This is a genomic window from Bradyrhizobium sp. LB8.2 (assembly GCF_040548035.1).
Taxonomy (GTDB): Bacteria; Pseudomonadota; Alphaproteobacteria; order Rhizobiales; family Xanthobacteraceae; genus Bradyrhizobium.
Window position 1 is genome coordinate 1 of sequence record NZ_JBEPQV010000048.1, and the last position, 46,193, is coordinate 46,193.

Sequence of the window (46,193 nt, forward strand, 5' to 3'; positions counted from 1 at the left end):
TTCGCTTTCGCCCGCTGCCCGCCCAGCGAAAGCTCGCTCGTATCCTGCGCCACGACCACATCACGGCCTCTCGCACGCCCCGCCGTGCGTTCTCCAGCGCAGCCGGCGATCTCTTCTGCCGTCACTGCATCGTTGCGAAGAAAGCGCGTGAACTGAATCTCACGCGCGCGATCGCGATTGCACGGGGGTCATTTGGCCGCAAACGAGCACGAGCGTGGCGGGCTCAGCTCGGCAAGCAAGCCCCTTGCCGTCACGAGGCTGCGTGTCTGGAATCCCTCGGTAAACTGCTGATAGACGGACGCAAGCATATCGTGCGCCTGCTGGTGCCGCCCGCCTCGCTGCCATAATCTCGCGAGCGCAATCGCCGCGCGAAGCTCATAGCCCAGCGCTCCCTGATAGCGGGCGACGTCGAGCGCCTGCACGAGGCTCAGCTCCGCTTGCGAAAAATCCGGATTACTCTTGTGCATCAGCGCTTCCGCTCTTGTGCGCAACATGTCGGGCATGTCCATCATGAAGTTGCAGTGCCGGGCCTGGGCGATCGCCTGATCAATGGTGTCCAGAGCTTCGTCGCCGTGACCTGTCGCCGCCAGGGCTTCGGCGAGAGGCATGCGAAGCCCTGCCACCGCACCGAAACTCAGGCTCTGCAGCTTCTCGATCGAACCTTTCAACATCGCGAGCCCGATGCCGGTCTCGCTTCCAGCCAGCAGCGTAATCCCCTTCATGGCCTCGCCTACCATCTGGAGGATGGCGAGGTCGTGCCTTCGAGCCTCCACGATGAATCTGTCGATATGGTCTTCGCAATCCTCCGTTTCGCCATTCCAGAAGAAGACGCCGAATGCCCATGGCAATGCCCGGCAGAACATCACCGGATGGTTCGCTGCTATGACGTCCGAGATGGCACGGCGCACCATTTGCGTCGCCTGATCCGAATGTCCCTGAAGCCAGAGGACGCGTGCAAGGGTGATCTGAGCGCGTTTGGGATATTCGAGCGTAAGTCTGCTAGGGACGTCCCCACCCAGGTCCGGATGCAGCAACGCCGATTCGATGTATGAGCGAGAGGCCGCGAACTTTCCGAGATATTGGCAGGAGATGCTGAGCAACACGCGCATGCGCGCCACCGCAATGGAATCGTTGCTGGCGAGAGCAATGGCTTCGCCGTGTTTGGCAGTGCCCAATGCCTCATCATACTTGCCGACGAACAATTGCAGCAAATGCAACTGGTCGATCAGGCGAATCTGCCCTTGTATGTCGCCGACCGTTTCCGTCAGCTCGATCGCCCGGTGGAGGTGATTTGCGCCCAATTCATCCAGCTGTCCCGTGAGCATGCGGGCGGCCACAAGCGTAGCGTGAAGGACGAGGCCCTGCTTGATGCTTCCGTTGGTCTCATCGAGTGCTTCGATGGCGCGGGTGACCCAGAACTCGCATTCTGCCAGGAGCGACAGCTTGAAGAATAGCGGTCCTGACGCTGCGGCGAGGGCCACGCCGGCTCTGCGGTCTCCCTGATCGGAGAAGCACCACGTCAGCGCGGCACGGACGTTGCCAAATTCCTCGGCAGCCGCCGAGAGGTCTCGGTTCGCTTCGCCGCCGATCTTTTCAAGGAGGCCGGGAAAGTAGCAGGCGTGACGTCGCGAGATCGCGCCGGCGTCCCCGCTGGCGGCAAGTTTCTCTTGCGCGTATGCCCGGGTCGAGTCCGCAAGGCGGTAGCGGGTCGGTTGCGAGCCGATGTTCAGTGCGAGCATCGACTTGGCGATGAGGCTGTCGATGATCGCCAGGATCGTGTCGTCGTCCTCCGTGGTCGCGGCAATCGACCGCGCGGCATCCAGGGTCATGCTGCCGACGAACACTGACAGCCGGCCGAGGATCACGCGTTCCGATTCGCTTAGTAGATTGTAGCTCCATTCGATGGTTGCGCGCAGCGTCCGGTGTCGGGGCAGTGCGGTGCGTCGTCCCTCCCATAGCAGATTGAGGTGTTGGTCGAGGAGCTGGACCATCGCTCTCGCGCCGTATACGCCCACATGGGCGGCGGTGAGCTCGATGGCGAGCGGGATGCCGTCGAGCCGGCGGCAAAGGTTGCCGACATCAGAGGCATTCGCATCCGACAGCGCGAACTCGCCGCCTCCCGCAGTCGCGCGCTCGACGAAGAGTTTCACGGAAGCATAGGCGAGGGCGTTCGCGGCCGTCAGAACGGCCCTCTCCGGCGGGCTCGGCAGCGGCGGGAGACGGTATGTGAATTCGCCTTCGACGCGCAGCAGCTCCCGGCTCGTGGCCAGGATGTGCAGCTCCGGCGCTGCCTGGTAGAGCCGCTCGGCAAGCGCCGCCGCTGCCTCGATGACGGGCTCGCAGCAATCCAGAATGAGCAGCATGCGCCTGTTGCGCAGGAATGCCGCGAGGTTGCTCGTGGGATCATTCGATCGGATCAGCAGTCCAAGTGAAGATGCGACGATTGCCGGCACCGGAGCGGCGTTGCCGGTCTTGCCGAGATCGACGAAGTGGACGTGACCGACGAATTCATCGAGCAGGACGTGGCCTGCGGAAACGACAACCGTGGTCTTGCCGATGCCGCCCGGGCCGACGACGGTGACGAAGCGTTGAGCTCTCAGTTTTTCTGAGATGTCCTGGATGGTTTGCTCGCGCCCTACCATCTGCCGGGGAGGCGCCGGCAGGTTGTGGACGTAAACCGGGTCGGTCGGTGCAGATTGCCTCTGTTCCGGGTGCGAGACCGCAGCGACGAAGCAGTAGCCTTGCCCGGAGACCGTGCTCAGATATCTGACGCCGTCGTTGCCGTCTCCGAGTGCCTTGCGGAGTGCGGCGACATGGACACGCAGGATGTTTTCCTCGACTTCAGTGCCCGGCCACGCCTTGGCGATCAGATCCGTCTTGCTGACGACGTTGCCGGCCTGCCGCACCAGGGCGAGCAGGATGTCGAATGCGCGACCCGACAGTTGCAGCGGGCCTCCGTCTCTTTCAATCAGCCGCTGCGATGGGTCGAGGCGAAACGGCCCGAAGACGAAGATCTCCCGGGAGGCTTCGTCCTGGGCGCAGCGGTCAGCGGGGGTCATCACGTTGTTGCTTTGCCAGCGGGGGCCATTTGGGGATATCAACCCGGCGCACGACTCGCCACGTTCTATGACTCGGAAGCACACCAAGACGTGTGAACGTAGTGGCCCGCGAAAGCTAACATCCAGCAGTTTCAGGGTAAAGGATCTGAGCCTATCACTTTCGTCTGGGGCTCGAAGTGACTCCTGAATCTTTCGGGACGTCCTATCCGATGAATGTCGGCTTGAGAATGTCTTCCAGTCCGATGCGGCGGAGCAGTTCCGCGCGGGCGCTGTCGGCGATGGCGTCGACGGTTGCGGCTCCGTCGTCGTCCGGACCGAAATGAGCGCGTAGCGGACGCTGTCCGAATGGCATGTCGACGACATCGGCTATGGCGGTCGCGACGTCTTGGGGAGTTCGATCCTTCGCCGAGAGCTGCGCAAGCGCCGATAACGCGACCTCGCTCAAATCGGCCGTCGGACCATCCGCGTATTCCTCGGCCCGAACCGTGTCCAGCGGCCGGCCGGAGCGAATGTAGTGGCCGGGTCCGAGCGCGCTGGGGACGACGATGGTCGTCTCGACGCCCCAACGCGCGAGCTCGCCGGCATAACCGAGCGCCAGCGCGTCAAGGGCGGCCTTTGACGAAGCATAGGCGCCGAGGAAAGGAACCGAGCCGCCACGCGCGCTGCTCGACGAGACCCATATCAGCAGGCCTTGGCCCTGCTTGCGCAACTGTGGCAATGCGGCCCGATTGAGCCGTTGCGCATTCAGCACGTTGGTGTCGTAGAGCTCGGCAAGCTGGTCCGGTGTAAAGGCCTCCACCGGTCCGTAGAGGACCTGGCGGGCGTTGTGCACGATCACATCGAGGCGGTTGTTCTCGGCGACGATGGCATCGATGGCCGAGTTTACGGAGCCTTCCGAAGAGAAGTCGAACGCGATGGTTCGGAGATCCCCGCCGTGCTTGCCGGCCTCGGCTTCCGGCCCCGCGACGCCGTGCTCATCGTGGCCATCCGTTTCCCGCATTGAAATGTAGACCGTGTGGCCGGCCTGGGCCAATTTCTTGCAGGTGCTTCGTCCGATGCTGTTCGCAGCTCCCGTGACGATGATCACTTTGCTCATTCGAACCCCAATTGCATTCCACCTCCCGCAAAGACGCCAGCGCCGTCGCGACAGGTCGTCGCTCGGCAATCGACCGCTGGCCTTGCGCGAAGAGCCTCAGAAATACGGCCGGGCGCAAGACGGGTCTTTCGAGCCCGGCGGCTAATTTTCAGATCGCACGAAATATTTCGAAAAAGCCCGAAGGCGGGACAGGACGGGCCTCCCGCTGGCCGGACAACCCTGAACGTGCCTTCGCGAAATTCGCGTTGGGTTTCAGAAGATCGTGGCCGCGGCCGCCGGCTACAAGGAACCTGAGCCGCTCGATGGAACGGACCGTGGGGGCGGTCTGCAGGGAGCTCGCCCATTGCAAGGAGAAGCGATGAATCATTCAGGCAAGCTACCGCGTTCGGGACTCGGATCGCTGGTGTTGATTGCGGTTGTCCTCGGAGGTGGCGCCGCCGCGTTCGCCTACACCGCAGGCTGGCTCTCGCCCGGGCGCTTGACGCCGGAGCGGATGATCGCGGCGCTGACGCCCCCGAGCGGCGCGCCGCTCGGGCACCGGCGAAATCATGCGAAGGGGATCTGCTTCACCGGCATCTTCGAGGCGAACGGAGACGGTGTGGAGCTCTCGCGGGCCAGGGTCTTTGAACGGGGCACCTATCCGGCTCTGGGGCGCTTCAATCTCGGCACCACCGATCCGAACGCCGTGGATGCAACTGTCCGCGTGCGCGGCTTGGGATTGCAGATTGCAGCGGCGGACGGCGAAGAGTGGCGGATGGCGATGATCAACCCGCCGTTCTTTGCAGTGTCCACGCCGCGGGCCTTTCACGACCTGCTGATTGCATCCGGCAAGAAGGATCCGGAGGCGATGAAGATTTTCATCCAGGCAAATCCGGAATTCGCCGCCTTCGCGGCCTGGGCCAAGACGGCGCCTTGGACCGCCAGTTATGCGGAAGAGCCTTACCACGGGCTCAACAGCTTCATCTTCACGGACGCGAAGGGCGGCGAGCATGCAGTTCGGTGGTCGCTGCTGCCGACGGCACAGATCGTTCCGGTTTCGCAAGCTGAGCTGGAAACGCACGGTCCGAATTTTCTCGAGCGGGAGATAACGGAGCGGGTCCGGACCGCCGGCGCGCCACGCTGGACCATGGTCACGACGGTCGCCGATCCCGGCGATCCGACCGCGGACCCGAGCAAGGCCTGGCCGGAGAACCGCCGCACGGTGAAGGTCGGAACGCTCATCGGCAGCGGATCGAGCCGGAGCAGGATGGGCCTTGCCGCGACATCAACTTCGACCCGACCGTGCTGCCGCGGGGAATCCGGGTGTCGGACGATCCTTTCCCGGCTGCGCGCTCGTCGGTCTACCGCAAGTCCTACGATTTACGCGCGGCCGAAGCCCGCGACTATCCGCGAACTGAGACCACCAAGCCATGAGCATTGCTCCTCATCGTTTCGCCCTGATTCAGAGGCTCCTGCACTGGCTGATGGCGGCCTGTATCATTGCCATGTTCTTCATCGGCGTCGGCATGGTGTCCACGGTGACGCCGACATATCTGCCGCTGATCCTGATCCACAAGACGCTCGGCCTCACGCTTCTGGTTCTCGTCGTGATCAGGCTGGCGCTGCGGCTTCATTACGGCGCGCCGCCGTTACCGGCTGATCTTCCGCCGGCGATAAAGCTGGGAGCGAGATTATCGCATCTGCTCCTCTATGGCTTCATGATCATTATGCCGTTGCTGGGCATCGGCATGCTTTGGGCCGCGGCCTATCCGGTCGTCCTGTACGGCGGAGTCCGAATTCCGGCGTTGCTGCCGCAGAGCGACCCCGTGCACACGCTGCTGTGGCAAGCCCATTTCTATCTGGGCTTCGCGTTCTTTGCCCTCGTGCTGCTGCATCTGGCGGCCGGGCTGTTCCACGCATTGATCCGCCGCGACGGCGTGTTCGGTGCGATCGCACTCTTTCCACTTCGGAACAGGACGACGCCCGCAGAATGAGGGCTTCGCGCGGCGGCGAAACGCGTGGCTAAAAGTCTTTCAACCTCCAGCAAGGATGACGGCAATGACCAAGGCAGACCTCCAAAGCCCGACGGATCTCGGGGCCAATGCGAACCGTGACGTTCCAGCCGCGCTGAGAGCGCTGCTGGCAGATGTCTTCGCGCTGTACATGAAGACCAAGAACTTTCACTGGCACGTGTCGGGCAGGCATTTCCGCGACTATCATCTGCTGCTCGACGAGCAGGCCGAGCAGATTTTTGCCATGACTGACGATATTGCCGAGCGGGCCCGCAAGATCGGCGGAACGACGCTGCGCTCGATCGGCCAGATAGCGCGCGAGCAGCGCATTCTCGACAACGACGCCGATTATGTCGATCCGCAGGACATGCTGGCCGAGTTGCGCAGCGACAACCAACAGTTGACACGGGAAATGCGCCGGGTCCACGAGCTCTGCGACGAATACGGCGACGTCGCGACTGCAAGCCTGCTGGAAAACTGGATCGACGAGACGGAGCGGCGGATCTGGTTCCTGTACGAGACGGGCCGAGGCGGTCCGAACTCGTAAGCACTGGGTATATCATGCGGCCGGAAAGGGCCAGCCGATCGTTGCGGCGGCGCGGAAGCGAGGGAGACCCGCGCTTCCGCGTATTGGTGGTTGATTGTCTTCGAATTGATAGACCAGGCCGGCGCGCCGGGCCAGCATCGTGCGGATGAAACAATGTCGCTGCATCCGCGAAAGATGACTGGAGGCAGATATCTATACGCTTGACCACATCTATGACCGGCAGGCCGGTCATACGTACAAGGATCACGCCATGACGGATATGTCGAACTCGAAGGTGTCGCTCGGAAGGGCCATTCACGCAATCGCCGGAAAGTGGGGCTGGTTCGTTGCGCTGGGGGGCGGTGAACTGATTCTTGGCGGCATTGCGTCGGCCAATCTGATGGCGGCGAGCCTCGCCTCCGTGCTCGTCATTGGCGCCACGATGGCAGTCGCCGGAATCTCCCAGATCGTACATGCCTTTTCGGTGCACGGCCTGCGTGGCTTCCTGTGCTGGCTGCTCGCCGGAATCGTCTATGCCGCTGCCGGAGCCGTCATCCTCTACGATCCGCCGCTGGCCTCGGTCTCGCTGTCGCTCGTAATGTGCGCTTTCCTGGTCGCTGCCGGGGTGACGCGAATCTGGGCAGGCTTCCATATACGGCCGGCCGCAGGCTGGCGCTGGATCGTGGCTGCCGGCGTTGTGACGTTCTGCGTCGGCGTGATACTGGTTGCGGTCTGGCCTGCCATTGGCCTGTGGCTGCTCGGTGCGATGCTGGTCGTCGATCTGGTCTTCCAAGGTTGGGGTTTCATTGCATTCGGGCTCGCGCTCCGGAGCCGGGCCTCGCGGCATTCGGCCGAGCCGGCGACGGTGTGAGCCATGATGACAGGTTCGACATTCACGCGGCACCGGGAGATCGCCTGGCGCGGCGGCCGCACGACATCGACGTCGCGATTGGTGGCCGAGGAGAGCGCCATCGCGCTCACCTATAACGGATCAACGCATGCCGTGATGATGGGGACGCCGGCCGATCTGGAGGACTTTGGTGTCGGCTTCAGCCTCACCGAGGCCATCGTCGGTCGTGCGAGCGAGATCAGGAGCATCGAGCTGATCTCGAACGAGCTCGGCATGGAAGTGCGGATGTGGCTCGATGGCGACCGCGCGGCGGCCCTGGCCGCTCGCCGGCGCGCCATCAGCGGACCGGTCGGGTGCGGGTTATGCGGCATCGAAAGCCTCGAACAGGCGCGTCGCACTCCGTCGCGGGTCGGGGGCCCGGGCATTGCCTTTCACGCGCGGGACCTGCTGAATGCCATGCAGGCGCTGTCTCCTCTCCAGACGTTGAATCAACAGACGAGGTCCGTTCACGCAGCAGCCTTCTGGCATCCGGGCACCGGAATTACCTTGGTCAGGGAGGATGTCGGCCGGCACAACGCGCTCGACAAGCTCGCCGGTGCAATGGTCCGCGACGGCAACTCGGCCCGCGACGGCGCCGTGCTGCTGACGAGCCGCGTTTCAGTGGAAATGGTGCAGAAGGCCGCGATGATGGGCGTGCCAGTCGTTGTCGCCGTTTCCGCGCCGACCGCGCTCGCCATCCAGACCGCGAACGAGGCGGGGATGACGCTTCTCGCCGTCGCCCGTGATGACGGATACGGCGTCTTCACGCATCCGCGCCGCGTTCTGCTGCCTGACGAGGCCTTGCCGCGCGCCGGCCGCTGATATCCGCCGGCCGGCGAACATGGTGATGCAAGCCGTAACAACTGAGCCTTTGGCCGGGACACGCGTCGAGATTCACGCTCCGGAACGATCGTTGCTGGTTGCCTCTCTGCTCTGCATGTCGGGAGGCTTCCTTGACGCTTTTACGTGGCTCTCGCTCGGCGTCTTCGCGAACTCGCAGACCGGCAATGTCGTCTTCCTCGGAGTCTTTGCCCAGTCCGGACAATGGCAGCGCGCGCTCCATCATCTCCTTCCGCTGGCTGCCTTCATCCTGGGAGCGCTGGTGGCGGCCCGCAGCCGGGCGGCGCGACGCTGCCTCGTTGGAGAGATCGTCTGCCTGGCGGCGGCGATGCTGATGCTTCATCGCGTTCCTGATGAGATCGTAATCCTTATCATCTCCTTTGGCGTCGCGCTGCAATCGGCGAGTTTTAGAGAGGTCGGCCGCTGGAAGTATCTCTCGGTGACCGTTACTGGGAACATGCTCCGCGCCATCGATCAGTTCGTTGCGGCGTCCGATCGCGATGCGGAGCGCGGCGCCGGAACCATGCTTGCGCTCTGCCTGATGTTCCTGCTCGGGGCCGCCGTCGGTGGTTGCGTAACGAAATGGCTGGGAACATGGAGCCTCGCTCTGCCGATCGCGTCGTCGGCATGGGTTCTCTGGCTGTGCCGGTATCCAAGCCATCCGCACTGAAGCCTTGCCAACATTTCTAGCCTTCGTTCGCAGGGCTCGCTTGCTGCAGGCCGAGGCGCCCACCATGCCATTCGGCAAAAGCACGTTCGTTCGCGGAAGCGTGCTCACCGTGCCGTTCGTACACTTTCGATCAGTACCGCCAAGGTGCTTTCCGACATCAACTGCCACGAGAGGTAAGGATGAACGACCTCCGTAAAGAGACAGACAGCCTGGGTGAAGTGAACGTTCCCGCGAACAAGCTCTGGGGTGCGCAGACGCAGCGCTCGCTGGAGCATTTCAGCATCGGCCGGGACCTGATGCCGCGCGAAATGATCCAGTCCTACGCGATCCTGAAGAAGGCGGCGGCGAACGCGAACTATGCCGGCGGTCGTCTCGACGGCAAGATCCACAAGCTGATCGTCCACGTCTGCGACGAGATTCTCGCGGGCCAGCATCACGACATGTTTCCCCTTCACGTCTGGATGACGGGCAGCGGAACGCAGTTCAACATGAACGTGAACGAGGTGATCTCGAATCGATGCTGCCAGCTCGCGGGCACCGCGCTCGGCAGCAAGCTGCCGGTTCATCCGAACGACCACGTCAACATGTCGCAATCGTCGAACGACAGCTTTCCTTCGGCCATGTACATCGCGGCCGCGCAGAACGTGACGGAGCGCCTCGTTCCCTCAGTCGAGGCTCTGCATGACGCGATCGCGGCAAAGTCGAGCCAGTGGGACGACATTGTCAAGATCGGCCGAACCCACATGCAGGACGCCACTCCGCTGACGCTCGGTCAGGAGTGGTCCGGCTACGCCGTCATGCTCGCTGACAATCTGGCGCGTATCGACGACACGCTCAAGGGTGTCTACCGTCTCGCGCTGGGTGGCACGGCCGTTGGCACCGGGATCAACGCCGCGCCGGGCTTTGCAGAGGCCGTCGCCGCCGAGATCGCGCGCTTGACGGGCCTGCCCTTCGTCAGTGCGCCGAACAAGTTCGCAGTGCAGGGCGCGCACGACGCGCTGGTGCAGCTTTCCGGCACGCTGCGCACGCTCGCCGGCTCGCTCTACAAGATCGCAAACGACATCCGCCTGTTGTCCTGCGGTCCGCGCGCGGGCTTTGCCGAACTGACGATACCCGAGAACGAGCCCGGCTCGTCGATCATGCCGGGCAAGGTCAATCCGACGCAGGCTGAGGCGCTGACCATGATCGCCGTGCAGGTGATGGCGAACGACGTCGCCGTCGGGTTCGGCGGTGCCGGAGGCTTTTTGCAGATGAACGTCTACAAGCCGCTGATCATCCACAACATCGCGCAGTCCATCACCATTCTCACCGACGGCTGCACGAATTTCCGCACCTTCCTCGTCGAAGGTACCGAGCCGAACCGCAAGAAGATCCAGGAGTATGTCGAGAGGTCGCTGATGCTCGTGACGGCACTGGCTCCGGTGATCGGCTACGACAAGGCGTCGCGGATCGCGCATTACGCGATGGACAACGATCTCACGCTGAAGTCGGCGGCGCTGAAGCTCGGCTTCGTGACCGAGCCGGAGTTCGACCGCATCGTGGATCCCGCCAAGATGGTTAAGCCCTACGTTGCCGAGATCAAGGTGCCGCTGGCGATCGGCGCGAAAGCCGTTTGAAGGGAGCAAGAGCCATGATCCGGCGCGCACAATCTCGCTCGGGCAAAGCAGCAACAATGCAAGGAGAGACACAATGATCCGCTGTGTGCGTCTATGGACCGGCAAGGATAACAACTCGCATTTCGAGGACGGCTTTCTCGAGCTGGAGCCGGGCCAGCGTGGCGACTTCCTGACCGGCAAGATCGATGCCGTCAGCATCTCCTTCCAGGAGACGGAATCAGGCGGGGCCTTCGCCTGGCACACTGCGCCGATCCGGCAGCTCGTGATCACGCTGAGCGGTACACTCGATTTCCAGACGCGTGACGGCCACCACTTCCTGATCCACCCTGGCAACGTCCTGCTGGCCGAAGATACCGCAGGCTCCGGGCACAGCTGGAAATTGACCGACGATTCGTCCTGGCGCCGTGCCTACGTGATCCTGCGGCCTGGAGCGGACGTGCCGTTCCGCGCCAAAGCGCGGCAATCGGCGCGGGCGTGATCGAACCATCTAGAACAGCAATAGCCAACGAAGGAAAAAGCCATGTCAACAGCTTCCGACCGCGAAACCGACGTCGTCCTCATTGGCGCCGGCATCATGAGCGCGACCCTCGGTGTCTTTCTCAAGGAGCTCGAACCCTCGCTGTCGATCCAGACGTTCGAGATTCTCGGGGATTGCGCGCGGGAAAGCTCCGACTCCTGGAACAATGCCGGTACCGGCCATGCGGCAAACTGCGAGATGAACTACACGCCGCCGCGGCCCGACGGCAGCGTCGACATCTCCAAGGCGCTCCAGGTCAACGTCGAGTTCGATCTGTCCCGACAGTTTTGGTCCTACCTGATCGGGCGGGGAGCGATCGTGGATCCCAAGTCCTTCATTCATCCGGTGCCACACATGAGTTTTGTGCACGGCGCGGAGAACGTCGCGTTTCTCCGAAAGCGGTTCAAGGCGATGTCGGCCCATCATTGCTATGAGGGCATGGAGCATACCGAGGATCCCAGTCAGATCGCCGAATGGACGCCGCTGGTGATGGACGGAAGGAGTGGCGACGAACCGGTTGCCGCAACGCGGATCACCACCGGTACCGACGTCGACTACGGCGCGCTGACGCATCTGCTGATCGGGCATCTTGTCAGTCAGCCGGGCTGCGCGGTCCACTACAACAGCTGTGTCACCGGTCTTGACCGGGAGCAGGGCGGCCGGTGGCGGATCGAGGTACGGGACACCGCGAGCGGCGAGACGCGTTCGGTTCGCGCGAAATTCGTCTTCATCGGTGCCGGCGGCGGTGCGCTGCCGCTGCTGGAGAAATCCGGTATCCCGGAAGGACGCGGCTATGGCGGTTTTCCAGTCAGTGGGATCTGGCTGCGCTGCGATGATCCGGAGATCAACAAGCGACATCATGCCAAGGTCTACGGCAAGGCCGCGGTCGGATCCCCGCCGATGTCGGTGCCGCACCTCGACACGCGCGTGATCGGCGGCAAGCACTCGTTGCTGTTCGGCCCCTATGCGGGCTTCTCGAGCAAGTTCCTCAAGCACGGCTCGTTGCTGGATCTCTTCGAGTCCATTCGTCCCGCCAACGTCAAGCCGCTGCTTTCGGTGGCGCGGGACAATTTCGATCTCACCGAATATCTGGTCGGGCAGGTGCTGCAATCCGAGGGACACCGGCTCGCGGCGCTCGACGAATATTTCCCGAAGGCCGACCCGAAGGACTGGAGGCTGCAGGTCGCGGGCCAGCGTGTCCAGATCATCAAGCCCGATGTCAAGCGCGGCGGTCTGCTCGAGTTCGGGACCGAGCTCGTCGGCGCGAACGATCATTCTCTGGTCGCCCTTCTCGGCGCCTCGCCGGGTGCCTCCACCGCCGCCTTCATCGCGATCAGCGTGCTGGAGAAGTGCTTTGCCGGCGAGCTGACGGCGAGCGCCTGGCTGCCGAAGCTCAAGCAGATCGTCCCGTCCTATGGCGTGTCGCTGATCGACGACGCGGATTTCTGCCGCCAGATTCGCGCGGCGACGGCGAAGGTCCTCAAGGTCGACAACATTCCGCAGCCGGCGGCACGCGCGCCAATGGCCGCGAATCGGGCGTGAGCGAACGGGAGACTATCCGATGGATCCGACGGCACTCCTCCTGTCGCGGCTGCAATTCGCCTTCACCATCTCGTTCCACATCATCTTTCCGGCATTCACGATCGGGCTTGCCGCCTGGCTCACCGTGCTGGAAGCGATGCACCAGTCCAGTGGCAGGCCCGTCTACCGGACCCTGTTCGAGTTCTGGCTGAAGATCTTCGGCGCGGCATTCGGCATGGGCGTCGTATCGGGCGTGGTGATGGCGTTTCAGTTCGGGACGAACTGGAGCGTGCTCTCGAAGGTGTCGGGTCCGATCCAGGGCCCGCTTCTGTCCTATGAAACATTCACCGCCTTCATGCTGGAGGCGGGCTTCTTTGGCATCCTCATCTTCGGTCGTCCCCGGGTGCCGCCGTGGTTCTACCTGTTCTCGACCGCGATGGTCGCGCTCGGAACCGCGCTGTCGGCTTTCTGGATCATGGTCAACAACAGCTGGATGCAGGTGCCGACCGGCTACGTCCTGCAGAACGGCCAGTTCGTGCCTGATGACTGGGCGCAGATCATCTTCAATCGCGTGGTCTGGGTCCGATTTCCGCACATGCTGCTCGCGTCCTACCTGACCGGCGCATTCTGCGTGGCGGCGACCGGCGCGTGGTATCTGCTGCGGCGGACCTATCGCGCCGAGGCGCACGTGATGCTGCGGATGGGCCTTGCGCTCGCGGCGGTGCTGCTGCCGGCCCAGCTCTTCATCGGGCATCTCGTCGGCGACTATGTCCACGACTACCAGCCGGCCAAGTTCGCCGCGATCGAGGCACGCTGGCATGACGAGCAGCCGGCCTCGGAGGTGCTGATCGCAATTCCCGATTCGAGCACTGAATCGAACAAATTCGCGATTTCGATTCCCGTGCTCGGGAGCATCATCGGCAGCATGAGCCTGACGTCGAAGGAGGTCGGCCTGACCAGCTTCGCGCCGCAGGACCGGCCGCCGGTGGCGATCCCGTTCTTCGCTTTCCGCATCATGGTCGGCTGCGGTTTCGTGATGCTAGGGCTGGCCTGGCTCGGGACCTGGCTCGGCCTCAAGCATCGGCTCGATCGGAGCCGCCTGCTGCTGTGGGGCATCTTCCTCAGCTTCCCACTGCCCTGGATCGCGATCCTCACTGGCTGGTACACCGCGGAAGTGGGGCGCCAGCCGTGGACTATCTACGGCGTATTGCGCACTGCGGACGCCGTGACGCCGTTCCTGACCGCGTCGGCTGCGATGGCTTCCCTGATCCTGTTCGTCGCGGTCTACGCCTTCATCTTCTCGTTCGGGACGTATTACATCTATCGGCTGCTGCGTGCCGGCCCGGCGGGACCCGGCAGCAAGCCACTCCACGTTCCCGTGCCCAATCGGCCGATGTCGCTCGCCGATCAGGTGCCGGCCGCGCGCAGCTATCTCGAGGCGAGAGAATAGCCATGGTGATGTACTGGGTTGCCCTTCTTGCCATCAGCATTCTGATCTATCTCCTCCTCGACGGGTTCGATCTCGGCGTCGGCATGCTGTTCGGCGTGGCCGGCAGCGAGGCGAAGCGGGATGCCATGCTGAGCACGGTCGCTCCGGTCTGGGACGGCAATGAAACCTGGCTGATCGTCACGGGCGTGATCATGTGGGGCTCGTTCCCCGTGGTCTACGCCATGGTGATGTCGGCCTTCTATATCCCTGTCGTCGTAATGCTGCTCGGATTGATCCTGCGCGGCGTGGCCTTCGAGTTTCGCGGCAAGGCGCTCCGGTCGCGCTGTGTCTGGGACGTCAGCTTCGTCGCGGGCTCGTTTGCGGCCAGCTTCATGCAGGGCGCGATGGTCGGTGCTCTCGTCGAAGGACTTCAGTTCTCCAACGGCGATTATGCCGGCGGAACGTTCGGCTGGCTGACCGCCTTTTCCGCCCTGTGCGGGATCGGGCTCTGCTTCGGCTATTCGCTGCTCGGCGCCTGCTGGCTGGTGAGGAAGAGCGATGGCCCCGTTCGGAATGCCGCACGGCGCCAGATCCCGCCGCTGGCGATCGGCGTCCTGGTGTTCCTGGTCGTCGTCTTTGCGTATGCGCTTGCCGAACATCTTCCGATTCTGCGGCGCTGGACCGACCGGCCCTATCTGCTCGTGTTTCCCGCGATCGGCGCCGGCGCGGCCGCGATGCTGGCCAAGAGCATCCTCGTCCATGACGATTATTGGCCGTTCCATATGGTCGCGCTGATCTTCGTGGCGGCTTTCGCCACGCTCGCTCTGTCGTTCTGGCCCTACATGATTCCGTTCGTTGTCACGATTGACGAGGCCGCGGCGCCTCATGCAAGTCTCGCCTTCATGTTCTGGGGCGCCGGCCTGTTCGTATTTCCGCTGATGCTGCTCTATGTCGCCGTCGGTTATCGCGTCTTCCGCGGCAAGGCGGCGCCTGCGGCCGATCACTACTGACGGCTGCACGCTCGAAGTTGCAGCGGTCCGCCATGGACGAAAAGAAAGGCGCCGGCTTTGGCGCCTTCTCGTTCAGGCCCCCTTGTCAGAGGTCTGGTTCAGGATTTGGGCATGACGCCGGGGCTGTTGTCCGGCCATTGGGCGACCAGCTTCTCGTCGATGTTGAAATGTTGGACGACCAGCCTGGCGGGCGTGTGCGTCAGCCAGTTGGAAAGCGACACCTCCTCGTAGCGGGGCGCACGGAACACGCCGACGAACTGCAATTCGGTGTCCCCGACATTCTCGACATAATGGCCGAGATTGCGCCGGACATAGCCGATGTCGCCGGCCGAGAAATCCGTCGTCAGCGCGTTGGGGCCGGTGTCGAACACCGTCATCCACGCCTTGCCCTTGATATAGTACTGCCACTCGTCGGCGTTCGGATGCCAGTGCATCTCCCGGACTGCTCCCGGCGGCATCGTCACCAGCGCCGCGGCGACGGTGGTGGCCACCTTGAAGTTGCTGCTGTCGGCGACGCGGATGCTGCCGGCGGAACTCTCCTTTACCGGCGCCGAACTGCCGAGCGAATGGATGAACGGATAGGGCGGTGCTTCGGCATGCTTGGCGATTGCGGCACGATCGGCGGCGAGATCGCCGGGCACCGTGCCCTGAAAGATCCAGCGATTGTGCAGCGGGATCTTCGCGAACGCGTCAGCCGGGACGCCGAAATTCTTCGCCAACACTTCGGGCGGCGTATGGGCGAGCCAGTCCGTCACGAGCAGCGTGTTGAACTCATTGGCGTGGCCGTCGTCGAAACAGATTACGAATTCGCAGCCGTCGGGCCCCAGGCCCTGCAGCGAATGCGGCGCGCCCGGTGGGAAATACCAGAGGTCGCCGGCTTTGAGGTCGCCGACATAAGGGCGTCCTTGCGTGTCGAGCACGGTGATGCGGCAGCTGCCGTAGGTCATGATCGCCCATTCGGCCGCCTGATGCCAATGCAGCTCGCGGATGCCGCCGGCGGACAGCCGCATGTTGACGCCGGAGATCTCCTTCGAGATGGCGAAATCCTCGACGGTGACCTGCCGTGCCCAGCCGCCATTCTGGATGCGCCTCGGCGCATTGTTGAACGAGGCCCAATCCATCGGCAGGCCGCCAACATCGGTTGGCGGCGGGGTTTGCGCGGAGGGGAATTGCTTGGCCAATTCAGGATTTTGCGGACCGGGATCGGTCAGGCTTCCCGGGCTTTTGGCATTCACGGCCCCTTGCGGCGGCTCGTCCGGATTGCCGAAGGTTGCGGCCTGCGCGCTGGAACCGACCATGGCGGCGCCTGCCGCGGACATGGCCAGCAAATCACGTCTTGAGAACATATTGGGTCGCTCCTGAAAAATGTCGAAAGCCCTCCGTAGCGACGGGGCTCTGGCCGACAAATCTAGTTTCCGGTTGCCGTTTCTGCTTCCGCGAACGGTGCTCTTTTTGCCGGAATGCATGGCTGCTGCGGCCGGCCGCCCGGGACCGAACGTGTGCAATTGCGAAATTCGGCTTCGTTTTGAAAAGACGGCTCTGCCCGCGCGATCCTTAACTGAACCGGAGAATTGCCAGATCGAAAGATATCGAGATGACCACGAAATCGGTTCGGCCCTATCGTGAACCTGCCGGCGGCTGGGGCGCACTCAAGGCGCTCAGCGAGGCGCTTCTGGTGCAGCGGGCGCCGCTGAAGGGCGCAGCGACGCTGAGCCGGATGAATCAGCCGGAGGGCTTTGATTGCCCCGGCTGTGCCTGGCCCGATCCGAAGCACACCTCGTCTTTCGAATTTTGTGAGAACGGCGGCAAGGCGATCGCCTGGGAGACGACATCGAAGCGCTGCACGCCGGAATTCTTCGCCGAGCATACCGTCACGGAGCTCGCGAGCTGGAACGATTACGATCTCGAAATGGTCGGGCGGCTCACCCATCCGGTGGCTTACGACGCCGCATCCGACCGTTATCTCCCGGTGGAGTGGAGCGATGCATTCGACATGATCGGTCGCGAGCTTCGGGCCTTGCCGGATCCGAACATGGCGGAGTTCTACACGTCCGGGCGGACCTCGAACGAAGCCGCCTTCCTCTATCAGCTTTTCGTGCGCGAATACGGTACCAACAACTTCCCCGACTGCTCGAACATGTGCCACGAGGCGACCAGCGTCGGCCTGCCGTACTCGCTCGGCGTCGGCAAAGGCACCGTGCTGCTTGAGGATTTCGACAAGGCTGACTGCATCTTCATCTTCGGTCAGAATCCGGGCACCAACAGCCCGCGGATGATGACCAGCCTGCGCAATGCGGCACGCCGCGGCGCCTCCATAGTCTCGTTCAACCCGTTCCGTGAGCGGGCGCTGGAACGTTTCCAGGCACCGCAGAGCCCGGTCGAGATGATCACGCTGTCGTCGACGACGATCAGCTCAAAACTGCTCCAGGTGCGGGTCGGCGGCGACGTCGCCGTGCTCAAGGGAATCATGAAGATTCTGGTGGAAGCCGACGAGGCCGCTCGTGCCGCCGAGCACCCCGAGATCCTGGACTGGGATTTCATTCGCAGCCACACCGTCGGCGTTGAAGCGTTGATCGACGATCTCAAGCGCACGCAATGGCCGGACATCGAACGTCAGTCCGGCCTGACGCGCGAGGACATGGAATATGCGGCCGGCGCCTATATGAAGGCCGAGCGCGCCATCCTCGTCTACGGCATGGGCATCACCCAGCACTGGCGCGGCGCGAACAACGTCCAGCAGATCGCCAATCTCGCGCTGCTGCGCGGCAATGTCGGGCGCGAAGGCGCCGGCGTCTGTCCGGTTCGCGGTCATTCCAACGTGCAGGGCGATCGGACCGTGGGGATCACTGAGGTCCCCAAGGCGGATTTCCTCAAGCGCCTGGAGCAACGCTTCGGCTTCAAGCCTCCGGCCGCGCCGGGGCACAACGTGGTGACCGCGCTGGAGGCCATGATCCGCGGCGAGGTGAAGGCATTCTTCGCGATGGGCGGCAATTTCGCTGCGGCCATTCCGGACTGGCAGGCGACCCAGGCGGCGCTCGGCAAGCTCGATCTGACCGTCCACGTCTCGACCAAGCTCAACCGCAGCCATTTGATTCATGGCCGTGCCGCCCTGATCCTGCCGTGCCTCGGGCGCACCGAGATCGATGTGCAGGAATCCGGGCCGCAGTCGATCACGGTGGAGGATTCGATGTCGATGGTGCATGCGTCCGGCGGCCGGAACAAGCCGGCATCGGAGCATCTCCTCAGCGAGATCGCGATCGTCGCCGGCGTTGCCAAGGCGACGCTGGGCAAGCGCACGGTGGTCGATTGGGACGGCTTCGTGACTGATTACGACCGCATTCGCGATGCGATCGAGGCGGTGTTCCCCATCTTCCAGGGCTACAACGCCCGCATCCGCGTCCCAGGTGGCTTCCATCTCACCTCGACCGCGCGCGAGCGCATCTGGGCGACGCCGTCGGGCAAGGCAAACTTTTTGGTCTTCCCGGGCTGCGGCGAGGATCCGCCGCAGAACGATCCGGAGTCCCTGTGGCTCACCACCATCCGCAGCCACGACCAGTACAACACCACGCTCTACTCGCTGTCCGACCGTTATCGCGGCGTGTTCGGTCAGCGCGACGTGATTTTCCTCAACGAATACGAGCTGAGGAAGCGCGGGCTTGCCGACGGCGACCGCGTCGACCTGATCACTGCCTCGACCGACGGCGCCGAGCGGATCGTGCGCAACTTCCGCGTCGTGGCCTATTCCTTTCCGACCGGCTGCTGCGCGGCGTACTATCCGGAGACCAATCCGCTGGTGCCGCTCTATGCCCGTGATCCCCTGAGCTTCACGCCGTCATACAAGGGCGTCCCGATCCGCCTCGCGCGTTCGGCCGCTACCGGGGAATAGCAGCCGCGCCGGACGTCGCGATCACGTATCGGCCTGGAGATCGCAGCGCCGCGAATCCGCCGGCGAAACGGATATCGGCAGCGTGAACCAGAAGCGGGCGCCGCCATTCGCGCCATGGCCGTCGGCGCCGATCCGGCCTCCATGCGCTTCGACGATCGACCGGCAGATCGGCAATCCCATGCCCATTCCGCTCTCTTTGGTCGTGAAAAAGCTCTCAAACAGCCGGTCGACATGTTCGGCGGCGATGCCGGGACCGTTGTCTTCCACGGAGCAGTACAGCGTGGCCGCGTCCTGGATGACCGTGCTGATGATGATCCTGCGATCGTCATATCCCGCTTGCGTCATCGCCTGCACCGCGTTGATGGCCAGATTGACGATGACCTGCTGGAGTTGGGTACGATCACCGAGCACCTGCGGCGTGCCCGGATCAGGCCGGTGCAGGATCGTCACGCCGCGGGATTCCATCTCGTGTCGAAGGAACAAAAGCACTTCCCGAATGATCTCGTCGAACGATAGCAATGCCTGTTCGGGCGCTTTCCGCGAAGCCATCCCGTGAACGCGCGACACGATGTTCGCGGCGCGCTGGGTATCCACAACGATGTTCTCGATTGTTTTGCGGATCTCGACGATATCGGGCGCGGGCCTGTTCAGCCATCGCAGCCCGGCTGCGCCGTTGGTGGCGATCGCGGCCAGGGGCTGGTTGACTTCGTGGGCGATCGACGCGGTGAGTTCACCTAGCATCGAGACTCGCGCGGCATGCGCGAACTCAGCCTGTACTTGCTGGAGTTTCTGCTGGGCGCGAACACGCTGTGAGATGTCGATGGTGCCGACCAGGCTGACTTCGAGATCGTTGATGGGGCCGACCCGGGCCGTCGTGAAGAGAACGTCGACGACGCGGCCGTCCCACGTGACCATCCTGGTCTCTTCCTCGAAATTCGTCTCACCGCGGTAACGGGATTCCATGGCGCGCCGGAATGTATCGGGACGATCCGTCCAGGTCTCGGCCATGGAACGTCCGACATAGTCGCCGGCGCCGCCGCCGAACATCTGGATGGCCCGTTCGTTGGCCTCCTGAAACGAGAGCGCGTCCATGCAAGTTCGGAGGAATTCGGGATGGCTGTCGAAATAGGCGCCGAGATCCTTGACGCCTTCGGCGCGCAATTTCCGGAACAGCACGACCAGCCTGCTGGCATCGAGCTGCCGGAATGCGATCGGCATGCGGCTGAACAAATGGCGGTAGCGCTGCTCGCTCCGCTCCAGCTCGACATGGGCCTTCTTCAGGGCCGTGATGTCCATGATCGCGCCGACGAGCGTCAGCGAAGCGGCCAGAAAAGCGGCGAAAGCGATCGCCGTGAAATTGTCTCCGAGCAGTGAGCAGGCGAAGGACAGCAGGGTCAAAACAAGGCTGCCCCAAGCCCACAGGAGAATGCGATCCTGTATTGTCTGGATCGGCAGCACACGGCGCCACCATCGCTGGGGCTGTACGGGGTTAGAGCCATCCAGGCGTTCGAGCGTCATGCAAACGGTTTACCGCCCCGCCGAAGAGCGGTCTTCTGCGTTTTCGTCGACGCTTTGTCAAAACGCACGAATCCGAAATCGAGCCGGCATCATGCCGGCGGTGACCTGCTCAAGCGGATTCATGGCGCAATCCCGTATCTGCTTCGCTCGTGGATGGAGCGGATGTCTCGGTCGCCCGTGGCTTCCGCCCGGTCAGCCGGTTGCCGAGCCGGTCGAGATAGAGATAGACGACGGGCGTCGTGTAGAGCGTCAGGACCTGCGACAGCATCAGGCCACCGACGATCGTGTAGCCGAGCGGCTGGCGCAGCTCCGCGCCGGTGCCGGAGCCGACCATCAGCGGCACGCCGCCCAGCAGCGCCGCCATCGTCGTCATCAGGATCGGACGAAAGCGCAGCGTGCAGGCCTGGTAGATCGCCTCTTCGGGGCTGAGTCCGTGCTGGCGCTCCACCTCGAGGGCGAAATCGACCAGCATGATGCCGTTCTTCTTGACGATGCCGATCAGCAGGATGATGCCGATGATGGCGATGACGCTGAGATCCATGTGGACTGCCAGCAGCAGCAGGAGTGCGCCGATGCCGGCCGAAGGCAGCGTCGACAGGATCGTGATCGGGTGGATCAGGCTTTCATAGAGTACGCCGAGAATGATGTAGATCACGATTAGGGCGGCCCCGATCAGCAACGCCGTGCCTGACAGGGAGGATTGGAACGCCTGCGCGTTGCCCTGGAACGAGGTCGAGAGCGAGGCGGGCTTGCCGGTGCTCCTCTCGATATTCTGGATCGCCGTCACCGCATCGCCCAGTGCGATGCCGGGCTTCAGGTTGAACGAGATCGTCACCGAGGGAAACAGGCTCTGATGATTGATCAGGATCGGCGCGGGCTTGATGACGCTGTGAACCAGCGTGCTCAGGGGGACCTGCTGGCCGGTGGCCGAGTTCAGGTAGATGTCCTTTAGTGCCTCGGGGCCATACTGGAAACGCGGATCGACTTCCATCACGACATGGTACTGGTTCAGCGAGGTAAACATCGTGGAGACGATGCGCTGGCCGAACGCGTCGTCGAGGGCATTGTCGATCGTCGTGGGCAGGATACCGAAGCTCGATGCGACCTCGCGATTGACGGTGACCTCCAGCCTCGGGCCGGCATTGGCCTGGTCGCTCGCGACGTCGGTGATGAGGTCGAGCGCGCGGAGTTTTGCCAGGAAGGTCGCCGACCAGTTGGTGAGCTCGTTGGAATCTGCGTCCGTCAGTGTGTACTGATACTGCGTCTTCGACAGCCGTGCGCCGATGGTGATGTCCTGTGCGGCCTGCATGTAAAGCCTGATGCCCTGGATGTGGGCCAGCCGGGGCCCCAGCCGCGCGATCACCTGATCGGCGCTGGCCTTGCGCTCGGGCTTCGGCTTCAGGACGATGAAGATGCGTCCCTGGTTGAGCGTTGCGGTCGGGCCGCCCGGGCCGATATAACTCGCCACCGACTGGACCGCCGGATCCTTTGAGAGGATGTCGACGATCGCCTGCTGGCGCTCCGACATGGCGGGGAAGGATATGTCCTGTGCGGCCTCGGTGATGCCGACGATCTGGCCGGTGTCCTGTTGCGGGAAGAAGCCTTTTGGAATGATCACGTACAGATAGCCGGTCAGCGCAACGGTCGAGAGCATCACGAGCAGGGTCGCGAAGCGATGGCGCAGCACGATTCGCAGGCCCCTCGCATAGAGCGAAAGCAGTGCATCGAAACCGCGTTCGAAGACGAGATAGAGCCGGCCGTGCCTCTTCCGCGGGTCGTGCTTCAGGAGCCGCGCGCACATCATCGGCGTCAGTGTGAGCGAGATGACCAGTGACAGCAGCAGCGCGGCGGTGATGGTGATGGCGAATTCCTGGAATAGCTTTCCGACGTAACCGCCCATCAGGAACAGCGGGATGAACACCGCGATCAGCGACAGGGTGATGGAGACGATCGTGAAGCCGATCTCGCCGGAGCCCTTGAGCGCGGCCTCCATCGGCGTCATGCCCTGCTCGAGATGGCGCACGATGTTCTCGATCACGACGACTGCATCGTCGACCACGAAGCCCACCGCGATCGAGAGCGCCATCAGCGAGAGGTTGTCCAGGCTGTATCCAACCACGTAAAGCACCGCGAACGTGCCGACCAGCGACAGGGGAACCGTGATCGCCGGGATGATGGTGGCCCAGAAATTCCGCAGAAACAGGAATATGACCATCACCACGAGTGCGACCGTCAGCAACAGCGTGAATTGAACGTCGGAGACTGCGGCGCGGATGGTGGCGGTCCGGTCGGCGGCGATCGTCACCTTGATCGCCGGTGGAACGGAGGCCTGCAGTTGCGGCAGCAGCTTCTTGATGCGGTCGACGGTCTCGATGACGTTGGCGCCGGGGACGCGCTGGACCGCCAGGATGATGGCGGGATCCCTGCCGTACCAGCCAGCCAGGAGGTCATTCTCGGGCCCCTCGATCGCCGTGCCGATGTCGCGTATCCGCACCGGCGAACCGTTGCGATAGGCGATGATGAGGTCTTCATAGGCGGATGGCTTGAGCAACTGATCGTTGGTGTTCAGCGTATATGTAACGCGCGGGCTGTTGAGCGTGCCCTTGGGCAGGTCGACATTGGCGCCGGCGATCACGCTGCGGACGTCTTCAAGGCCGATGCCGCGGGCGGCAAGCGCCTGCGGATTGACGCGAACACGGATCGCGGGCTTCTGCTGGCCGCCGATGCCGACGAGGCCAACGCCCGGCACCTGCGAGATCTTCGGCAGCAGAATGTTTTCCGCATAGGCGTCGACCGTGGTCAGCGGCAGCGAGTCCGACGTCAGCGCGATCAACATGATCGGCGTCTCGGCCGGGTTCACCTTCCGGATCGTCGGAGGGTAGGGGATATTCGGCGGCAGGAAGGGGCTCGCCGCATTGATCGCGGCCAGCACGTCCACCGCCGCACTGTCCACCGTGCGCGACAGCTCGAATTGCACTGTGAGCAGGGCCACGCCAAGCGCACTGGACGAGGTGAGCTGTGTGATACCGGGAATCTGGCTGAGCTGCTGCTCGAGCGGCGTGGCCAGTGACGAGGCGATCGTGCCGGGATCAGCGCCGGGTAGTTGCGCCGAGATCTGGATGGTCGGGTAGTTGACGTTCGGCAGCGCGCCGACCGGCAGCAGGGGATAAGCCGCAACGCCGCACAGCAGCAAGCCCGCCATCAGCAGAGCGGTTGCGATCGGCCGCAGGATGAAGGGCGCGGAGAGGTTCATGGGATTGCGTCCTGCACGGCGCTTTGCAGGTCGGCTTCGCGCGCCGCCTTGCCGTGCAGCTCGCGAACGCGACTGCCTTCCGCGAGCCGGTACTGGCCGTCGATCACGACAACGTCACCTGATTTCAGCCCCTGGTCGATCAGGGCCTTGCCATCGCGGATCTGTACGACGTGAACGGGACGCAAGGCGGCCGTCTGGCCGTCGGTCACGACATAGACATAGGTGCCGTTCGGGCCCTGCTGCACGGCCGAGCCGGCGACAGTGAGCGCATCCTTCTGAATCTCGAGCAGCAGGCGCGCATTCACTAGCTGGCCCGGCCACAGCCGGTGCTCATGGTTCGGGAACACGGCCTTGAGCTGGACGGTGCCGGTCGTTCCTGCGATTTCGTTGCTGACCAGCAGCAGCGTGCCTTCGTCGAGCTTCGTTTTGTTGTCCTGGCTGTAGGCGACGACCTTCAGGGAGCCCTTTGCGGCGTGCTCCTGAATTATGGGCAGGGCTGCCTGCGGCAGGGTGAACAGCAGCGAGATCGGCTCGATCTGGGTGACGACGACGAGGCCGTTGGCATCGGTCGGATGAATGACATTGCCGACATCGATCTGGCGAACGCCGGTGATGCCGGGAACGGCCGACGACAGGCGGGTATAGCTGAGCTGGACGTTCGCCTCGTCGATCTGGGCCTGGTCCGCCTTCACGGCGGCCTTGAGCTGCGCCACCTGCGCCGTCTGCGTCTCGATCAGTTGCGGGGTCGCATAGCCCTTGTCCCCGAGCTGATTGTAGCGGGAGAGATTGGCCTCGGCGTTCGTGAGTTGCGCCTGGTCCCTGTCGCGATTGGCCGTGAGCTGCTCGATCTGCGCTTCGTAAGGACGCGGGTCGATCTGGGCCAGGAGATCGCCGGCCTTGACGGTCTGTCCTTCCGTGAAGGCGATCTTGACGATCTGCCCCTGGATCTGGCTGCGCACGACGTCGGTGTTGTAGGCGATCACCGTGCCGATGCCGCGCAGATAGATCGGAACGTCCTTGCCCGTGACCGTGGCGGCGACCACCGGCACGCCAGCGGCCACGGGTGCGGCTGCCACGCCCGGCGTGCGGTCGGTGCCGAAGAACCAGAATCCGGCGCCGACCATGACCGCAACGAGAGTAACAAGCGCAATGGTGAGGTTCCGTTTCACGGTGATGATCCTCCTTGATTTTAGGGATTGCCGGAGCCGTCGATCGAGGTCGTGCCGTTCGTGGACGTGGGGCCGAGCACCGGCACGGACGGACTGATTCCGGCGCCGCCGATCTCGGTGGATCCCAGCGGAATCCCGACGCGGCCGACAGTCGATATCGAGGGCAAGGGCGAAACGGCCACAGTGTTGCCGGCGCAATTGGTCGAATAGGTGCCGGACAATCCGCCGCCGTCGAACAATGCTCCCGTCGACGAGGCATTGCCCGATCCGGCGCACCCCATCGTGCTTTGCACAGGATTGATCGGGGAAATGCCGGGGGTCGCGATTTCGGTCGATCCCAGCGGGATGCCCACCGGCCGCGTGGATTGCGGGTTGAGGGGTGACGTCGCAAGCATGCCCGTAGGCGGCTGCATGCCCGGCACCGTTGTTTGCGCGATGGCCGCAGCCGGGACCAGCCACAGTATGGCGGTCGCAAGCATCACACCGTTATATGTTGAATGCTGTTGTCGCATGGATGAAAGCTCCGGCTACTGCGATCGAACAATAGGAAGCCGCGCGAGCGCGGGTATTTCCAGAACGCACGTCCTGCTGCTCGGCTGCACGACGGCGAGGCGCTTCGTGCGCCGCATTCGCTCTCGCGCGACCATTTTGGCGGGCCGCCTCGTCGTCGACCCTGAAAGTGCTTTCGCTATCTCAGAATGGCCCGCGCGTGCGCGATCTCCCGGCCGCACGCGGCGATGTCGCCGGTGCGACCGGCGGCGCGCGCGCGATCGAGCGAATCGAGCGCGTCGGTGAGATCGGTGCCGTTGCTACCTGCTGCTTCAGCGAGCGAGCGCGGCGTGGGTTGATGGCTGCGTAGCGCGTCGAGGCTCTCTGGCTGCCAGCCGTGGGAGTCCGCGTCCTTTTCAATGGCCAGATCGAGCCGGGTTTGGGTTTGCGCGATGTCGTCCGCGCAGGTCGCGGCATGGGCAGGTAGTGTTGCGCATAGCAGGATGAAGAAAGCGATCCGGCATTTCGCGATGGATGTCATTGTTCGGTCCTATGCTTGGATTTCGAGCGACGTCAGGAACGTTGTCGTGAATGACAGAGCGCGTATCGATCGTCTTTCGTGTATGAACGCCGGCCGTTCACGCTTGAGAGAGATCATGTGAATACCAGTGTGCATGACGTGGACCATGCTCTTAAGATGCATCTCTCAACCCCGCCGCGTTTGGGGAAGCGCGAGTGGTGGTCGTCCCGGCGTGCGAAGTGGCAAGGACAGTTGTTTGCGGAAATACGCCAGCAAGGCTCGAAACTAGTGTCGCGTCATTCCAACCCGGAGTGATCCCGAGATGAAACACCTCAACGCTAGCCTCGCCTTTGCCGCCGCCGTTTCGCTATTCTCGACCGTCGCCCCGGCGCGCGCGGAACCGCTAAAGAACATCGTGCTGGTGCACGGTGCCTGGGTGGATGGGTCCGGCTGGAAGCCGGTCTACGAGATCCTGACCAGGGAAGGCTTCCGCGTCACCATGGTGCAGGAGCCCGAGACCTCGTTCGCCGACGACGTCACTGCGGCCAAGCGCATTCTCGATCTGCAGGATGGCCCGACGCTTCTCGTCGGTCACAGCTACGGTGGCTCGATCATCACCGAGGCCGGCGTTCACCCCAACGTCGTTGGTCTTGTCTACGTCGCCGCACATGCGCCTGACGTCGGAGAGGACGAATCGGCGCTGGGCAAGAAGACGCCGAGCGTCCTCGGGAAGACCGAAGGCGTCATCAAGGTGACGCCCGACAAGTTCACCTATCTCGATCCCGTGCAATTCCCGAAACTGTTCGCGCCGGATCTGCCGCGCGAGCGGGCCGAGTTCGTCGCGCGCTCGCAGGTCCCGGCCGCGACCCAGGTCTTCAGCACGCCGCTGAAGGCGGCGGCGTGGAAGACCAAGCCGAGCTGGGGCATCGTCGCCGGCAACGACCAGATCATCAGTCCGGATCTGGAGCGTTGGTACTACGAGCGCGCCAAGAGCCAGACCACCGTGATCCCGGGCGCCAGCCACTCGGTGTACGAGTCGCGTCCGAAGGAAGTGGCGGCGGTCATCACCCGCGCCGCGCGCAGTATCCAGCCGCCGGTTACGCGCTGATCACCCTTCGCTGGTCCTGACGCACGGACGACCGGCAGAAGGAAGGACGGCGGGAGTTACAACCCTCCCGCCGTCCCGACTGTCCCAAAATTCACGAATGCAATCGAAGAAGCGCTGATGCTTCTGTGCGGCGCCGGTCTGAGGGAATGACGGTCATGACGAGCTGGCAGAACAATCGAGCCGCGCGCGATGCGCGCATTGCGGCGGGAGCTGGCCTTGCCCGCGGCAAGATCGTCGAAGCGCACGACGTGACGCGCCTGCTGGAGGCCGTGATCCGGTCGGGCGACCGGGTTTGCCTGGAGGGCGACAACCAGAAGCAGGCGGATCTCTTGAGCCGCGCGCTGCTGGCGGTCGATCTCTCCAAGGTCAACGATCTGCATATGGTGCAGTCGGGTGTCGTTCTCCCCGAACATCTGGACCTCTTCGACCGCGGCGTTGCGAAGCGGCTGGACTATGCCTATTCCGGGCCGCAATCGGCACGCATTGCGCGCATGCTGTTCGGCGGCAAGATCGAGCTGGGCGCGGTTCACACCTATCTCGAGCTGTTCGCCCGCTACTTCATTGACCTCACGCCGCACGTCGCGCTGATTGCAGCAGTCAGCGCGGACCGCGACGGAAATCTCTACACCGGCCCGAACACCGAGGACACGCCCACCGTCGTGGAGGCGACGGCGTTCAAGGACGGTGTCGTGATCGCCCAGGTCAACGAGATCGTCGAGACCGTGCCGCGGGTCGATATCCCGGCCGACCGGGTCCACTTCATCGTCAGGGCCGAAAAGCCGTTCTTCGTCGAGCCGCTGTTCACGCGCGATCCGGCTGCGATCACGGAAGGCCAGATACTGACGGCGATGCTCGCGATCAAGGCGGTCTATGCACCTTATGGCGTCCAGCGGCTCAATCACGGCATCGGCTTCAGCACGGCCGCGATCGAGCTGTTGCTGCCGACATTCGGCGAGAGGCTGGGGCTGAAGGGCAGGATCGCGACCCACTTCGCGCTGAATCCGCATCCCGCGCTCATTCCCGCAATCGAGTCCGGCTGGGTGCGGCAGATCCACTCGTTCGGGTCGGAGGTCGGCATGGACGATTACATCCGCGCCCGCTCCGACATCTACTTCACCGGTTCCGACGGTTCATTGCGCTCCAACCGCGCCTTCTGTCAGACCGCCGGGCTCTATGCCTGCGACATGTTCATCGGCTCCACGCTGCAGATCGATCTGCAAGGTAATTCGTCGACCGTCACCACCTCGCGCATTGCAGGCTTCGGCGGCGCCCCGAACATGGGGGCGGATGCCCGTGGGCGGCGTCATCCGAGTGAGCCCTGGCTGAAGGCCGGAGCGGAGGCCGATCCGGACGGCACGGCGCTGATGCGCCGTGGCCGCAAGCTGGTCGTGCAGATCGGCGAGACGTTCGGCGACAAGAACGTGCCGCTGTTCGTCGAGGAGCTCGATGCGATCGAGCTCGCCGAGAAGCTGAAGCTCGATCTCGCGCCGGTCATGATCTACGGCGACGACGTCACGCACATCGTCACCGAAGAGGGCGTCGCGAACCTGTTGCTGTGCCGCACCGCGCAGGAGCGCGAGCAGGCCATTCGCGGCGTTGCCGGCTATACCGATGTCGGCCGTCGGCGGGACCGCGGCATGGTCTCGCGCTTGCGCGAGCGCGGCGTGATCCGCCGGCCGGAGGATCTCGGCATCAATCCGCTCGATGCGAATCGCAGCCTGCTGGCGGCGCGCTCGATCAAGGATCTCGTGCGCTGGTCAGGCGGCTTGTACGCACCTCCGTCGAAATTCAGGAACTGGTGAGGACCCGCCATGGAAGATCTCAGCTTTCGACATCCGGTCCGCTCCCGCGCGGACGGCGCCAGGCGAAGCGCGATTGTCGGCGTGGTCGCCTCGGGCAACCTCGAGGTGCTGGTGGAGCGTGTGCTGCCGGACGCGGAATGCGCCATCGAGATCAAGACCGCGGCGGTCGGTTTCGGCGAGGTCTGGAGTGCGGTGATCGGCGATTTCGTCGAGCGCTATTCACCCGGCGGGCTGAAGTTCTCGATCAATGACGGCGGCGCGCGTCCCGATACCGTCTCGCTTCGGCTGGCGCAGGCGGTGCGATTGATAGCGGAGAACGACCAATGACCGCGCAATTCAAGGACATCGCCCCGGCCGAACGGGCCCGCAGCACCAGCTTCTACGAGGCGTCGGCCCGCACGCGGCTGGAGCTGCTGCTCGATGCCGGCAGCTTCGTCGAGTTCATCGGGCCGGAGCAGCGCGAGGTCAGCCTGCATCTGAAGATCTTCGATCTACCCGAGCAGTTCGACGATGGCATCGTCGTCGGTCACGGCCGCCTCGATTGCTCGCCCGTGTTCGTCGCCGCGCAAGAGGGCCGTTTCATGGGCGGCGCCTTCGGCGAGGTGCACGGCGCCAAGCTGACTGGGCTGCTCCGCGCCGCGCGCCAGATCGGCTCGATTCCTGTGCTGATCCTGTTCGATACCGGCGGCGTCCGGTTGCAGGAAGCCAATGCCGGCGAGCTTGCCATCGCCGAGATCATGCGCGCCGCGATGGAGGCGCGTAGCGCCGGCGTGAAGGTCATCGGTCTGATCGGCGGCAGGTCCGGATGCTATGGCGGCGGCGGCCTGATCGCAGGCTGTTGCTCCGCGCTCGCCGTCTCCGAGCCGGGGCGCATCGCGGTGTCGGGCCCGGAAGTCATCGAGACCAATCGCGGCGTTGAGGAATTCGACTCCCGCGATCGCGCTTTGGTCTGGCGGACCATGGGCGGCAAGCATCGCCGTCTGCTCGGCGCCGCCGATGGATTCGCCGACGACAATGTGCAGGATTTTCGCGAGGCCGCGCTGGAACTGCTCGGCCTGGTCGGACCTTTCGGTCTCAACAGGTTGAAGGCCGAACAGGAGCGGCTTGCCGGCCGGCTGCGCAGCTTCGGTGCCTGCGCGGATGCCGTCGACATCTGGACGGTGGAAGGCATCGCGGATGCTCAAGCCGTTCCCGAGCTGCCGGCCGATGAGTTCATTGCCCTTGCCAACCGGATCGGGAGGACCAGCCGTGACGCTCGATGATATTATCGCCTCGCTCTTTCCCGACGGCCACGAGGTGAGGCGCGACAAGGGCGTCATCCTCGGCTCGGCGACGATGCGATCCGGTGGCCGGATGCTCGTGCTTGGCGTTGCAGACCGGACTGCGCTGGGCGTCGACGAGGCGATCAGATTGTCAGGCCATGTCCTGGAGTCGATCGGCCGGAATTCCGGTCCGATCCTGGTGCTGGTCGACAGCGACAGCCAGCGCATGAGCAAGCGCGACGAGCTGCTCGGGCTGAATGAATTTCTCGCGCATCTGGCGAAGGTGCTGATCCATGCGGACATGAACGGTCGCCCGACCATCGGCCTCCTGTACGGTCATTCGGCGGCGGGTGCCCTGCTTGCGACAGGCCTTGCAACGCGCGTGCTGGTCGGATTGCCCGGGGCCGATCCCGCGGTGATGGACCTGCCGTCGATGGCGAAGGTCACCAAGCTGTCGATGGAGGCGCTGCAGGAGAAGGCGAAGTCGACGCCGGTGTTCGCGCCGGGCCTGTCCAATCTTGCGCAGATGGGCGCCGTTCACATGACATGGAGCAATGCCGGTTCGCTCGCCGACCAGCTGGAGGCGTTGCTCGCCGACATGCCGGCCGCGCAGGACCGGCGGGATGCGCTCGGCAAGGAGCGTGGCGGCCGGCTCAAGGCCGCCGAGATTGCGGAGCGTGTTCGTGACCTGGCCCTGCAAGCACGGTGAGCATCCACCGGGTCGTCATGACCTCGTCTTCGTCAGCCCCGCGGGATGGCGCGCGATGCTGGACGCGCGCGACGATCTCGCAGCCGTTTCCCTTCTCGCGCGCTGGCCCAAAATGCGATGGCCGACGATCAGGCGTCGCGCTTTGCCATGCGAGGCAGGCGGCCTCGCGCTGGGCCTGCCCTTGCCGCCCTCGGCCGGCAAGAAACGGATCTGCCTTATGGTTGATATCGACCACGTCGCCTCGGTCGCGAGGCCGCCATTGTTGCGGCAGGCGCGGGCTTACGCGCCGCGCAACTGGTGGCCGACGCTCGACCGGCTCGACAGGCTGGCGCTTCGCCATGCGGTGGACGCGCGCGTCTTCGGCAGCCTGGCCTGGCAGTCGTTGACCGGGCTCGACTACGTCACCGGTCGTTCCGACCTCGATGTCCTGTTCGAGTTTCAAGGTGAAACCGACATCGATCGTTTCGTTGCCGAAGTCGCCGCGGTCGAGACTGGCGCGCCGATGCGGCTTGATGGCGAGCTGATGGGCGCCGACGGCGCCGCGGTCAACTGGCGCGAATTCCACGGCGGCGCGGGCGAGCTTCTGGTCAAGAGCATCGAGCGGGTGGTCTTGCTCGGCAGGCAGCAATTCATTTCGAGAGCTAGGGGATCATGATCACCACGGCTGCAAGAGGCGTGGAACGGCCGGTTCTGCGCCGGGCGCAGATCGGGCCCGATGTCTCCGCGGTCGGCGCTGTCGCCGCCGATTGCCTCGTCCAGGAGCTCGAAACCTGGCCGAAGCCGGGGCTCGTGAGCCATGTCGACAATGGCAGTCACGACGACATGGATGCGGCCACGTTTCGTCGCAGCGCCGCGGCCATCGGACCCTATCTGCAACGCCTGGCCGATGCGGGCGCGCATGGCTGCGGCATGGGGCGGCTTCGCATCATCGGCCTTGAAGCGGAGCGCGCCATGCTGGCGGCGACTGCGGGGGTCAACACGCACCGTGGCGCAATCTTCGGGCTCGGCCTGCTGTGCGCGGCGGCTGGTGCGAGAGCCGGCGGGTTGGTCGATCCCGGGCTACCGCTTGGCGCTATCGTGGCGCGCCTGTGGGGCGACAGCATACTCGATGGTCCAGTGCTGCTGCACAGTCACGGCAGCGTGGCCCGCCGCCGCTTTCGCGCGGGCGGTGCGCGCATCGAGGCCGCGACGGGATTTCCCAGCGTGTACCGGATCGGCTTGCCGTCCCTGCGCAGAGCAACGTCTGTCGTGCCGCAGGATGTGGAAGCCGCTCGGGTCGAAGCGTGCTTCGCCCTGATCGCATCCGTCGAAGACACCAATCTTCTACATCGCGGCGGGCTCGACGGCCTCCGCTTCGCGCATGACGACGCGCGGAGCTTCATCGCTTCAGGCGGCGTCCGCGCGCCCGGCTGGCGTGCGCGGGCGCAATCGATCCACGAAAGCTTCGTCGCCCGCCGTCTCAGCCCGGGTGGATCGGCCGACCTGCTCGCAATGACGCTCTTCGTCGACGCCCACGAAAGGCCGGTTCCATGATGTCTAACGCAATCCTGATGGCGCTGGTGCCGGTCTTCTTCGTTCTATTGCTGGGATATGCCGCCGGAAAATTTCATATCGTCGACAATCTTCACGTCGACGCCCTCAACGCACTCGTGATGGATTTTGCGTTGCCGGCCTCGCTGTTCGCCGCGACCGCCTCGGCGTCGCGCCGCGAGATGATCGAGCAGATCCCGCTCTTCCTGGTGCTCGGCGTGACGATGCTGCTGCTCTATCTCGCCTGGTATTTTGCCGCACGTGGATTCTCCAAGGTCTCCCGGTCGGAAGCATCGTTACAGGCGTTGACGATCGGCTTTCCGAATCTCGCCGGCGTGGGCCTTCCGATCATGACGTCGGTCGTGGGGCCGGCCGGCACTGTCCCGGTTGCCGTTGCATTGGCGGCGGGCTCGATTCTCATCAGTCCGCTAACGTTGATCATCGCGGAAATGGGCGCCGCCAAGGCTCGCGGCGAGCAAATGGCGACGCTGCAGGCCCTGACGGCAATCCGGCGTGCGATCACCAAACCGGTGGTGCTCGCGCCCGGGCTTGGCATCCTGTTCTCGTTGTCGGATGTGAGCCTCGACGCGCTTGCGCATGCGAGCCTCGCGCTGATCGGAAGTTCGGCCGCCGGCGTCGCCCTGTTCCTCACAGGAGCCATTCTGTCGGCGCAGTCGTTTCGGCTGGATTGGAAGATCACCCCTGCAACGGTGGCCTCGGACATCGGGCGCCCGCTGTTGGCGGTTGCGGTCATTTGCGTCATTCCGATCACGCAGGATGCTGCGAAAACGGCTATTCTGCTCGCCGCCATCCCCTCGGGCTTTTTTGGAATCTTATTCGCAGTCAACTACCGGCTGGATTCCGCAAGGGCAGGGTCCATGGTCATCGCCAGCACCGGATTCAGCGCCGTGACCCTGGCGATCGCGATCGCGCTGCTCTTTCCTCATTAGGCCGGGACCATGACGCTTGCGATCCTTTGCGCGGGGCAAGGCAGGCAGCATCGGGACATGTTCGCTCTCACGGGCGATGCGCCGGAAGCCGCGCAGCTGTTTGGGCACGCGGCCGCATTGCTCGGCGGCAGGGATCCGCGCGATTTGGTGCGCGGCGAAGCCGATGAGGCCATGCATCGCAACCGTGCCGGCCAGATTCTCTGCACCTTGCAGTCGCTCGCTGCGGCGCGCGCGCTCGCGGAGGTCATCCCACATGGCGTCATCATTGCCGGCTATAGCGTCGGCGAGGTCGCCGCCTGGGGTGTGGGCGGCTTGTTCGATGCTACCACCACACTCGATCTCGTGGCGCGCCGCGCAGAGGCCATGGATGCGGCTACGCGCGCGGGCGACGGGCTGATCTTCGTCCGCGGCCTTTCGCGAGACGCGATCGGTCGCCTTTGCGAGTGCCACGGCGCAGCGATCGCCATCGTCAATCCGGGCGACGCCTTTGTCATCGGCGGCGGCCGTGAGGCGCTGAGCGGGATTGCCATCGACGCGCGGGCCATGCACGCCGCAAGGATCGTCACGTTACCGGTCGAGGTCGCCTCCCACACCAAACGGCTCGCCGCGGCGTCCGCCGTCTTTCGTGAAACCTTGCGCCTGGCACCGGTGGTCTTCCCGCCGAGGACCGGTGCGCGCATTCTGAGCGGAATAGATGCCAGTCCGGTCGTCTCGGCCGAGAGCGGTCTCGACAAGCTTGCCGCACAGATCTCGTACACCGTGCAGTGGGCAGATTGCCTGCAAGCCTGTGTCGAAGCGGGTGCAACGGGTTTTCTCGATCTGGGGCCGGGACATGCGCTGAGCAGCATGGCCGCGGAAATCGCGGCCGGACTTCCGGCTCGCTCTCTGGATGATTTCAGGAGTCTTCAGGGCGTCCGCGCCTGGGTTGCGCCTCACCTGAGCGCCTAAACGCGACAAGAGAGACGATGCCGTCGATCGCGTCGTCGAAAAAGAGGGGCCGTCCTTGGGGGGAGGACGGCCCCAAAATGCTCGTATGCCCAGGGAGGAGAAAGGCTCGAGCCGTGACTTGGGGGTCTCAGTCACCTAACACGCGCAGCATCGCCAATCCCGCGGCCGAAGTATTTCACGAACCCCGGCTGTTTCTCATTTCGCAGGATTCACGTGAAGTCCGCGGGCAGCACGCAAGACACGGCCTTGCAGGTCGAAGCCAGATCGCTGCCGGCGAATCTGGAGGGAGCCGACGCGTTCCGGCTGGCGCATCGCCAGCGCGCGGGAGTTTCGCCCGTGATCCGCCTGAAGACGGTCGAGAAATGCGCCTGCGTGCAAAAGCCGACGATCAGCGCCACCTCGGCCAGGGCCGTTTCGGAATTCGATAGCAGCGATTTCGCACGCTCGATGCGCTGATGCAGCAGGTATTCCCGCGGTCGGTATCCAGTGGCGGCGCGAAACTGCGCCGCGAAGTGCATCCGGGACAGTCCCGCGACCTTGGCAAGCTCGGACAGGGTGATGCAGTGGTCGAAGTGCGTCCCGACATACTCTTCGATGCGCCGCAGCCGCCATTTCGGTAACGCATTGACTTTCGCGTGCGGGAATTCGCGCCGGGCAATGTGCATTGCCAGCGTCTGGCCGATGCAGCGCGCAAATTCCCGGTCGGCCCAATGGCCGCGTTCGGTCAGCGCTTTCGCAAGCTGCTCGGCGAACGAGTCGCGGAGCAGGATGAGGTCGTTGAGATCTTCGGCCGAAGCAGGTCCTACTCCAGGTCGAGGCGGAAAATAGCGGTTGGCAGAGACATGGAAGTGCAGGAAATCGCACGGCGCGTAGAACTGCGCACTGAGCTGCTGCGACGGTGCGCCGATATACAGCGTGCCTGCCGGCATGACGCCGTCGAAGATGGTGTGACGGCCTCTGGTCAGTTTGACGCGTGTGGTCTTTAAGGCGATGGCCAGGAAGTATCGGTCGCAAGGTGTCCGGGCTTCTTCGTGCCTTCTGACCGTTTGCGCAGCAGGAGACCGTCGGTTTGGGAAAACATGCTGGCGATCGCGATCGATGCCGCCACGCCGATGCCGGTTGCAAGCAGCCGGTAGCCGGCCTTTTCCATGCCTTGACCGCGCGTGGGCAGTGCCAGGATCACTACGGTGAGGGCTGACGACGAGGGCGATTCAAGCTCGAGCCAGAAGCTCACATAGAGCGCGAGAAGCATCGCGAGCCACACCCGCAGCGCAAAGGCCCAGCAGCTCGCCGGAAACCCGGCGAAGACCAACGGGCGCGCCTCGGCGGCAGCATCGGCATTGATTTGCATCGCGCGAGATCCTCCCGGCAGAGCGGTCGGCGCTGCCAATGTCGTGATACGCCTCCGAGTATGAGATGTGCCGGGTTCGCCGGTATTTCCGGTTCACCAATCTGGTTGCCGGAATGCACGTTGGGTCGCGAGAAAAGGGCTGTCGTCCGCTCAGCCGCGGGCCGGACTATTGCGGCCGTGGCCCGCCAGCGCCTCTTCGAGGCAGCGGATGATTTCGTCGCCGCTGGAGGGCTTGCCGAGAAAGCAATGCGCGCCTGCCGCCATCACGCGCTGACGCACGGATTCGCTCGGAAACGCCGTCATGAAGATGATCGGGAAATTGCGGCCTGCGGCAACCAGCCGGGCCTGCAGCTCATCGCCGGTGATGACAGGCATCTGGACGTCGGCGATCATGCATGCCGGATCGTCTCCTGGCGCCTTCCGCAGGAAGTCCATGCCGTTTTCGTAGGCCTGCGCCTCATAGCCGACCGAACGCACGAGGCTCGCCAGCGACGCGCGAACGCCTTCGTCGTCGTCCACGATCGCAATCACCGGGGTCTTGGCCATGGGCGCACAATCCTGACCGCGGTGTTCCGCAAGGAGAGCATCTCCCTTTGCGCGGCCGATGAGGCTTTATGCACCCGGGGCAGTCCCGCCGGAATTATACTCAGGTTTGGTCCGTAGTCCTGCGGGTCTGGGACACTCCGAGCGCCTCGGCCTTACGAACGAGGTCGGCGAACGACCGGACCCCCATTTTGCGCATGACGTTCCCCCGGTGGATCTTGACCGTGATCTCGCTGAGGCCGATCAGGGCGGCGACCTGCTTATTCATCAGGCCGGCGGTGACATGGCCCATCACCTCGCGCTCGCGCGCCGTCAGGGTCTCGTACTGGGCGCGGATGTCCTCCTTGGTCGCGGCTTCGGTCCGGTGCTGTGCATCGCGCTCGAGCGCCGCCGTCACTGCGTCGAGCATGTCCTGGTCGCGAAATGGCTTGGAGAGAAAATCGACGGCGCCGGCCTTCATGGCACGGACGGACATCGGAATGTCCCCATGGCCCGTCATGAAGATGATCGGATAGCTGATGCCCTGCCGGACGAGCTGGCTCTGCAGATCGAGCCCGCTCACACCGGGAAGGCGGATGTCCAGCACGATGCAGCCAGGGCCGTCGGGCAGCGAGCCGCCGAGCAGTTCGGCCGGCGAGCCGAACAGGCGCGTCTCGAGGCCGACGGATCGGAACAGGCTGTCGAGCGAGGCGCGGATCCCCGCGTCATCATCAACGATGATGACGACTGAGTTGAGGGATCCGGCCGGCCGTTGCGCGTGATCTGGTCGTATCATGTTCGAGTGTTTTCTTGGCTATATGGCAGTGTCAGGCGGAATGTCGCTCCCGCGCCGGGCGTACTCTCGGCTGACAACTGGCCGCCGTGAGCTTCCACCGTCGTTCGGCAGATCGCAAGTCCCATGCCCATTCCGCCGCGCTTCGTCGTGAAGAACGGATTGAACAGGCGTGGCACGTCGTCAGGCCGAATGCCGGGGCCGCTGTCCTGCACGGTGATGGCGAGATGCTCCCCGTCGACAGCACTGGCGCGCAGTTTGGCGGTGCGGGAACCGGGCTGGCCCGACATGGCCTGGCCGGCATTGACCAGCAGGTTGACGAGCACCTGCTGAAGCTGGATCCGGTCGCCGCGGATTGGCTTGAGGCCAGGTTCCGTCTCGACTGTGAGGACGACGTCATCATTCGCGAGTTCCCGTGCGACCAGAAGGGCCGCTTCCTGGATGATCTCTGCGATATCGAGACTGTCCTGCTCGGCAGGGGCCTTCTTCAGGAAAGCCCGGATGCGCGCCACGATCTCGCTGGCACGGCGGCCTTCCGCGACGATTTGGACGATCGTGGCTCCAACCTCGTCCAGATCAGGCACCTCGCGCCGCAGCCAGCGCAGGCCGGCCTCGCCACCGGTGACGATTGCCGCCAGCGGCTGGTTGACCTCGTGGGCAATGGAGGCGGTGAGCTCGCCGAGGGTGGCGACGCGCGCGGCATGAGCGAGTTCGGCCTGCGCCGCGAGCAACGCATCCTGCGCCTGCCTGCGCTCGGTGATGTCGATGACGAAGGCGAGCACGTTGCGATCGCCGTCGGGCCCGGAGGGAAAGGCGATCGTAAACAGCACGGGAACCTTGCGTCCGTCGAGCCTGACGAGCTCGGTCTCGCCTTCGTAGAACGGCTCGCCTTCCGCAAACGCGACCAATGCGCCGAGGAAATTCCGGTCGTTCTCGCCGAGAAGCCGGTCCGCATTCTCGATGAACATCGCGGCGCCGTTTGCCCCTGCCATCTCCTGCAGGGCCGGATTGACGTCGGTGATTCCAGCGAGCCGGCGGGCATGCCGGACGAAATCGGGGTGTCGCGCCAGATGGTCGCGCAGGCCGGCTCCTGCGGTCTTCAGCGATTGCAGCGCGGTTCGGAGTTCGCTCCAGTCCTCTTCGACCACGCCGATCCGGCTTGCGTCGAACATCCGGCGGTATCGCTGCTCGCTCTGCACCAGCGCGCTGTGTGCGGCCATGCGGTCGGTGACGTCGGTGTGCGTTTCAAGGACCCCGACGGGCTTGCCGAGACGGTCGTGCTGCAAGGCCCATCGGGCATCGACGGTCAGGGCGGCGCCGTCTTTCGTTCGCTGCTGCACGCGGCCTTCCCATCGACCGGTGTCGAGCAGGCCCGCTTCGATGACCTCGCGCCGGTCGGGATATCTGGTTTGCAGGAGCTCGTCGGCGAGCTGCCCGAGCGCCTCGTCGTCCGACCAGCCGTAGATCTGCTCGGCCGTCTTGTTCCAGTAGGTGATCACGCCGCCGCAATCCCTGACGAAGATCATGTCGTGCGAGAGGTTGAGCAGGCGCGCCTGCGCCGCGAGGCGCTTCGTTGCCGCGTGATTCTGCAGCGCCAGCAGGGTCGTGATCCCGATTGCCGCGAGGCTCACCAGCACGCGAAGCGCGGGCGAGGCGATGGTCCGCAGATCGTGCGACAGCAGATAGGCGGTTATCGTCAGGGCTATGCAGCCAGCTGCGGCGACGATGGTGTCGTCGCGCCGGTTGGTCTTCGCTGCGAGCAGGATCGCCACGACGTAGAGAACCGCCACCGCGCCCTCGAGCGGCGTCAGCACGTCAACCAGGAAAACCGCAAAGGCGAGGGCGGCGGACCAGAACCGCAAGCCGGCGCGGCTCATGGATGAGCCCGTGGTCCGATCATGAGTCGTCATCGTCGCTGGAAGTCGTTCTTCTCATATCAGCAGCGTTGATGCCGCGATTTGATCGCGTTCACAACATCCAGCCGCACGATTTTCGTGCTCTCGTGGAAGACCTGTCGCGCCGCTTAATCCGACGAAAGCGCCGGCAGGTGGCATTCCCCGGAAAAACCGGGGCGCTCGCGTGGTCCCACCGGTGGATGGTGCGCAAAAAGCGCGTCAACTTACCGCAGGCGCGTCACGCCGCAAGTCCTGCCGCATCCGCGATGCCGGTGAGGCGTCGCGCCAGTGCGCTCACCCGACGAGCGTGTTGCGATCATACCTAGGTATGATGCGGTCAACCTGAGAACCTATCGACGCACCCGCGCGTAGAATGGATCGCACGCACCGCCGAATTACGCTGTTCCCATGACATTCGGGCAAGGCAGTCAGGCCTGGCCGGATCGAAAACGGGAACAAGGAGATTCGACGATGTCGCTGCAGATGTCACGCTCACAGGCAATCAAGGATCATGACGTTCGCGCGATCGATATCTCGGCAATCGATCGCGATCGGCTCGGGCTATCGAAACTCCCTGGCCGGTTCGACGAAGGCGGGTCAATGCTGTCTTTCGTCCATCTGGACATGGCCCTGGCGGTCGAGCATGCGGCAGACGTCGAACGTTCCGCCGTTCGCGGGCCTGGCTTCAGGCTCTCCGCAAAACTTCTTGCGGGGCCGCCTGCCGAGAGCGAGCGGGCGTTTGCGGCGGGAGAATTCACCGATCCGGTTATGCGGCGCCTTTCCGATGCGCTCGCAGTGACCGAAGCCACGCACGACGTCCATTCCGCCATCATGGCCGACGCCCTGCGGCTTGCGATCCTCACCCGGACGTTCAGCCGGCAGGCCTCCAGCGCACGGGCCGAGCTCGACCCGGCCGACGCCATTCACGAGGAGGACGCCGGCCGGCCCGTACGGTCGCTGCAGAATTGGCGTCTCAAGCGCGTCCTGCAATATATCGACGAGAATCTGACTGCCAAAATGACGCTTCAGGGCATGGCCGCCGTCGCCGGGCTGAGCAGGATGCATTTCGCCGCACAGTTCCGCGCGGCCGTCGGTGTTCGGCCTCACGAGTATCTGCTGAGGCGTCGCATCGAGCGTGCCCAGGAGCTGCTCAAGCAGGCCGAAATTGCGCTCGTGGATATCGCCTTGACCGTGGGCTTCCAGACCCAGGCGCATTTCACCACGGTGTTCAAGCGTTTTGTCGGCGACACGCCGTATCAATGGAGGAGCGCCCATCTCGCGCAATTGATGCCGCTGCCGCGCGCAGGAGCAGGCCCGTCATGAGCACCATCGGCATTGAAGCCCTGCTGCTGCAGCTCGCGAGCATTCATTTGGTGCCGACGCACCATGAATTCATGGGGATGATCGAGTTTGTCCGAGCTCTCGGCAGTTCGTACCGCCTGGCTGCGTCAGAGCCCGAGAGCAGCCTTTTCTATGGACGTCTCGCCTTCAACTTCTGTCGGGGCGCTGTGATGTGGCTAGCACGGTAGGCGGCTGAGCCTTTATGGCTACCTTGCCGCGATTCAGGCGCAAGCATCTCCGCACAAACGCGGCAGAAGCTGCCGGGTTGCGGGTCTTGGCGGACCGCTTAACGAAGCCTGTCCATATGTCGTCGGTTCAAGCGCACGTCGTCATGCGCCGAGCAAACCAACGCACAGGCGAGGCGCGCTGATGATTTGGCGCGGCATCCGAACGACGAGCGGGATGCGCGGCAAAATTCCCAAACATAACAGACATAAAAAGAGCAAAACGGAAATTGCCGAGAGAGCGGACGTTCTGAGCCGAGGGCAGGAACTCTATTTCCTCACGCTCGATCCAATAGACGGTTGGCCGGGGGGAGTACGGCTCCCCTTGGCGTTTCGAGCAATGATCTCGCTGCCGTCGTAAGGCCTCGCGGCGCTGTCTAGCGCGCCGCGATCTCGTTGCGCCATGCCCAAGCTCGGGCACACGATGGGGTCGTCGCTGCGGGTGCAGCCATAGACCCAGAACTCGCCGCCAACCGACCAGATTTCGATGCGGCCTTCCCGATAGATCAGCCTCACGCCAGCGCTCTCTCAGCCGACGACCGCTTGGCGGCGACCTTCGCGATGGTAGCGCGGGAACAGTTGGTGACGCGCTGTATGGTGTTCCACGACTTGCCGTCGGCGAGCATGTCGGCGATGTCGCTATTGCGCTCGGTGTTCTCGGGGCGGCCTTTGAACTTGCCTTCGGCCATCGCCTTGCTGATGCCCTGCGCCTGTCGGCGGCGGCGATCTTCAAAATCTTTTCTTCCGATTGCGGCCAGCATGTCGAGCAGCATGCCGTTGATCGCATCGAACATCATCTCGCCAACCTACACCCACACCATCAGATCGCAAGGCTTCGGCTTTTGCGAAGTCTCCCCTCGAAGCGGGCGCAGACTCGGACTAACCCCGGTGTGAGGCCGAGTAATGCCAAGCCGTTACGTTCGGCCGTTACATCTTTCTTTTGCTCGTAACAGAGGGCGTGTGACGCCGCACCCCCGCAAGGGGGGCACGGCGTCACGCGATCCTTGCGAGATCGTCTATGTCTGAGGTTTGTTCTTGTTTGCTTCGTGATGACGGGTGGAAGTGGAGGCGGGACACACTTCGCCTTGGCTAGGCGAAGAGGCCTGCGTGACGGTATGGAGCCGCGTGCGCAGACACATCATGGTCGGCAGGTTTCCTTCTGGGAATGCATCGGGGTCGGCCTGTCGATGCTCCTGCTACTTCTTCCGGCGGCGGCGGCATGCGCCAGACCAGAACATCGCTTCGACCCAAGCCCCCTGACGCCATGTGCGACGCCGAAGACTGCTTCCCCCCCGCTCCGAGCCGGTGACGCTTGAACGGCTTCTCCGCGCACAAGCCGCAGTCGCCTATCTCATGGCGCGCGACGGCCCGGTCTACGCGCCGGACTTCGAAAGGCTGGAGCGCGAGATCGCCGCGAGGCGCGCGGCCGACGACGTGATGGCCCGCGCCAAGCGCTCCCTGGATGAAGTTAAGCCGCCGCTCTCTTTGACGCATCAGTCGACGTGCTGAAGGCGATGGCAGTCAGATATTTCAGCTTCAACGCGAGCCCGTAGCCGTCGCCATATTTGGGCTTGTCGATGCGATGGCCCATCATCTCGTCGACCAATTCCTCCGGCGCCTCGACTGCCTTCAAGCGATCCTTGAAGCTGTGACGGAACGAATAGATCTTGTGCTTCTCGGTCGGCGGCAGCTTCTTCTTGGCGAAGTTGCTTCATCAGCGTTGCCGAGAGCGACGATCCCTTGTCGAAATAGCGCGGGAAGCCCTGCGGATGCCGCTTCATCGCCTCCCGCGCATAACCGACCAGCGGAATGTCGCGCTCACTGTGCTCGGTCTTGAGGACGCGGCCCTCGGCCTCGATGCGGATGTAAGGAACCTCGGCATCAAGCACGATGCGAGAGGCGGTGAGATTGACGACCTCGCTGGGCCGCGCGCCGGTCTCCATCACAACATAGACGACGTCCCGCGCCTCATCGTTCAATTCATCGAGCTTGCCGGGCGCGAGGATAACGTGGCGGATGAAGTCCACGGAGAAGGTGGCGCGTTGACCATCGCGACCGCCCTCGATGCGGGTGCCGGCGAAGACGTCGTCGAGCCCCAGCTTGAGCCGCTTGTTGACCGCCCGGATCATGCCGCCGATGTGCGTGATGTTCTTGTTCGCGGTGCCGGCGCCGATGCCCTCGGTGATGACGCGCTCCTCCCACCAGTCGGCGAACGCCAGGGCGTCGTCGCGGGTGAGCTGGTGCAGGGCCTTGTCGCCGGTCCTCTCGATCAGGATTGCCACCGCGCGCTTCTTGGCAGCCTTCCACTTCCGAACCTGATCCGGCGACATCCTCGACAAGGAGAGCTTCTGGCTGATCTCGTACTCGTCGAAGAGCTGGGACAGCATGATCGCCGGCTTCTCTCGACCGCGCCCATGGCGGCCCTGCTCAGAGCCGGGTTGTCGATCGTCCCGCCGAGGATCAGGGTCTCGATGCGCCGGAGAACCTCCTCGACAGGTGCTGACGCGCCAACGGAGGGCGTCTGGTAGTCGAGCCCCAGCGAGCGGGCGAGCTTCACCGCGTCCAGATAGGACTGCTTCGCCTCGGCCGTCTTCTTGTCGGCCAGACCGCGCCAGTAGGATTCCAGCGTCTCGTTCATCCGGGCCGCGATCCGGCTCGCCTTGGTGCCGGTGCGGTCGGTCGCGACCTTGATCTTGGTCGAGAGCTTGACGTTGCCGCGCGTGTCCAGGTGCTCGTACTCGACCGGCACTCGCCGCAGGAAATGCCAGACGCCATGACGGACGGTCAGATACTGCGGCTCGCTCTTAATTGGCGCCCCTGCGCTGGACGTTTTGTGAGACGTTTCGTCGCATGAACGTCAAGCAAATCAAGTATGCGGCTGATTTAACAGGATATTTTGGGAGTGGTTTTGGCGCTCCCTAGCGGAATCGAACCGCTCTCTCCACCGTGAAAGGGTGGCGTCCTAACCGATAGACGAAGGGAGCAAACCCAGGGCCCCGCCGCTTTTCGCGGCACGGCCGCTGACCGCCCGAGTCGTGCCCCGGCGGCTGCAGCGGGCGAACCTATAATGGCCTTTGGCGCCCTGGGCAAGCCGTTCGGGAACGCTCTTTTGGGCCGGTGGACAGCCGCCCCCCGGATCATTCGGGGGCGAATTCAACGGTTTCTTAGGTTCCCTGAGCTAGCGCTGGAAGGGGAGAATTTGAGCCAATGCCACAGCCCAAGAAGCGCGCGGCCCGCAAGTCGCTGTCGCAGCATGCCTGGATCACGCTCGACGGCGGGTTCGCGGCACGGCAATGCCTGGTCCAGGACATCTCCGATACCGGCGCGAAGATCACGATGAACGAGGATGCAAGCCAGCTCCCGGGCACGATCCGGATGGCCTTCGCACGCGATGCGCGGACCGGGCGGAGCTGCCAGGTGGTCTGGCGCCGCGACAAATCGGCCGGCATCAAGTTCATCTGACCGCGGGCGAAGCGACCCGATGGCGCGTGGCGCCGGTCCGGGCTAGAACGGCCCGCATGCGTGCGCTGCTCCTCATCCTCGTCTCGTTGCTAGGTACATCCGCGTCCGCGGCAGAGGCCTTGCGTCTTCCGCCCGCGGAGCGCCCACAGGCCGGCAAGGCCTTGCCGCTGAAAGGCGCGGGCGGGACGGCGAAGGCTGGCTCCTGCGCCTCCTATGGCCGTGGCTTCTATATGGTCGAGAGCACCGGGACCTGCGTCAAGATCGGCGGCTCGATCAGCGTCGAGACCACGGTCAGGCGCTGAACCATATGCCGCCCGATATCATGCGGCCCGAGATCATCGTCCCGTTCGTGATGTATTGCGCGCTGCTGTGGTGGGTCGGCCGCGGCTTGAGCTGGACGGCAAAGCTGGCCACCGGGGTCGTGTCGCTCGTGGTGATCGTCGGCGTGCTGCTGGTCGAGCGCGGCTGGCGCTAGGGCGCCCAAACAAAAAACGCGAAAACAACCCCATGCACAGTAGCCGCCAGGTCCCGGCGGCGCGCGGCGAAACGCCGATTCATCGCGTCCTCAGCGGACTTTAAGCCGCGTCAGCGGCTCACGACATCGGCGGTGCCACATATTGCGCAAAACCGGGCCGCTTGCCGAGTTCGGCGAGCCAGCGCGTCAGATGCGGCTGCGCGGGGCGCGTGATGCCTTCGACGCCGAGCCAGCGCCGCGCATAGGCGCCGATCGCGATGTCGGCGAGCGTGAAAATATCGCCGTCCATGAACGGGCGCGTGGCGAGTAGGTGGTCGGCGATGGCCCAGACCTCGGCGGCGGCATCGGCATCCTGCTGCACCCTGATCATATCGCGCTCGGCGGGCGGCGTGCGCACGATGCCCCAGAACACCGGACGGTCGACCGGCTGCACTATCGACAGCGTCCAGTCGAGCCAGCGGTCGACACTGGCGCGCAGCTTGGGCGCCTCGGGATAGATCGGCGTGCCGCGCCCGTGCGCGAGGCAGAGATAGCGCATGATCGAATTGGACTCCCACAGCGCGAAGTCACCCTCGACCAGAGTCGGGATCCGCGCGTTGGGGTTCATCGCGAGATAGTCGGCGTCGCGGGTCCTGCCAAAAGCCATGCCGGCGTCGATGCGCTCATAGGGCAGGCTGAGCTCGGTGAGGCACCACAGCACCTTCTGCACGTTGACCGAATTGGCGCGGCCCCAGATCGTCAGTTTTTGGCCCGGCACATCATCCTCCCGCAGCGTTTGTTTCGGCGCGGGTGATAGCGGAATTCACTGCGGCGAGCGATGCGCGATTGCGCCGATCCTCTTATGCAAAAAGGTCCTCGTGCAAAAGGTCCTCATGCAAAAAGCTCCGCCCAAGGCGGAGCTTTCATTGCAAGCAAGCCTGTTGCAGGTGAGCCCTACGTCAGTGGCCGAAGAACAGCCACAGCAGAATGATCACCGGGATCGGCACGCCAACCATCCAAAGCAATAATCCTCGTCCCATTGCGTCCTCCTCCAGTTGCATTGTCGAAGAGAGAACGCCGGGGGCGGGCGCTGGTTCCAAAGAGGCAGCCTTACCAATGGCCGGTGTTGGGCATCGAGGACCACGGCTCCTGCGGCGCCTTCGGCTCGCCCTTCTGCAAGATCTCGATCGAGTGCAGATCCGGCGAGCGGACGAAGGCCATGTTGCCGTCGCGCGGGGGACGGTTGATGGTGACGCCCGCCTTCATCAGCTTCTCGCAAGTGGCGTAGATGTCGTCGACCTCATAGGCGAGATGGCCGAAGAAGCGGTCCTCGCCATACTTTTCCTCGTCCCAATTCCAGGTGAGCTCGACCAGCGGCGCGCCACGCGACTGCGGCTGCTTCTTCAGCGCCTCGAGATCGTCCGACGAGCACAGGAACACCAGCGTGAAACGCGCCTTGTCGTTCTCGATCCGCCGCACCTCCTTCAGCCCCAGCGCATCCTGGTAAAACTTCATCGCGACATCGAGATTGCGCACGCGCAGCATGGTGTGGAGGTATCGCATGGTTGTTGCTCCCTGGAACGGATGGAGGGTTTTTGGTCTGGGCGGGGGCGATGAATAGCAGCAAAAGGCGACAAGGGGCAGGGGGCGGGGGCACATGTGCGTGAGGGGGAAACGGTTGGCGAAGTGAGCCAGCCAAACGTGGACAAGGCCTCAGCGTAACAGGCTGAGCGATGGCGAACGTTAACTGCACTGGACTGCACCCCTGGAATGAGACACGGTAATTGCGGTGACAGGCTCATTTCGAGGATGACCTGTGGCAGCAAGAGGAAAGAACCGTCGG

Annotated in this window: 43 protein-coding genes, 1 tRNA gene and 2 pseudogenes; 27 read left to right on the top strand and 19 right to left on the bottom strand. The window is 64.0% G+C overall.

Annotation, left to right across the window (positions count from 1 at the left end; genetic code table 11):
• Positions 1-188: 188 nt before the first annotated feature.
• Together ABIB06_RS36100 and ABIB06_RS36105 are read right to left on the bottom strand one after the other, a co-directional pair.
• On the bottom strand, positions 189-3,059 hold the full coding sequence (locus ABIB06_RS36100; RefSeq protein ID WP_354125696.1) for an ATP-binding protein: 2,871 nt from the start codon (positions 3,057-3,059) through the stop codon (positions 189-191).
• A 202-nt stretch (positions 3,060-3,261) separates the two neighbouring features.
• Positions 3,262-4,155 carry an SDR family NAD(P)-dependent oxidoreductase gene (locus ABIB06_RS36105; RefSeq protein WP_354052877.1) on the bottom strand — a complete coding sequence of 298 codons (894 nt, stop codon included), beginning with the start codon at positions 4,153-4,155 and terminating at the stop codon, positions 3,262-3,264.
• A 358-nt stretch (positions 4,156-4,513) separates the two neighbouring features.
• Between ABIB06_RS36105 and ABIB06_RS36110 the strand changes: the two are divergent.
• From ABIB06_RS36110 to cydB, 11 genes and pseudogenes are all read left to right on the top strand, one after another.
• Positions 4,514-5,568: pseudogene (locus ABIB06_RS36110) on the top strand (catalase family peroxidase).
• Positions 5,565-6,128 (top strand): cytochrome b, encoded by a 564-nt coding sequence (locus ABIB06_RS36115; RefSeq protein WP_354052879.1) that lies wholly within the window; start codon positions 5,565-5,567, stop codon positions 6,126-6,128. Before ABIB06_RS36110 ends, ABIB06_RS36115 begins: the two are co-directional and overlap by 4 nt.
• A 64-nt stretch (positions 6,129-6,192) precedes the next feature.
• Positions 6,193-6,693: a Dps family protein gene (locus ABIB06_RS36120; RefSeq protein WP_354052882.1), complete on the top strand. Its 501-nt coding sequence runs from the start codon at positions 6,193-6,195 to the stop codon at positions 6,691-6,693.
• Between the two features lie 250 nt (positions 6,694-6,943).
• Positions 6,944-7,543 carry an HdeD family acid-resistance protein gene (locus ABIB06_RS36125; RefSeq protein ID WP_354052884.1) on the top strand — a complete coding sequence of 200 codons (600 nt, stop codon included), beginning with the start codon at positions 6,944-6,946 and terminating at the stop codon, positions 7,541-7,543.
• A gap of 3 nt (positions 7,544-7,546) precedes the next feature.
• Positions 7,547-8,383, top strand: coding sequence for a formate dehydrogenase accessory sulfurtransferase FdhD (fdhD, locus tag ABIB06_RS36130; RefSeq protein ID WP_354052886.1), 837 nt, complete (start codon positions 7,547-7,549; stop codon positions 8,381-8,383).
• A gap of 91 nt (positions 8,384-8,474) precedes the next feature.
• Complete coding sequence (locus ABIB06_RS36135) at positions 8,475-9,071, top strand: YoaK family protein (RefSeq protein WP_354052888.1); 597 nt, start codon at positions 8,475-8,477, stop codon at positions 9,069-9,071.
• A gap of 179 nt (positions 9,072-9,250) precedes the next feature.
• Positions 9,251-10,687 carry a class II fumarate hydratase gene (gene fumC / locus ABIB06_RS36140; protein WP_354125694.1) on the top strand — a complete coding sequence of 479 codons (1,437 nt, stop codon included), beginning with the start codon at positions 9,251-9,253 and terminating at the stop codon, positions 10,685-10,687.
• A 73-nt stretch (positions 10,688-10,760) separates the two neighbouring features.
• Complete coding sequence (locus ABIB06_RS36145) at positions 10,761-11,165, top strand: cupin domain-containing protein (RefSeq protein WP_247445598.1); 405 nt, start codon at positions 10,761-10,763, stop codon at positions 11,163-11,165.
• A gap of 42 nt (positions 11,166-11,207) precedes the next feature.
• Positions 11,208-12,746: a malate dehydrogenase (quinone) gene (gene mqo / locus ABIB06_RS36150; RefSeq protein WP_354052890.1), complete on the top strand. Its 1,539-nt coding sequence runs from the start codon at positions 11,208-11,210 to the stop codon at positions 12,744-12,746.
• A 19-nt stretch (positions 12,747-12,765) separates the two neighbouring features.
• Positions 12,766-14,175: a cytochrome ubiquinol oxidase subunit I gene (locus tag ABIB06_RS36155; RefSeq protein ID WP_354052892.1), complete on the top strand. Its 1,410-nt coding sequence runs from the start codon at positions 12,766-12,768 to the stop codon at positions 14,173-14,175.
• Between the two features lie 2 nt (positions 14,176-14,177).
• Complete coding sequence (gene cydB / locus ABIB06_RS36160; protein ID WP_354052894.1) at positions 14,178-15,164, top strand: cytochrome d ubiquinol oxidase subunit II; 987 nt, start codon at positions 14,178-14,180, stop codon at positions 15,162-15,164.
• Positions 15,165-15,262: 98 nt separating this feature from the next.
• Here cydB and ABIB06_RS36165 read toward each other — a convergent pair whose 3' ends face one another.
• A complete protein-coding gene (locus ABIB06_RS36165; protein WP_354070091.1) occupies positions 15,263-16,510 on the bottom strand; it encodes an oxalate decarboxylase family bicupin in 1,248 nt (415 codons plus the stop codon).
• 248 nt (positions 16,511-16,758) lie between these two features.
• Between ABIB06_RS36165 and ABIB06_RS36170 the strand changes: the two genes are divergently transcribed.
• Positions 16,759-19,050 (top strand): FdhF/YdeP family oxidoreductase, encoded by a 2,292-nt coding sequence (locus ABIB06_RS36170; protein ID WP_354052898.1) that lies wholly within the window; start codon positions 16,759-16,761, stop codon positions 19,048-19,050.
• A 21-nt stretch (positions 19,051-19,071) separates the two neighbouring features.
• On the opposite strand, the gene ABIB06_RS36175 is transcribed toward ABIB06_RS36170, so the two are convergent.
• From ABIB06_RS36175 to ABIB06_RS36195, 5 genes are all read right to left on the bottom strand, one after another.
• Positions 19,072-20,568: a sensor histidine kinase gene (locus tag ABIB06_RS36175; protein WP_354125695.1), complete on the bottom strand. Its 1,497-nt coding sequence runs from the start codon at positions 20,566-20,568 to the stop codon at positions 19,072-19,074.
• 109 nt (positions 20,569-20,677) lie between these two features.
• Positions 20,678-23,821, bottom strand: coding sequence for an efflux RND transporter permease subunit (locus tag ABIB06_RS36180; RefSeq protein WP_354052902.1), 3,144 nt, complete (start codon positions 23,819-23,821; stop codon positions 20,678-20,680).
• Entirely contained in the window at positions 23,818-24,990 is a 1,173-nt protein-coding gene (locus tag ABIB06_RS36185; protein ID WP_354052904.1) for an efflux RND transporter periplasmic adaptor subunit, read from the bottom strand. Before ABIB06_RS36185 ends, ABIB06_RS36180 begins: the two co-directional genes overlap by 4 nt.
• A gap of 20 nt (positions 24,991-25,010) precedes the next feature.
• Positions 25,011-25,502 carry a hypothetical protein gene (locus ABIB06_RS36190; RefSeq protein ID WP_354052906.1) on the bottom strand — a complete coding sequence of 164 codons (492 nt, stop codon included), beginning with the start codon at positions 25,500-25,502 and terminating at the stop codon, positions 25,011-25,013.
• A gap of 176 nt (positions 25,503-25,678) precedes the next feature.
• Positions 25,679-26,020, bottom strand: coding sequence for a flagellar export chaperone FliS (locus tag ABIB06_RS36195; protein ID WP_354052908.1), 342 nt, complete (start codon positions 26,018-26,020; stop codon positions 25,679-25,681).
• A 301-nt stretch (positions 26,021-26,321) separates the two neighbouring features.
• Between ABIB06_RS36195 and ABIB06_RS36200 the strand changes: the two genes are divergently transcribed.
• The 9 genes from ABIB06_RS36200 to ABIB06_RS36240 all read left to right on the top strand — a co-directional run bounded on the left by ABIB06_RS36200 (position 26,322) and on the right by ABIB06_RS36240 (position 34,308).
• Positions 26,322-27,107 (top strand): alpha/beta hydrolase, encoded by a 786-nt coding sequence (locus ABIB06_RS36200; RefSeq protein WP_354052910.1) that lies wholly within the window; start codon positions 26,322-26,324, stop codon positions 27,105-27,107.
• Positions 27,108-27,262: 155 nt separating this feature from the next.
• Positions 27,263-28,909, top strand: a complete 1,647-nt coding sequence (mdcA, locus tag ABIB06_RS36205) for a malonate decarboxylase subunit alpha (protein WP_354052912.1) — start codon at positions 27,263-27,265, stop codon at positions 28,907-28,909.
• A gap of 9 nt (positions 28,910-28,918) precedes the next feature.
• Positions 28,919-29,236, top strand: coding sequence for a malonate decarboxylase acyl carrier protein (gene mdcC / locus ABIB06_RS36210; RefSeq protein ID WP_247445611.1), 318 nt, complete (start codon positions 28,919-28,921; stop codon positions 29,234-29,236).
• The gene (locus tag ABIB06_RS36215) at positions 29,233-30,171 is read left to right on the top strand and encodes a biotin-independent malonate decarboxylase subunit beta (RefSeq protein ID WP_354052914.1); all 939 of its coding nucleotides are present in this window, start codon (positions 29,233-29,235) and stop codon (positions 30,169-30,171) included. The genes mdcC and ABIB06_RS36215 overlap by 4 nt, the downstream gene beginning before the upstream one ends.
• Positions 30,158-30,880 carry a biotin-independent malonate decarboxylase subunit gamma gene (gene mdcE / locus ABIB06_RS36220; protein WP_354052916.1) on the top strand — a complete coding sequence of 241 codons (723 nt, stop codon included), beginning with the start codon at positions 30,158-30,160 and terminating at the stop codon, positions 30,878-30,880. The genes ABIB06_RS36215 and mdcE overlap by 14 nt, the downstream gene beginning before the upstream one ends.
• Positions 30,855-31,535, top strand: coding sequence for a malonate decarboxylase holo-[acyl-carrier-protein] synthase (mdcG, locus tag ABIB06_RS36225; protein WP_354052918.1), 681 nt, complete (start codon positions 30,855-30,857; stop codon positions 31,533-31,535). Before mdcE ends, mdcG begins: the two co-directional genes overlap by 26 nt.
• Complete coding sequence (mdcB, locus tag ABIB06_RS36230) at positions 31,532-32,413, top strand: triphosphoribosyl-dephospho-CoA synthase MdcB (RefSeq protein ID WP_354052920.1); 882 nt, start codon at positions 31,532-31,534, stop codon at positions 32,411-32,413. Before mdcG ends, mdcB begins: the two co-directional genes overlap by 4 nt.
• Positions 32,410-33,360 carry an AEC family transporter gene (locus ABIB06_RS36235; RefSeq protein ID WP_354052922.1) on the top strand — a complete coding sequence of 317 codons (951 nt, stop codon included), beginning with the start codon at positions 32,410-32,412 and terminating at the stop codon, positions 33,358-33,360. The genes mdcB and ABIB06_RS36235 overlap by 4 nt, the downstream gene beginning before the upstream one ends.
• Before the next feature lie 9 nt (positions 33,361-33,369).
• On the top strand, positions 33,370-34,308 hold the full coding sequence (locus tag ABIB06_RS36240; protein WP_247445616.1) for an ACP S-malonyltransferase: 939 nt from the start codon (positions 33,370-33,372) through the stop codon (positions 34,306-34,308).
• A gap of 209 nt (positions 34,309-34,517) precedes the next feature.
• Here the strand turns inward: ABIB06_RS36240 and ABIB06_RS36245 are convergent, their stop codons facing one another.
• The 5 genes and pseudogenes from ABIB06_RS36245 to ABIB06_RS36265 all read right to left on the bottom strand — a co-directional run bounded on the left by ABIB06_RS36245 (position 34,518) and on the right by ABIB06_RS36265 (position 38,851).
• Entirely contained in the window at positions 34,518-35,519 is a 1,002-nt protein-coding gene (locus tag ABIB06_RS36245; RefSeq protein WP_502916589.1) for a helix-turn-helix domain-containing protein, read from the bottom strand.
• Positions 35,423-35,659: pseudogene (locus ABIB06_RS36250) on the bottom strand (FUSC family protein); the annotation flags it as partial. The pseudogene ABIB06_RS36250 and the gene ABIB06_RS36245, both read right to left, overlap by 97 nt.
• Before the next feature lie 150 nt (positions 35,660-35,809).
• A complete protein-coding gene (locus tag ABIB06_RS36255; RefSeq protein ID WP_354052926.1) occupies positions 35,810-36,205 on the bottom strand; it encodes a response regulator transcription factor in 396 nt (131 codons plus the stop codon).
• Between the two features lie 100 nt (positions 36,206-36,305).
• The gene (locus ABIB06_RS36260) at positions 36,306-36,977 is read right to left on the bottom strand and encodes a response regulator transcription factor (protein WP_354052928.1); all 672 of its coding nucleotides are present in this window, start codon (positions 36,975-36,977) and stop codon (positions 36,306-36,308) included.
• Complete coding sequence (locus ABIB06_RS36265; RefSeq protein WP_354052930.1) at positions 36,974-38,851, bottom strand: PAS domain-containing sensor histidine kinase; 1,878 nt, start codon at positions 38,849-38,851, stop codon at positions 36,974-36,976. The genes ABIB06_RS36260 and ABIB06_RS36265 overlap by 4 nt, the downstream gene beginning before the upstream one ends.
• 489 nt (positions 38,852-39,340) lie before the next feature.
• Between ABIB06_RS36265 and ABIB06_RS36270 the strand changes: the two genes are divergently transcribed.
• Positions 39,341-40,192 carry an AraC family transcriptional regulator gene (locus ABIB06_RS36270; RefSeq protein ID WP_354052932.1) on the top strand — a complete coding sequence of 284 codons (852 nt, stop codon included), beginning with the start codon at positions 39,341-39,343 and terminating at the stop codon, positions 40,190-40,192.
• On the top strand, positions 40,189-40,398 hold the full coding sequence (locus ABIB06_RS36275) for a hypothetical protein (protein ID WP_354052933.1): 210 nt from the start codon (positions 40,189-40,191) through the stop codon (positions 40,396-40,398). Before ABIB06_RS36270 ends, ABIB06_RS36275 begins: the two co-directional genes overlap by 4 nt.
• Positions 40,399-40,704: 306 nt before the next feature.
• Here ABIB06_RS36275 and ABIB06_RS36280 read toward each other — a convergent pair whose 3' ends face one another.
• The gene (locus ABIB06_RS36280; protein ID WP_354052935.1) at positions 40,705-40,950 is read right to left on the bottom strand and encodes a hypothetical protein; all 246 of its coding nucleotides are present in this window, start codon (positions 40,948-40,950) and stop codon (positions 40,705-40,707) included.
• Positions 40,947-41,228 (bottom strand): resolvase, encoded by a 282-nt coding sequence (locus ABIB06_RS36285; protein ID WP_354052936.1) that lies wholly within the window; start codon positions 41,226-41,228, stop codon positions 40,947-40,949. Before ABIB06_RS36285 ends, ABIB06_RS36280 begins: the two co-directional genes overlap by 4 nt.
• A gap of 559 nt (positions 41,229-41,787) precedes the next feature.
• Between ABIB06_RS36285 and ABIB06_RS36290 the strand changes: the two genes are divergently transcribed.
• Positions 41,788-41,943: a hypothetical protein gene (locus ABIB06_RS36290; protein ID WP_354052938.1), complete on the top strand. Its 156-nt coding sequence runs from the start codon at positions 41,788-41,790 to the stop codon at positions 41,941-41,943.
• Here the strand turns inward: ABIB06_RS36290 and ABIB06_RS36295 are convergent.
• Both ABIB06_RS36295 and ABIB06_RS36300 read right to left on the bottom strand, forming a co-directional pair.
• Complete coding sequence (locus ABIB06_RS36295; RefSeq protein ID WP_354070088.1) at positions 41,928-42,821, bottom strand: site-specific integrase; 894 nt, start codon at positions 42,819-42,821, stop codon at positions 41,928-41,930. The two genes, ABIB06_RS36290 and ABIB06_RS36295, sit on opposite strands and share 16 nt — an antisense overlap.
• 522 nt (positions 42,822-43,343) lie before the next feature.
• A tRNA-Glu gene (locus ABIB06_RS36300) sits at positions 43,344-43,418 on the bottom strand.
• A 223-nt stretch (positions 43,419-43,641) separates the two neighbouring features.
• Here ABIB06_RS36300 and ABIB06_RS36305 point away from each other — a divergent pair.
• From ABIB06_RS36305 to ABIB06_RS36315, 3 genes are read left to right on the top strand one after another with little or no spacing between them, the layout of a single operon-like run.
• Positions 43,642-43,896, top strand: coding sequence for a PilZ domain-containing protein (locus ABIB06_RS36305; RefSeq protein ID WP_354053386.1), 255 nt, complete (start codon positions 43,642-43,644; stop codon positions 43,894-43,896).
• Between the two features lie 56 nt (positions 43,897-43,952).
• On the top strand, positions 43,953-44,198 hold the full coding sequence (locus ABIB06_RS36310) for a hypothetical protein (protein WP_247342383.1): 246 nt from the start codon (positions 43,953-43,955) through the stop codon (positions 44,196-44,198).
• 5 nt (positions 44,199-44,203) lie between these two features.
• Entirely contained in the window at positions 44,204-44,371 is a 168-nt protein-coding gene (locus ABIB06_RS36315; RefSeq protein WP_354053385.1) for a hypothetical protein, read from the top strand.
• A gap of 118 nt (positions 44,372-44,489) precedes the next feature.
• On the opposite strand, the gene ABIB06_RS36320 is transcribed toward ABIB06_RS36315, so the two are convergent.
• Positions 44,490-45,128, bottom strand: coding sequence for a glutathione S-transferase family protein (locus ABIB06_RS36320; RefSeq protein WP_354053384.1), 639 nt, complete (start codon positions 45,126-45,128; stop codon positions 44,490-44,492).
• Positions 45,129-45,460: 332 nt separating this feature from the next.
• Positions 45,461-45,913, bottom strand: a complete 453-nt coding sequence (locus ABIB06_RS36325) for a VOC family protein (RefSeq protein ID WP_354053383.1) — start codon at positions 45,911-45,913, stop codon at positions 45,461-45,463.
• Between the last annotated feature and the right edge of the window lie 280 nt (positions 45,914-46,193).

What these genes read in the sequence shown, in the direction of transcription:
- ABIB06_RS36100 (WP_354125696.1), bottom strand. Translation starts at nt 3,059, where the DNA reads ATGACCCCCGCTGACCGCTGCGCCCAGGACGAAGCCTCCCGGGAGATC.
- ABIB06_RS36105 (WP_354052877.1), bottom strand. Translation starts at nt 4,155, where the DNA reads ATGAGCAAAGTGATCATCGTCACGGGAGCTGCGAACAGCATCGGACGA.
- ABIB06_RS36115 (WP_354052879.1), top strand. Translation starts at nt 5,565, where the DNA reads ATGAGCATTGCTCCTCATCGTTTCGCCCTGATTCAGAGGCTCCTGCAC.
- ABIB06_RS36120 (WP_354052882.1), top strand. Translation starts at nt 6,193, where the DNA reads ATGACCAAGGCAGACCTCCAAAGCCCGACGGATCTCGGGGCCAATGCG.
- ABIB06_RS36125 (WP_354052884.1), top strand. Translation starts at nt 6,944, where the DNA reads ATGACGGATATGTCGAACTCGAAGGTGTCGCTCGGAAGGGCCATTCAC.
- fdhD (WP_354052886.1), top strand. Translation starts at nt 7,547, where the DNA reads ATGATGACAGGTTCGACATTCACGCGGCACCGGGAGATCGCCTGGCGC.
- fumC (WP_354125694.1), top strand. Translation starts at nt 9,251, where the DNA reads ATGAACGACCTCCGTAAAGAGACAGACAGCCTGGGTGAAGTGAACGTT.
- ABIB06_RS36145 (WP_247445598.1), top strand. Translation starts at nt 10,761, where the DNA reads ATGATCCGCTGTGTGCGTCTATGGACCGGCAAGGATAACAACTCGCAT.
- mqo (WP_354052890.1), top strand. Translation starts at nt 11,208, where the DNA reads ATGTCAACAGCTTCCGACCGCGAAACCGACGTCGTCCTCATTGGCGCC.
- ABIB06_RS36155 (WP_354052892.1), top strand. Translation starts at nt 12,766, where the DNA reads ATGGATCCGACGGCACTCCTCCTGTCGCGGCTGCAATTCGCCTTCACC.
- cydB (WP_354052894.1), top strand. Translation starts at nt 14,178, where the DNA reads ATGGTGATGTACTGGGTTGCCCTTCTTGCCATCAGCATTCTGATCTAT.
- ABIB06_RS36165 (WP_354070091.1), bottom strand. Translation starts at nt 16,510, where the DNA reads ATGTTCTCAAGACGTGATTTGCTGGCCATGTCCGCGGCAGGCGCCGCC.
- ABIB06_RS36170 (WP_354052898.1), top strand. Translation starts at nt 16,759, where the DNA reads ATGACCACGAAATCGGTTCGGCCCTATCGTGAACCTGCCGGCGGCTGG.
- ABIB06_RS36175 (WP_354125695.1), bottom strand. Translation starts at nt 20,568, where the DNA reads ATGACGCTCGAACGCCTGGATGGCTCTAACCCCGTACAGCCCCAGCGA.
- ABIB06_RS36180 (WP_354052902.1), bottom strand. Translation starts at nt 23,821, where the DNA reads ATGAACCTCTCCGCGCCCTTCATCCTGCGGCCGATCGCAACCGCTCTG.
- ABIB06_RS36190 (WP_354052906.1), bottom strand. Translation starts at nt 25,502, where the DNA reads ATGCGACAACAGCATTCAACATATAACGGTGTGATGCTTGCGACCGCC.
- ABIB06_RS36195 (WP_354052908.1), bottom strand. Translation starts at nt 26,020, where the DNA reads ATGACATCCATCGCGAAATGCCGGATCGCTTTCTTCATCCTGCTATGC.
- ABIB06_RS36200 (WP_354052910.1), top strand. Translation starts at nt 26,322, where the DNA reads ATGAAACACCTCAACGCTAGCCTCGCCTTTGCCGCCGCCGTTTCGCTA.
- mdcA (WP_354052912.1), top strand. Translation starts at nt 27,263, where the DNA reads ATGACGAGCTGGCAGAACAATCGAGCCGCGCGCGATGCGCGCATTGCG.
- mdcC (WP_247445611.1), top strand. Translation starts at nt 28,919, where the DNA reads ATGGAAGATCTCAGCTTTCGACATCCGGTCCGCTCCCGCGCGGACGGC.
- ABIB06_RS36215 (WP_354052914.1), top strand. Translation starts at nt 29,233, where the DNA reads ATGACCGCGCAATTCAAGGACATCGCCCCGGCCGAACGGGCCCGCAGC.
- mdcB (WP_354052920.1), top strand. Translation starts at nt 31,532, where the DNA reads ATGATCACCACGGCTGCAAGAGGCGTGGAACGGCCGGTTCTGCGCCGG.
- ABIB06_RS36235 (WP_354052922.1), top strand. Translation starts at nt 32,410, where the DNA reads ATGATGTCTAACGCAATCCTGATGGCGCTGGTGCCGGTCTTCTTCGTT.
- ABIB06_RS36240 (WP_247445616.1), top strand. Translation starts at nt 33,370, where the DNA reads ATGACGCTTGCGATCCTTTGCGCGGGGCAAGGCAGGCAGCATCGGGAC.
- ABIB06_RS36255 (WP_354052926.1), bottom strand. Translation starts at nt 36,205, where the DNA reads ATGGCCAAGACCCCGGTGATTGCGATCGTGGACGACGACGAAGGCGTT.
- ABIB06_RS36260 (WP_354052928.1), bottom strand. Translation starts at nt 36,977, where the DNA reads ATGATACGACCAGATCACGCGCAACGGCCGGCCGGATCCCTCAACTCA.
- ABIB06_RS36265 (WP_354052930.1), bottom strand. Translation starts at nt 38,851, where the DNA reads ATGAGCCGCGCCGGCTTGCGGTTCTGGTCCGCCGCCCTCGCCTTTGCG.
- ABIB06_RS36270 (WP_354052932.1), top strand. Translation starts at nt 39,341, where the DNA reads ATGTCGCTGCAGATGTCACGCTCACAGGCAATCAAGGATCATGACGTT.
- ABIB06_RS36275 (WP_354052933.1), top strand. Translation starts at nt 40,189, where the DNA reads ATGAGCACCATCGGCATTGAAGCCCTGCTGCTGCAGCTCGCGAGCATT.
- ABIB06_RS36285 (WP_354052936.1), bottom strand. Translation starts at nt 41,228, where the DNA reads ATGTTCGATGCGATCAACGGCATGCTGCTCGACATGCTGGCCGCAATC.
- ABIB06_RS36290 (WP_354052938.1), top strand. Translation starts at nt 41,788, where the DNA reads ATGGCGCGCGACGGCCCGGTCTACGCGCCGGACTTCGAAAGGCTGGAG.
- ABIB06_RS36295 (WP_354070088.1), bottom strand. Translation starts at nt 42,821, where the DNA reads ATGCTGTCCCAGCTCTTCGACGAGTACGAGATCAGCCAGAAGCTCTCC.
- ABIB06_RS36305 (WP_354053386.1), top strand. Translation starts at nt 43,642, where the DNA reads ATGCCACAGCCCAAGAAGCGCGCGGCCCGCAAGTCGCTGTCGCAGCAT.
- ABIB06_RS36310 (WP_247342383.1), top strand. Translation starts at nt 43,953, where the DNA reads ATGCGTGCGCTGCTCCTCATCCTCGTCTCGTTGCTAGGTACATCCGCG.
- ABIB06_RS36315 (WP_354053385.1), top strand. Translation starts at nt 44,204, where the DNA reads ATGCCGCCCGATATCATGCGGCCCGAGATCATCGTCCCGTTCGTGATG.
- ABIB06_RS36325 (WP_354053383.1), bottom strand. Translation starts at nt 45,913, where the DNA reads ATGCGATACCTCCACACCATGCTGCGCGTGCGCAATCTCGATGTCGCG.